Here is a 56,602-nt window from a genome sequence, read left to right as displayed (position 1 = left end):
ATGTCGGCTCCCGATCCGGCGGCTGGCTCAAGACAAAGTGCATCAAGCGGCAGGAGTTTGTGGTCGTCGGTTGGACCCCGTCAGACAAGTCTCGTGCGTTCCGGTCATTGATCCTGGGTGTGCACGACGGCGGTGTGCTGCGCTACGCGGGTAAGGTCGGCACCGGGTTCGGCATGGACGAGATCATGCGCTTGATGGAGCGGATGAAGCCGCTGGCGCAGGAAGCCCCTACTGTGCAGGCGCCTCGCGCGGAAGTGAGAGGCGCACACTGGTTGAAGCCGGTGCTGGTCGCGGAGATCGCCTACGCCGAGATGACCAACGAGGGCACGCTGCGCCACCCGAGCTACCTTGGTCTGCGCGAGGACAAAAAGGCTGAGGCCGTGGTGTTGGAGAAGGAGTCTCCCGTCGCCGAGATTGCCGCGCCTGCGGTGAGCAAGGTCAAGGTCAGCAATCCCGAGCGAGTGATCTTCCCTGAATCGAGCATTACGAAAGGCCAACTCGCCGACTATTACGCCGCCGTTGCCCCTGCCATGCTGCCTTGGGTTGGAAGCCGCCCGATCAGCCTCGTGCGCTGCCCCCAGGGTCGCGCGAAGAAGTGCTTCTTCCAGAAGCACGACGCGGGCAGCTTCGGCGACACCGTCAAGCATGTCGGCATCCTGGAGAAGGATGGCCATGAGGAGCCCTATCTGTTTGTCGATACCGCCGACGGGCTGCTCACCTGCGTCCAGATGGGCACGATCGAATTTCACGGCTGGGGCGCGCGGATCGAGGACGTCGAAAAGGCCGACCGGCTCGTGTTCGACCTCGATCCCGACGAGGGGCTCGACTTCGAGGCCGTACGCAAGGCAGCGTTCCACTTCCGCGACATTCTGAAGCAGATCGGGCTTGAAACCTTCCCGATGGTGACCGGCGGCAAGGGCGTGCACGTCATCGCCCCGCTGGTTCCCCGAGCCGAATGGCCGGAGGTGAAGGATTTCGCGCACCGCCTGGCGCGTGCGGTCGCGCAGAGCGATCCGAACAACTTCACCGCCGCGCTACCCAAGGCACAGCGCAAGGGCCGCATCTTCGTCGACTATCTGCGCAATCAGCGCGGCGCGACGGCGGTGATGCCGTATGCGGTGCGGGCCCGACCGGAGGCGCCGGTTGCCGCGCCGATCACGTGGAAGGAGATGGAGATCATCGATGCGCCGAACCACTATCATATTGGTGATGCGGCAGAGCTGGTGAAGCGTGCCGGATCTAAGGCGCTGGCCGGATGGGGACGTGCCAATCAGATGCTGCCGGACCTATGAGGCAGCCTGCATGAAAATCGCTACCTACAACGTGAACGGCGTAAACGGCCGGCTGCCCGTGCTGCTGCGGTGGCTTACGGAGAGCCAGCCAGACGTTGTCGTCTTGCAGGAGCTGAAGGCGCCGCAGGACAAGTTCCCCGAAGCGGCGATACGCGACCTCGGATATAAGGCGATCTGGCACGGACAGAAGAGCTGGAACGGCGTGGCGATGCTAAGCCGCGTCGGCGAGATCCACGAGACGCGGCGTGGTCTGCCCGACGATCCCGACCCGGCGCAAAGCCGCTACATCGAGGCTGCGGTGAACGGTATCTTAATCGGCGGGCTCTACCTGCCCAACGGCAACCCGCGCCCCGGCCCCAAGTTCGACTACAAGCTGCGTTGGTTCGACAAGCTGATCGAGCACGCCGCGGGATTGCTGGAGTCCGGCCTGCCTGTGATGCTCGCCGGCGACTTCAACGTCATGCCGACTGAGCGGGACGTCTACAAACCCGAGCGCTGGGTCGATGACGCGCTGTTCGCGCCGGAGGTGAGAGACGCCTTTTTCAGGCTGACGGCACAGGGCTGGACGGACGCATTGCGAACGATCCACCCGGACGAGACCATCTACACCTTCTTCGACTATTTCCGGAACGCCTACGGCCGCAACGCCGGGCTGCGCATTGACCATCTGCTGCTCAGTCCAGCGCTGGCCGATCGCTTGGTTGACGCGCAGGTCGATCGCGACGTCCGCGGCTGGGAGAAGACCAGCGACCATGCGCCGGTGTGGATTGAGCTCGCCGATGGCCAGGCGAAGCGCGCTAAGCGCACATAATGGCGGCGCGAAGTGCCGGCATTCTCTTGTACCGCCGCCCGGCAGGCGCTTTCGAGGTGCTGCTTGTTCACCCCGGCGGGCCGTTCTGGCGAAACAAGAACGTCGGCGCTTGGCAGATCCCGAAGGGGCTGGTCGATCCAGGCGAGGAAGACGAGGCGGCCGCACGCCGCGAGGTGGCCGAGGAGTTGGGGATCGAGGTAGTCGAGCCAGTCGAGTCCCTCGGCGAGATCCGGCAGGCTGGAGGGAAGACGGTCGTTGCCTATGCCGTCGAACGCGACCTCGACACCACCACGATCGTGAGCAACACGGTCGAAATCGACTGGCCTCCGCGCAGCGGCCGAAAGATGACTGTGCCCGAGATAGACGAAGCGCGATGGTTCAGCGTCGATGAAGCGCGGCGCCACATGCTGGCCAGCCAGGTACCACTGCTCGACCGTTTTGCCACGATCCGGAGCCACCCGTCCCCGACGGGCGTTCAGATGCATCCAGCCAAGGAGCCGATCATGACCAAGCTCACCGCCGACGATCGCAACGAACTCGACAAGGGTTCCTTCGCCTTTGCCAAGCAGAGGAAGGAGCCGCTCGAGAATGCGAGCCACGTGCGGAACGCTATCGCGCGCTTCAATCAGGTAAAGGATGTCACCGACGGTGAACGCGACGCCGCATGGAAGCGGATTGAGGCGGCAGCGAAGAAGTTTGGCGTCGACGTGACGGAGAAGAGCTGGCGCGAGATCGGAAAGTGACCGGTTGAGGAGTGCCTGAGGCAGACTGGCACTGCGCGTCCAGCTTCAATTTGGCATTAAATTTAGGCAGCCGTTGTTGTCGCTTTTGGGTGGATCACGGCCTGGCGGCTTTGGGGAAGCGGATGCGGTAAGCCGCCCTTCATTCATGACCGAGCATCGTATCCCCACCAGCACGTCATCGAATTCGGCTGCGGACCTGATTTAGGAAGCTGTCCCAAAAATAGGCGGCGGCACCGTTCTCATCGAGCGGCCCGTCTGGCCTCACGTGCGACATCGCGTTCCGTGCGCCAAATGCGAGACCCTGAGGCGTTTCCTCGACGGGCAGCCAGTCGTTCATGGAATTGCGCGTGCTGGTCGCGGCGTCGTAGCTAAGGCATAGCGCGTTTCGCCACATATCGCCGCCATGCCAGATGCTGATCTGGCCGACCCGCTTGCCATCGAGATAGACGCTCGCCGCGAACGAACGACTGTCGATCCGTTCGAAATCGGTGTCGATGCGCGGATCCGAGCCGTTCAGTTCGGCAAGGTTCTGCTCGAACAGCGTCGCAGTCGCCACGAATCCGCTACGCAGAAACCGGTCGCGGTCGAGGTCAGTGGGCTTCGCCGCGATACCGAGCAGGTTGGTTGACCTCACGGATTTACGTGTTGAGGTTGGTTCGGCAGCGACCGGCATACCGCCAGATTCCGACGGCGCGCGCGAGCCGAGCCGCGCCTTTAACATTTCGCGGATCGCGCCGACCGCATTGTCGAGAGCCATGTCGGTGTCGGGCCAGTTGGTCACCGGCCTGCCGTCCTTGGGCAGGGCAACGAATTCCGCCAGCGTCTCCCCGTTTCCGATCGGCACGCCCTTCCACTGGCACGGGCGCAAGATGATCGGGATGACGCGAGCGGTGCCTTGCCGTTGACGTACGAACGCCCGCAGCATCTCCTGTTCGTAGCAATACTCGGATGCGATAAAGGCGGCCGACACAAGCAGGATCACGAAATCAGATTCGGCTAGAGCCGCCTGAACCGTGGGGTCGAGATGCTCGCCCGGTCGCAACAACCCGTCGTGCCACAGGTCGATCAGCCCCTCGCGCCGCAACGGCGCTAGGTGCTGAACGAGCTGGTCCTTCAACGCCGTATCTGCGTGGGTATAGGAAATGAAACCGGTCGTCATGACGGTCGCCTTGTTGCGCCGGTCATGGGAAGCGACACGACGTTGTCGGGAAGAGGCTGCAAGGGTTGGCCGGTAAGGCGTGTAAACAGGCTTGGAGCCATCCCAAGTTCGGAAAGCAGGCGATGAAGGGCAACGCCATTCCGCTTGGCGAGCCATGCAACGGCGGAATTCAACAATTCAGGTTCTTCCACGACAATTCGGTCATCGTATCGCTCCGTCTTCGCCTGACCGGTCTTAACCAACTGAATATTGGCCGTACGATACTGTGCGGCATCGATGAGCCCCAAATCAAACGCGCGACGAGCGATGGCGCGCACCGAAACCTTCCAGCGTAGCTTCATGGCGAACAAGGCGTTCCAGTCGAGCACGCGCCTCGTCCGAGGAAATTCTCGTGCGAACGCGCCACGCGGGATAAGGAAGGCGCCGGCGAAGCGATGCGCTTCTCCTTCGGTAACGCTGTCCCCCGTCACGATCCCCTGATGCATGACAAGGTGGGCGGCTTCATGCGCAAGATCGAAGCGAAGGCGAGCGCCTGCCGCCTTGGCCATTGACCGGACCACAATGGGACGGCGACGTGCCATCGACAACGCGTCTATGCGCTCGGTGAGATCATCGAACTGGACGACCACCGCACCGGCATTCTCCAGGACGCGCGTCATGCTGGTGACAGGGCCATCAAGGCCAAGTCTCCAATGCTGCCGGGCTTCCTCGGCAGCGCGCTCAATCGCGTCGGGAGATGTAGGACGCGCCGATTCCGGGAAATCCACGACCGGTAAGCGCACCTGAGTCTCGATCCCGTCCACCAGCGCCTCGATCGCAGTGCCGCGCGCAACGGCTTGAGCCACCAACCCGCGCGGGGCGCTTGCCAATCGGCGAAAATGGCAATCCTCCTCGCGGACGGGATTGATCGCCGGATTCGAGAAGAATGCCGGTGTAACCGCGAGGACTGACGCCAGTGCCTCCTGCAACTCATCGGTCGGCTCTTTGGCGCCCGTCTCCAGTTGATGAACGAACTGCCGGCTGGTCGCGACGAAGCCGCCCAGTTCGTCTAGCGACAATCCGGCGAGCAGCCGCGCCAGCCGCAGCTTGTCACCGTGGAACGTACGTGCGCGATCGCCCGGACCACGGCCCGGCGTAGTTCCCCTGGACACCACGCTTAAATCCCGTCGGGGCCGGCGTCGGCCTCGGTACCGTAATCGTCTTCATCGTCACCGATGTCACCAACGGAAGGCGGCAGCAGATCCCGCCCTTCAGGCCGCTCGTCGCCAAGCAGAACGATCAGCGGCTCAGCCTCGGCGAGCGGCAGCGGCCAGACAGTCTCTGGCTGATCGTTCCGAAGCGCAACGAAGCTTGCGCCCAGAAGCGCACCATCGATGTCGGTGATCACGCCAATGCGAAACAGCACTCCGGCGGTTGGGACGCCAGGTTCCAGGTCGAGCAGAAGCTGCTCGCGGGGAGTGGCAATTACAATCTTGGCGGTCGGCTCAGTCGGATCGCCCCGCCAGAAACGCATCGGCACACCGCCGATGCTGAACTGGAAATGCTTGCCAGCGTCGATAACGCCCAACCATTCAAACCCTGGCGTGCCAGCAGCTCTCGCGATCTGGAAACAGCCGTAATTGTAAGCGCAGACCCCCAGCGTCCAGTTGTCGTCACCAATCGCAGGGTCGAACCGATCAACTGCGCTGCCACGACCCAAGGCGAGCAATTGCGCGACCTTCACAAGCCGGTCTTCGGTCAGTTCCCGGTGATAATCCCACGGCCGCATAGCACTCCCCTTCGACCGTCTTCATCGGGCAACGGGACGAATTTGTCAACCGCCCCTCATATTGTCAACTGTGATGCGTGACCGAGCAAACGGTAGTGTACTATGCGCGATCCGAAATCGCTTCGGGTAACACGGCCGACGCTATAGCTTCGCCGCATGACGCTGAAGCTGGACCTGCTGACCAAGGGACACCTGCCAGAGAACCTGCCTCCTACGTTCAGGACGTATGAGCTCGGCACCTATCTCGCCGGTCGCAACGAGCTCTTCAGCCGCGGTAAGCCGACACGGGCTGCTACCTACAATGCATCGAAGCGGGGGCTGACGCGGAGGGTCTTCTCCTTTATCCATCCCGGCACCTCGCATGATTTGGCAGAGTTCATTTCCGCCCGTGCAGTGTCGCTAAACCAATTCATTTCGAACAGCACCTTCAGTCTGTCAGCACCCCGGCATACTCCCGATGGAGACCGAGCCGTTGAAATCGCTTCGCATGGCGAACTTGAGGAGCAGCGGCTGCTCCGGCTCGCGAGATACCGTTTCGTGGCACGAACCGACATTTCCAGGTTCTACCATTCGATCTACACGCACTCCGTTCCTTGGGCCATTCACGGCAAGCCCGCGGCCAAGGCGGATCAGCGAGCGAACTCGGGTGCCGTCTATGCCAACCGCCTCGATCAGATCCTGCGCCACGGGCAGGATGGGCAGACCGTCGGCATTCCTGTCGGCCCGGATGCATCCCGCTACGTTGCCGAATTCATCGGCGCGGCAATCGACGCGGAATTTGTCTCGCGGGGTGGTGCCGCAGACTCTACCGTGATCCGCCACGTCGATGACGTGTGGATCGGAGCGGACACCCACGCGGAGGCCGAAGCGGCCTTGTGGCGGTACCGGGAATCGATCCGCGCTTTCGAATTGGACATCAACGAATCCAAGACACGCATCCACTCCGACGACTTCCAGTTTTCCGACAGCTGGCCAACCGACATAGCCGCTAAGATCGAGTTCGCCTTGGCATCACCCGTCCGACGGGTCCCCGAGCGGCTACGTTCCGCTCTTGAGCACGCCTTTTCTATGACCGCGTTGACGTCAGACGACGGGGTGCTGAAGTATACTTTACGGTATCTGGACCGCTCCGTCGTGCCGTCGGATCATTGGACCACGATCGAGCCCTTCTTGATGCGCTCGGTGACCCATTACAGTCATACTGTCGACTACGTCGCCCGCATGCTGGTGTGGCGGCATCTCGCTCGCGGCGATCTGGATGTTGTGCGGTGGGCCCCAGTTCTCCTGGCACTGATTGCACGCCATGGCAGGCTGGGCAACGACGGCGAAGTCTGCTGGGCCACCTACGCCGCGTTGCGCCTGGAGATCAACGTGCCGTTGGACACGGCCAAGGCCGCGATCCTCAACTGCGGAGCGCTGACCGCAGTCGCCATCCTCTCGGCCGCTGAGGCCGGACTTGTCGATCCACAGATCTTCGATTCCGCTTGGACGCTGGTGAATGGAGAAAGCGGCAACGGATCGTTCTGGCCTCTGCTGCTCGAATGGAAGGTCAGGCAGTGGACGCGTCACGCCGAACTCGAGGTGGGAAATGACCTCATCACCGAGCTGATCGCGCAGGGAATTTCCATCTTTGATGCCAGCCGACTTCCACCAGTCTTCGATGACGTGGATTTGGACGAATATTCTGAGGTCGAGCGAGCGATCGAAAAACGCAGCAGCCAATATGACGACGACGATGACGAGGAGGAAGACGATGATGACATTGGCGGTTTCGACGCTTATCCACTCTGATCGGCTTCGGTTAACGGTGCATGGTACTGCTGGTTGGGTCTAAGATGTCGCTGACCGACCGCCTCCCATCCCGTCGGTGGTCATGCTCAGAGTAGGACCAGCTAGGTAGAAGTTGCAGACTTTAGTCCGCAACCGCACTTATCTCCGTTGCCATGCACCACGGTCTGGTTAGCATCCGCCTAGCCGTTGAACACGACTGTTTGCCGTTCTTAACGGCAAGCGTGCATCGTCATTGAGAGCGGCTTGACGATACCGAGCCGCGTGCGTTTCATGGTTGGGGGAGTCGGGGGGAAGCGCAGTGAGGCTGAGTCGGATTGTAATAAAGAACCTACGAGCGATACAGACGCTAGACATCCCAGTCACCGAGGCGGCGACTGTCGTCATCGGTGAGAACAACGCGGGCAAGTCGACACTCCTGCATGGGATACGACTATGCCTCGACGTCACGCTGTCTTCCGCGTTCCGGGCGCTGAGCAAGGAGGACGTACACTGTGGAGTCGACCAGACCCAGCCCTTCCAGGTGCTGGTCGCTGTCGAGTTCACCGGCTTCGCCGGCAATGAGAATGAGGAGGCGCTGCTGCACGGCACTCAGATCGGTCCGGACCGGGCGCGCCTCTTCTACCGCTTCCGTCCGAAGCGCTTGATCCGAGAGGCCATCGCCGCCGAGGAACTCGACCGGCCGCTCACGCTCGACGACTTTGGATGGGAACTGTTCGGTGGCGGGAACCCGGCGGTCGACATAGCGGCGATCGAGTGGTCGCACGAGAACGGTGACTTCGGCGCTACGTCCGTTGGGCTACAGATCCTCCAATCCTACTTGGTCGTGTTCCTGCCGGCGCTGCGCGACGTGGAGGCCGACCTGCAGCAGTTCCGGCGCTCGCCTCTGATGAAGCTGATCGAGGCTAGCGAGGTGGACCCGGTCGAGCAGGCCGCGATCGTAGCCGCGGTCAAGGCCGTCAACGCGCAGATCGAGGGCTCGCCGTCGATCAAGGACCTGGCGGGCTCCATCGATGGCGCGCTGAAGGACATCACCGGCCCGGCGTTCTCTCTCGACGTCGGCCTTGGGCTCTCCGCGCCGACCTTCCACTCGATTATGCGTAACTTGATCATTCTCCTGTCGGGAACGCTCGCCCAAAATGTCGAGCCGCGCCGCAATGGCCTAGGCCTGAACAACATCCTGTTTATCGCGATGCTGATCGAGCAGTTCAGGAAGCGCGCCGCCAACGGCGACGCGGCGGGCGAGCTGATCCTGATCGAGGAGCCCGAGGCGCACCTTCATCCCCAGTTGCAGGGGACACTCATGGACGCGATGCGGCAGCTGCCTTTCCAGGTGATCGCTACCACGCACAGTACTCAGGTGACTGCAGGCGCGCCGCTCTCGTCGTTCGCGGTGCTCTCGCAGCAGCCCAGCGGGGTAGCGATCGCAGCCGTCCCGAGCCGGGCGGCGGGGCTGACGTCCAACGACCGGCAAGACCTGGAGCGATACCTCGACGCGACCAAGTCGAATCTATTGTTTGCCCGGCGCGTGATGCTTGTGGAGGGGCCTGCCGAACTCCTGCTCATCCCGCCACTCGTGAAGCGGGTCATTGGTGTCGATCTCGAGCGCGAAGGCATCTCGGTCGTGGCGATCCATGGCACCCACTTCGGCCCGTTCGCGCGGATGTTCGCGCCCGACTGCATGCCCAAGCGGTGTGCCATCGTCGCCGATGCCGACCGGGTGCCGGGTACCACCGAACCTGATGATGACGTGGTGCCGCCCGAGGACCTGGCCGCGCTGCAGAACGAGTTCGTCCGCGTGTTCGTCGGCGCGACCACGTTCGAGCGCGAGATCACGCTCGACGGGAACGCCGGCATGCTGGCAGCCGCTGCCGGCGATCTCGGCGCTCCGCGGATCAAGGCCAACCTCGAGACAGCCGTCACGTTCGGCGTCACAGAGGAATTGAAGAAAAAGGTTCTGAGGACTGCCATCCGGTTCGGCAAGGCCCGGTTCGCCCAGGCGGCGGCTCGACACGTCGAGCAGGCGGGTCGCCTGCCGCCTTACATCGAGCAAGCGGTAAACTGGCTCAGGCTATGGTGAGCCTGCTCACCAGGGAGCAGCGCGGAGCCGTCGACTGGGCCGGCAACCTCCTGCTCACCGCCTGTCCGGGAAGCGGCAAGACGCGCACCCTGATTGCCAAGCTGGTCAAGGAGATCGAAGGCGTACGCGGCACGCCCAAGTCCATCTGCTGTATCACTTATACGAATACGGCTGTGCAGGAGATCGAGCAGCGCGCCAGCGAACAGCTGCAGGCCGGTGACGAACGCCACATCCACGTCTCGACAATTCACTCGTTCTGCCTGCACTCGGTACTGCGGCCCTTCGCATGGCTTAGGCCTGAACTCGGGGGGGCGCGAAAGGTCCTGACCCGCGACAACCCAGATTTCGAGCCGATCTGCGAATATGCGGCCGCTCGGGTGAACCTGGTAAATTTGCAGCAGTCAGATCTCGAGGCGTTCGAAAGCCTGAGCGTCGACGCTGCCGGCAGAATCATCGGGCTGGCTTCGAGGAACGAGGCAGTCTGCCGCGCGGCATCTCACTTCTGGAGCCGCTGCGCGCAGCTCGGCTATATCGACTTCGGCCAAATAGTCCACGGCGCCTACCTGCTGCTGCGCGATTATTCGCAGATCGCCCGGTCCCTGTGCGCCCGACACCCATGGTTCTTGGTCGACGAATTCCAAGATACCACCGAGCTGCAGGTCGAGATACTCAAGTTGCTGCACGCGACTGGGCGTTCTAGGTTCTTCGCGGTTGGCGACCTGCTCCAGTCCATCTACGGCTTCACCGGCGCACGGCCTGAACTGGTGGCGCCCTTCGGCGCTCACATCGGCGCGCGTGCCGACCTGAGCCTGTCGCTCAACTTTCGTTCGAGCCAGCGCATCGTGAACCATGGGGAGCGGCTCCTACCACGCGTACCACCGATGACGGCTGCCGGCTCGACGCGCGATTGCCCGCTGGAGCCCGTGCTCGTCACAGGCGGCACGGCATTCGAGGCTGTGACGGAACACTTCCTGCCGACGCTCGAGATCAACCGTATCCCGCTCGGCGAATCCGCCATTCTGGCGAAGGACTGGTATTCCCTCATAGCGCTCGCGCGGCTGCTGCGGGACTTTGGCACGCCGATCGTCGGACCAGGCGCGAGGCCTTATAAGCGGTCGCGCCTATTTGCCCAGCTCGCCGAGCAGCTCTGCGGCGCTATCATAGAGCCGTCGCCCGATACGACACGGCAGCTCGAGCGAGCTCTCTTCCACACGGTCCAGGACGCGAGCGGCGAGACCCACCTCGATCTGTTTGGGTTCGGCGGTCGGCGGATTCTGGTCAGGTTGCAGCGCGAGGCTGTCCGGCTCGCCGAGGCAGGCCACGGCGCGCTCGGCTGGCTTGACGCCATGTCGCAGGCCACAGGCGACATCCTCCGGCAGGCCGGGCACGTTGACCAGCTGCAGTCTGGACTGTTCTACGCGTCCGTGCAGGAAATGAAGGCCGATATGGCCCGGCATAAGGTGGACGTCACCAACCTCTCCATCGAGCACCTGGGCCTGTTCGCCAGCCCGACGCGCGCGCTTCGCCTATCAACGATCCACGCCGCAAAGGGCCGGGAATACTCTGCGGTCTGCATCATCGGCATGCGCACGGGCTCTTTCCCCTACTACAATACGACGGACGTCGCGGCGGAGAAGCGACAGTTCTACGTCGCCATCACCAGGGCCGAGCGGTTCTTGATGTATGTTGCCGAACGGGACAGGTGGGGCAATCCTCCAAGTCCGTTTCTCGGCCACGATGGCATCAACATTCTGAACTGAAGTTATTGCCGCCCTTTATAAGCAGCGCTGGCTGGATGAGTGTCCGCTGTTGTGATCGACCCCAAAGCAGAGTCCACGTAGCAATGAGCAGGACAGCCACCCACGATCGTCATGGCTCCAACGCTGGGCGCGGCTTCCGCTATCAGGATGCCGTTGCTGTTTTGCTGGCAGTTCGCGCGTGGGCGGGTGTCGATCAACTGGCGATTATCATCCCGGAAGGGAATGATGATGTCGAACGCAGAAGCGCGGTCGGCAGCACCTTGGTGCAGGTGAAGAGTCGGCGCGAGCATCTTGGAGATCTGCCGTTATCGAATGCGAAGCAGTATCTGAAAGATCTCTGGGATCGTCACGACAAGGTTGCGACAGCCCCCGTCGGGCTCGAACTCGTCATTGAACGCGCTATCATTGGCCATTCCGCCAGACAGGATGGCCGCATCGAGATCGGGGCAACGCTTGAGCGCCAGTTACCTGGGGGAGATCGAGGTCGCCGCCTGCTGGCCAAAACCAGCATCGAAGAGGTCGCCGAGCCGAAGGAGGCTGCGATTGCGCTCATCGTCAATCGAACCGGATGCCTGCCGATCGCCGCGGATATCTGCTTCGCGCAGCTGCTTGGTGAGGTCGGCGCGCTAGCTGATCAGAACGGCCGGTTGCGCCCAGCGGACTATCGCGGTCTCTCGGTTAGCGACACGGAGCGCTCGGTCACGCAGACTCTGGCGGCCGTCGATTCCGCGCAGATCGAGCGCGCGCTGCGAGATGGCGCATGTGAACCAGCCGATTTCCTGACGCCGATCAACGATCCAGAATTCTACCTCGGGGTCGATGTCCAACCCGGCCATGTCGCGGCGGGGTTGGTTATTCCCCGGCTTGGACCGCGCGAGGCTCTGGCACGCGGGCTCGAGGCACGTGGTGCCGCGCTGGTCGCTGGGCCGTCGGGCTCGGGAAAGTCTGCGATCATGTGGGACACGGCCTACGCTCTGCGCCATACGGTGCGCTGGTATCGCTTGCTCAGAGTCGATTCTCGCGACTTGGCTGCCCTGCGCCAGCTGTTTCGTACATTGCGTGTCGGACCGGGCAGTCCGGTAGGATTGGTGGTCGATGACATTGGCCGTCGCGGCGCGGAGGGTTGGGACGTCCTGACGCGCGAGCTTGCCGCCATCCCCGGCGCGCTCCTGCTGGGATCAATCCGGGAAGAGGATTTGTTTCTTCTGGACGGCCGCGCCCGCGCCGCGGAAGTGAGGGCGGAGCCGGATCCTGATTTTGCCAAGCGGCTCTATGACGAGCTCAAACGCATTGGGCGTACCGACTGGTCTGGCTGGCGCGAGCCCTGGACGCGCAGCCAAGGCCTGATCCTGGAATATGTCCATATCCTCAGCGCCGGCCAGCGTTTCGCGGAAACTCTTGCCGATCAAGTAGCAACCCGCGAGCGCGATCCAGGCCGCGCGACGGAGCTGGCAGTCCTCCGGGTTGTCGCGTTTGCCGGCTCAGCAGGGGCGACAGTCGAGGCCGACCGGTTGGCATCGACGCTCGGGGTGGCGGAGGACGATGTCTCGCGCGGGTTGAAGCGCCTGATCGACGAGCATCTCGTTCGTGAGGCTACGCCCGGCCTGCTGTCGGGTCTGCACCAGCTCCGCTCGGCTGAGTTGCTGCGATTGACCCACGATGTGCCCCCACCGACGATCGAAGCGACTTTTGCCCGTACGGTCAACGTGGTCGCGGGTGCTGATCTGGAGCCGCTGGTTGCCGATGCCATCCTCTCGCGAGGCGTTTCGCTTGCCGCAGCCGTCGCGGCCCTTGCCGCGCGCGTGGAGAGCGAGAGAGACATTGATGCGCTAGCAGCAATATTGCGTGGGCTTGGCACAGTTCAGATTGCAGCTGCGGTCGACCGATGGATGGCGATGCCCTCGGTCGCGGTGCTCGCGCGCACGCAAGTCGGTGCCGCCTCGTTCATCGGGATCGGCGGCACGTTGATGCCGGAGATCGGGCAGTTGGGGTTGGCGAACGCAGCGGCAGCCGACCTCATCGCGATCCGAAATGATGCATTGAACGATCCGCGCCAGGCCTTACTGGAGGCGGTGCCGGATGAAGCCTTGTGCGAAATGCTGGCAGGCGCGTCTGAGCCGGGTACCGTGGATCGCTTCCTCGGCGCGCAAGTCGGAATGACCCTCAATCCCAAGATCGAAGCGGTCTTGGATGAGGTGCCGAGCGATATCCTTGGTGGCCCCCTCGAAGCCGTCGCTGGCCTGCTCGGGACCCTGGCCGAGATCGACCGGAACCGAGCGATAGCACTCGTGGACCAGGTCGGCGAAGATGTGCTGGTTGCGCGCGTTCCGCAGGAGGTCGCCTGGGCTACGCCGGTGACCTTCGAGGATGCCGAGGACGGAAGAGTTGCCCGCTGCGACTTCCATTACATATTCGACCCCGACCAGGCTGACACGCACGGGCCCGTGGTCCGGATTTGTGAAGTCGTACTCGCGCTCTCGCCAAGGTCTGACATCGCCGCTTCCGCGGCCCGCGCACCGAATGGCGAGGTCGCTGGCTCCACTATCGTAACGCTTGCCGAAAAGCGTATTTCGCGCGCCAACCTGCCAAGCGCCGCGGTGCCGGCATGGAACCGCCGCTGGCGCGATGCCATCGCGATGCGCGTCGCGAGTCCCACCTATAGTGGCTATCTGGCGCAGACCGTCGCGATGCTCGATCGCCTGGCACCCGCCTTAGAACAAATACTCGATCCGGTTCTCCGTGGCCGGAACTTCCCGGAGAGATCGCTCGGTCACCTGGGTACTGTCCATGATGCCGCTCGCGACCTGACCCCCCCCGCAATCGCAGTCGCCGACGCAACTGGCGCTGGTCCGACCGAATTCAACAATGCCGTGACCAAGCTGCAGAACGTCCTGTTGGGCGCAAGCGCCGACGCCCTCAGGCGGTTTATCCACCTCCCCGACGGCGTGGGGGCTTACATCGGCTGGATGGGCGGTCTGCTCGAGGATTTGAACAAGGCGGAGCGCGAAGAGCCCTGGGGGCTGGTCGGAGGCGTGCCACCCTCGCTGTCGGGTGTGCGGGCTGCGCTGGCTGCGATGCGTGCGATTGCTGGAGAGCTCGCCGAGGACAAGGTTGCGCCGATGGCGCGGTGGCCTTCCGTCGTAAAGCAGGCGCGGCCCGGCAACGCCTTGCGCATGGCCGGTATGACCGTCGCGAACCGCGCGGGCGCCGCGCGCACGAAGCTGGGCGTGGAGCTGCGGGACGACCTTTCCGGAGCCGGCATTGATGCTGAGGTGCGCGTGTTCGAGGACGAGGACGCAATCCTTCCCTGGCCGCCGAGCAAGGTGCTGGTGATGGTGCCGATCCCGAACTTTGCCGAAGCCGGAATTTTCCTGATAGCCACAGCCACCGCGCGTGCGCTCCTGCCCGAGACGATCCGGTTGACCGTGATGCCGACAGTAGAGGGACTTGCCGTACCTTCGCTCGCTCAGTCGGGCTTCTCCACCTTGCTCCCCCTGCCGGACGAGGCAAACGCGTTCATCGCACAGCTCGGCATCCCGGCCTTTAGCAGCGAGCTGTGGCCAATGTTCGATCGTGCGGCCGCGATGGCTTCGGCATTGCAGTCGATGGATCGCCTGTCGCTCGGTACTGCAAACCGCCCTGAGGTAGAGATCCGGGCTAGAGCCCGGTTCGAGGTCGAATTTACGCAGTCGAGATCAGCGCTGGCGGATGCACTTGCGCCTGTTGCCCCGAACCTCGGCCCCGTTGCCGCTGATTTGCTGGACCGCGTCCGCAGCGGTGCGGCAGACTATGCCGACGCGGTCCATGAAGCCCAACATGGCGGCAACCCGGCAATTCTCGAGGAGATTGCCGCGCTACGTTTTGGCCTTGAGCAAGCGGAGTTCGATCACGGTTCCTAGGGGCATGAGTGCAGCAGGTCCTCCGGCAGCAGATGAAGCGCGGGCTTGAGTGCGCGCTGTGGAATCTTTTTGAGCAGGACATGCGCAGGACCCGCCGGCCCGCTGATCTCGAAGGCATAGTCGACGCTGGCAGCAAGCTCATCGACCCTGGCATGGCTCTTCCATCTGGCCCGCTTTGCTGCACTCTCTTTGACCCAGCGCTGCCCGGGGGCATAGACGACGCAGCCCAGGCGATGGTCAGCCTCCGTGCGATCGCGATCAAATGCACAGCTGATCGCATTGTTCATGTGCGTAACCAATCCGGATCGAGCATTGGGGCCGTACCAGCCGAGCTTAAATTCGATAAGCCAGTTGACCGCCCAGTTCTTACTGGCCAACCACAAATCGCAGCGGCCGGCTCGGACACGGCCCTCGGGCAATCGCCGATTGTCCTCGGTAAACTCAGGAAGCGCAAAGTGACCCGCGCGTCCCGCAGCAGCAACGAGGAAGCCGACCGTCGCGGTCTCGTTGTAACGAAAGGGATCGAAGCCATTCCCATCCTCGAAAAGGTGGTCACGCATGTCACTCGCTGCTTGCAGCCAGCTTCGGCAAAACCTCCCCTCATGGGTGCTGAGCTTGCCGGAGATATGCCTCAAACCCATCACAACCCTTGACGTTTTAGATAACAATCTTGGCAGTACACCAATCACTTTACCAACCAAATGGAATATGAATTAAAGGTGTAGACCACCGCAGCGGCCAACAAAAGCTCTTTCGGACTGCCTTCCTGGAAGCAGTTTTTCGCAAACGCCCGAGCTTAGTTACTCCCCGATTGCTCCCTGAGGCACTTTGGATGACCGGTTTGTTCGAAGGCAGACGTTTGTGCCTGAGCTCACGAACGGCCGGTTTGTCCCAATTTCGCCATTCTAGCGCCGCTTTAGGGCGTTCGCGAACCGATGAATGAGTGTCCGTAGTTGAGAAGCGCAAGGAGGGCGCTGAGCGTTCAAAATTGGGTCGTGCCTGCGCGATCGAAGCGGACGGTCGATAAAGGATGCGGGCCGGCAGCTAAGCGCCCACACTCGGTCGTGCGACGTGCGCACTCCTGAAAGCGGTCACTCCCCGTGGCGCAGACCCCGCGTTTTCATTCGGCAGCTCGCTCCACGTAGGCCGCGAACATATCTGCCATCGCATCCGCCTAGCGGGCAATATCTTCGTCGCTTCGTGGCGTCTCTGAAAAGGCGCTGCCGACCTGCGTCAGGGTCGCTTCGATCAGATCGGCGACAAGTTCTACAGTTGGCGACTCTGCGCGAGGCAAGGTCTCGCGAATGAAGTCGTGAATGATCTGCGAACTACCGGCGCGAATCTCTTCGACCTCAGGGGCGTCGCGGTAGAGGGGCGCCGCATCGCCAAGCGCTATACGGACCTCCGCCTCCTCGCATTCCGAGCGCAAAAAGGCGTGCGTCAGACGTCGCAGTCGCTCCAGCGGCGGGCGGGCACGATCCGTCAGGATGGTGTTCAGCAGTTCGCCCGTCTGTCGCCATTCATCGCTCTGTAGGCGGAACAGGATCGCCGCTTTGTTCGGGAAATACTGGTAAAGCGACCCGACACCGACTCCGGCGCGTTCTGCCACGCGCGCTGTCGTGAATCGGGCGGCACCCTCAGTCCGCAAAACCTGAACAGCGGCGTCCAGAACTGCCGCGATCAGGTCGTTGGCGCGCGCCTGCTTCGGCTGCTTTCGCGAGGAAATCTGTGGGCTTGGGCGTTGGGCCACGAGCTGCTCCGGGAATGCGATTAGCGAACCTGACGAACTAGTCGTATTTTTTCGTCAAGGGCAAGCAAGCTGCTTTGCTCGTCGGAGACTTAGGATGAACACGCTTTCCAGCCCCAATGTGGCGCTGCTGCTCGACCGCTTGTTTGTCGAGGCTGATGCAGTGTCGCCGCTTGCCAGCCCCGCCTTCGCAGCACTGTCCTCGGAAGAGCGCACCCGCCTGATGCGAAGCAAGGAGGATTATCGCGATCTCTACACCAGCCTCAAGGATTTCGCCCTTCCGGTTTCGCGCGCAACGGGCCAGTTGCTCTACATCCTGGCGCGGGCAACCCAGGCGCGATCGATCGTCGAGTTCGGAACCTCGTTCGGCCTCTCGACGCTGCACCTGGCGGCAGCGCTCCGCGACAATGGCGGCGGCCGCCTGATCACCAGCGAGTTCGAGCCTTCGAAGGTGGCGATCGCCAAGGCCAATATCGCTGCGGCCAGCCTGTCCGATCTTGTCGAAGTGCGCGAAGGCGACGCGCTCGAGACGTTCAAGGTCGACCTACCGGAGACGATCGACCTGCTGCTCCTCGATGGAGCCAAGTCACTCTACAGCGACGTCCTGGCGCTCGTCGAAGACCGCCTGCGTCCGGGCGCGGTGATTGTGGCCGACAATGCGGACTATTGTCCCGACTATCTGGAGCAGGTCGGCTCGGTGGCCAATGGCTATTTCACCATGGGGTTTACCGACGACGTCGAACTATCGGTCCGGCTGTAGAGCCGATCGACAATAGGAATATCATCATGATCGTCATCACCGCACCTACCAGCCAGATCGGCAGCCAGCTCGTAGATGATTTGCTCGCTGCCAATGCCACCCTGCGTCTCGTCGCGCGCGACATCGGCAAGGTGCCCGAACAGGTCCGCGCCCGCGTCGAGTTGGTCGAAGGATCGCATGGCGACCCGTCGGTCATCGACCGTGCCCTCGCCGGTGCCGATGCTCTTTTCTGGCTTGCGCCGCCGGCCTGGCAGCAAACGCTCGAGCAAGCCTATCTTGAGTTCACGCGCCCGGCGGCAGCGGCGATCCGCCGCCACGCGGTGCCGCGGGTCGTTTCCATCACCGCGCTGGGTCGTGGCACCGAGTGGCAGGACAGTGCTGGTCCGGTGACGGCCTCGATAGCGATGGACGATATGCTGATGGCGAGCGGCAGCGCCTTTCGCGGCCTGGCCATGCCGTCCTTCATGGAGAATACCGCCCGGCAAATCAGCGTGATGAAGGACAAAGGCGTGTTCTTCGGGCCGATCGATCCCGACCATTCGCTGCGGTTTACCGCCACGCGGGACATGGCGACCGCGGCGGCGCAGCTGCTCTGCGACAACGGGTGGCAAGGTCAGGAAGACGTGCCTGTGCTCGGCCCGGGCGATCTGTCCTTTAACGATCAGGCCGCTATCATATCGGAAGTAGCGGCCCGCCCAATGCGCTACCAGCAGATCGGCTATGACCAGTTCAAGCAGCAGTTCCTCGATCGCGGCGCCAGCGAGTCAGTCGCCCAAGGCTATGTCGACATGTATCGCGCCAAGGACGCGGGGATCGACAACGTCGCGGCGCGCCAACTGGAGAATACCGGTACGACCAGCTTCCGGCATTTTTGCGAGCGGGTAATCAAGCCAGCCCTGCTCTAAGGTTTGCCGCGGGCCTGTTCTCTCGGGAATTTCGGTTCGCCAGCTTACAGCGGCTTGTCGATCTCGATCACCTCGAGCGGCTTGTCCAATGTACCCGTGCTGATGAACAGACGCTCCACACCCACATCAGTCGCCCACGCTATGCCGACCGCTTCGGCCTGTTCGATGGTTTCGAAATCGGGGCCGTCAACAATCGACACGGAGTCACCGTCATCAGACTCAACACACAATGCTGACGCAGTCAGCTTGAAGGTTGATCCGGGAAGCTCCTCAACACGGATGCAGTCAGCATCAACTGACGCCTGTTTGCCAACGGGTAGTCTGACGATCTCCATTGCACACTCCTGATCCACGGTGGCCAATGCCGCCCAAACGCCGTTCGGTCTGTCTAACATGCTGGGGGTGCGGCACCATCATCCTGTTCGATATGAATGTCGGCTCACTACGGCAGGACCGCTCGGCGACAGATATGAACCAGCGCGGTCACCGGCTTCGGTGGTCTGCATCTTCCTGTGCCGTCAGTCCGCTGTTTGCGATCTTGCCTGCCCGGTCTAGAAGGCGAAATGCCCAAATCAGCGCACTCGCATCATGTCCTCCCGATCCTGCTCGCCCTTGTGGGCGTCTTCAGTTTCGGCACACCGTGCTTTGCCCAATCAACCGCATCACCAACGCCCATGGTCGCCCGTCCTGCGCCGGGCGCAACGGAAGACACGATTCGTCTGACCGACGCGGAGCGGAATACGATCTTGGGCAACAACACTGTGGAGAGTGCCGCCACAGCTCGTGGAGAGCAGGGCATGTCGTTGAGCGGCGGGCGGGCCATTCACGGCGAGATGGGCGTCATGCTCGGCGCTAACGGTGCGCGCGGCGTCTACGGGATCGCTGAGGTTCCACTGGGCGACAACGCGGGGGCTGTGGTGTCTTTTGAAAGCAGCCGCTTCGGTCGGGTGCGTCGTTAGTCCTGGTTGGAGAGTGCGCCGACTTCGTGCAGGCCGCTGTCCACTTCGCTGACGTACAGCAAACGACCGCTCAACTGATTTTAGCGACCAACTTCAAAATGCCGCAGCTGCTCGGTCCAGCTGGTGGGCAGGTCAGCGGTAAACGCCAACCGTTTGGCATCCAGGGTAGCGGGCTGGCGACCAGCTAACACATCGTCGATGATTGAGGGTGCCAGAAACGCCAGCCGGACGACGCGGGTAACGTAGGATTTCACGACCCCCTCGGCTTGTGCCAGTTCTTGGACGGTGATCTCACCGCGTTGAAGCTGCGCCCACCAGCGCTGCGCCTTGACCAGAAGCTTGATCATCGAGGCGTCAGGTGGTGCGGCTGCGATAGCGCGACCATCGTTCTGCACAATCCGAAGCCTGTGGCCTGTCCGCGTCAGCCGTGTCGGGCAGGTGAGCAGCAAGGTAGCCTCCGCCTCAGCGCTCGTTGCCACCGACAGGTGTTTCGCCATCGCCGCGGTCACGAGTTCGATCTGCAGCATGGTGGGATGCACGATGACCTTCGCGACGAGCGCGCGCAGCAGTTCAGGATCGCGGCGACATATTGCCACCGCAGTGGCACCTGCCGCGCTGAAGATGCGCTCGACGTCGGCTGACGCGAGCGGGATCGACGCGCGTGCCATAAGCGCGATCGGATCGTCGAACGCGGCCGCGAGAGCTTCGACGGTTGCGGTTTCGATCTCACGTGCCGGGATACGTAGCGCCTTGCTGTCGCTAACGCCGTGGTGCGTCGAGTGGCTGACGTAATAACGGTAGCGTACCTTGCCCTTGCAGGCGTGCGCCGCGATCAGCTTCTCGCCGGTATCGTCGACGATCAAGCCTGCAAGCAGGCTGCCGCTCGCCGTGTTCGCAGCTCGACGCAGACCCGGCACATGACCAGCGAGCAGGGTTTGTGTCGCGTCCCACACCTCCTGACCGATGATGGCCTTGTGCAATCCCTTGTGACGTTGATCACGGTGCGGGATGTCACCGACATAGATCGGGTTCTTGAGGATGGCGTAGATCTGCCCGCGGCTGAACGCGCATCCACCAAAGTCGCGGCCGTTGGCCATGCGCCGCACAGGCGTGTGGATCCGCTCGGCCGTGAGCTGGTCGACCACGAGCCGGACGTTGCCGAGATCCAGGTAGCGTCGGTAGATATCGCGGACGATGTCGGCATGGGGATCCACGATCTCCAGTGTGCGTCCGTCAGGCCGGTAGCCAAGTGGCGGGACGCCGCCCATCCACATGCCCTTTGCCTTGGAGGCAGCGATCTTGTCGCGGATGCGCTCGGCGGTCACCTCGCGCTCGAACTGCGCAAAGCTCAGCAGCATGTTGAGCGTTAGCCGCCCCATACTGGTGGTGGTGTTGAACGACTGGGTGATCGAGACGAACGATACGCCGGCCTTGTCGAACACCTCGACCAGCTTGGCAAAGTCGAGCAGCGAGCGGGTCAGCCGATCGACCTTGTAGACAACGATGATGTCGACACGACCAGCGGCAATGTCGGCGAGCAGCCGCTGCAGAGCAGGGCGCTCCAGCGACCCGCCCGACAGGCCACCATCGTCATAGATGTCGGGCAGGGCACTCCAGCCTTCGCTGGCCTGGCTCAGCACGTAGGCGGCACAGGCCTCACGCTGTGCGTCGAGCGAGTTGAACGCCTGCTCCAGTCCTTCCTCGCTCGACTTGCGGGTATAGATCGCACAGCGCACCCGGTTCATGCCGCCAGCCTCTTCTTCAGGCCGAAGAATGCCGGACCCGACCAGCGCGTGCCGGTGATCTCGCGCGCGACCTCCGACAGCGAGCGCCACTCGCGATCGTTCCAGCGGATCACGCCGTCCTCGCCGATCGTCACGATATGCGCAGTCCCGTTCCATTCACGGATCAGCCGGGTGCCGGGCCTGGCTGCCTGGGTCACGGTCTTGGCGCTCCCGAGCTGGGTGAGCCGCTGCTGACTGACACGCGAGAGGCCGCCCAGCGCCTGCGCCTGCAGCTCGTACCCGAGCGCCAGCCGCAACATGCTCGGGCTGACCAGCGGCACAGGCGATGCTTTCAACGCACGCCACTCATCACGCAGTTGCGCCGACGACATCGTCGTCAGCGCAACCATCTTGTCCTCCAGACCGGCCATTATGCAGCCACCGCTACGATGCGGTAGCAAGTCTGGTCACCGCGCTTGGACTTCTCGAGGGTATGCCCTTTCTTGCGCAGGCCCGTCAGCGCTGCACGGGTGGTGTGCGGTAGCCATCCCGTGGCTGCGATCATGTCGGCAAGCGTTGCGCCTTCTTCGCGCTGGAGCATCGCCAGCACGGAACTGGCCTTGGTGATACGCGGCGTGTCTGGCTGGGTGGACGGAGCGACCTTGCCTTCACCTTCGTGGTCATTTCCATCGCCGCTAGCGATGCCGATCGCGGCATTGCCGGCGTCAGTGATGAACACGCCGTATGCCACATCAGCTTCGGTGCGGCGTGCCGCCGTCTTGTCGCGGGTCTCACGTTCTTCCGCCAGGCCGTGCTTGATCAGCCCGGTGATCGCCTTGGTCAGGCGTGCACCAGCACCACTCACGCTTTCTGGGACCGGCAGCAGGCTGCCACTGTCACGCTTGGCTGCGCCAGACAAAAGGATGGCGTCGAGATCGGTCAGTTTGGTCATGGGGGTGGTCCTTGTTCAAGGCGAGCAGCACCCTTGCTGCTCCCACCATCATCAGCCCCGCGGACCTTCATCGGCGGGGCGGGGCGGCTTCGTCCGGGTCGCGATCCAGTACGGCGACGTTTGCTCTGCTTGCAGCACAAGTCGAATGGTTTGTGGGGCAATCGAGGAACGAAGCACGTTCATTAGCGTAGCGGTGCCGCCGCTGATCCACGGCAATGGGGAACAGATTCCGGGAAAGGGGATGCCGGGACGACGACCGCAGACATCGCTACTACCACTATCCCGCTATGGGCTCAATTTCGAGAACTCGCCGCCGCGACTATGTTCCTTTTGGGAAGCGCCGACCCACCCTGGAAGGTTTCGGATCAGCGCATTCCGGCGATGTTGTAGCCGCCGTCTGTCAGGATGCTTTGCCCGGTCACGAAGCGGGCCTCGTCCGTGCAGAGCCACACCGCAACGTCGCCGACGTCCTCGGGGTTGGCCACCCGCTTCAGCGCCGCGTGCGCGCCGACTGCCGCAAACGCCTCCTCGGGCATGCCCTCCGTCATCTGCGTCCTCGTCAAGCCAGGGCTTACATTGTTGATCCTGATGCCGTCCCCGCCGACCTCTAGAGCGATCGTGCGGATCATGGCGTCGAGCGCGCCCTTGCTCGCTCCATAGATCGATAGGCCGGCATTGCCGCCGGTCGCCGAGATCGACGACGTGTTGACGATTGCCCCACCTCCGCCCTGCGCGCGCATGGCGATGATTTCCTGCTGGATAAGCAGCCAAACGCCGCGGACGTTGATCGCCATGACCCGATCGAAGTCGGCCGCGGTCTGGGTCTCGATACCGCCGAAGGTCGACGCACCCGCGTTGTTGAACGCCGCGTCCAGCCGACCGAACCGCTCGACGGTTCCCTTGACCAAATTCACCACCTCAGTCTCGTGCGACACATCGGCGACTGTCACGGCCGCTTGGCCGCCCATGTCCCGAATGGTGCCCGCGACGGCATCGACTTCCGCTTGGCGTCGCCCGGCCAGCATGACGGCCGCGCCTTTCCGGGCGAAGCCCAGAGCGGCCGCACGCCCGATGCCCGTGCCGCCGCCGGTCACCAAGGCCACCTTGCCCGCCAATGGCATGCTGTTGTTCGATCGGGTGTCTGTCATCGCGTTCTCTTTCATCGTGGTGACGCCGATCTATGAACCGATTATACCGCCAACAATGCGCTATTGTTTTCATTGGCAGTTGAACGGGACGCAGCAATGATGCGGGGTGCGGAGTTTGCCGAGCTAAGAGCTTTCGTCGCGGTCGCGCAGGAGCGCAGCTTCCGGCAGGCCGCGGCCCGCCTCCGCGTGACACCGTCTTCGCTCAGCCACGTCATCCGCACACTGGAAGAGCGGCTGGGCGCCAAGCTGCTTCACCGGACGACGCGCAGTGTCGCGCCGACCGAGGTCGGGGCTGCGCTCCTCATCCGATTGCTGCCCGCAATGACGGAAATGGAGGAAGCCGTCGAAGAAGCCGGCTCGTTCGGTGATCGTCCGCGCGGCCGGCTGCGGCTCAACCTGCCCCGGCTTGCCGCCGAGATGGTTATCGTACCGCGGCTGGCGCAGTTCACTCGGCTCTTTCCCGAGATTGCTCTCGATCTGGTGGTTGAAGATCGCATGACGGACATGGTGGCCGGCGGTTTCGACGCCGGCATCCGGCCCGGTGGGCGTGTTCAAGGCGACATGATTGCAGTGCGGCTGACTGCGGACCTGCGCCCGGCCGTGTTCGCCTCTCCGGAATACCTGGCGTCCAGAACCATACCTGTGACACCGAGCGATCTGAGCGCGCATCGGTGCATCAATTATCGCTGGCCAAGCAGCGGGGCGCCCTATCGCTGGCAGTTCGGACGCGCGGGCGAAACCCTGGAGGTAGCGGTCGAGGCTCTGCATACGATTAACGACACCGGCATGATTATCGCTGCGGCGTTGGGCGGGGCCGGAATCGGCTATCTTCTAGAGGACGTCATAGTCGATTACCTAGCAGCTGGCCGGCTGGTGCGCCTCTTGGACGACTGGTGCCAGCCGACGCCAGGATTTCACCTCTACTATTCCGGTCGCCGCCATGTGTCCGCACCGTTGAAGGCGATGCTCGGGTTCTTCCGTTACGAGCCGCTCCCAATCCTTGCGCCGGCTTAGCGGTGCGGATGCTTAGAACCTCCGCGCTTTTATAGGTGGCCGGATCGCCGGCAGCGCTTCTTGCCATTCAAGTTCACCGGTGCTTCCCGAAACACCCTCTTTTGCGAGAAAAGCGGCAGCTGCCAATTTCGGCGATCGCCGCCTTCCTTACCGAAGGCGGACCGTCCGCCTTCCACCACTGGCGGCCATTAAGGCACGCCCCGATCAAGCCCGGGGAATTCCGGAAAATTGTGCTTAGCTGCCGTTCCCGCTCCGTCGCCCAAGCCACGACCTTAACCCTTTCGCGATGTAAAGCCGGCAAGCGCCCCGAGGTTTCGCCAAAGCGGCCCGAAGAGGAAGTCGAGGGCGCTAGTGGATCGAATGTTCTCTGAGTGAGCCGCGTGCCAACACCTGGAATACACGGTCATCGTTATCGGACGACCAGCAAGACAATGCAGCCGATCCGCTGACGGGGAATCACGGTGCCGAGGGCGAGGCCTGCAATTGCCCGTAGAGAAGCAGCATCTGGATCGCCAAACCGGCAGCGTAGCAGCGGTCTCTACGGCGGCGAGTGGGCGTTAACTGCCATGGCCGATTGTGGTGATAAGCGGAAGCGCGGCTTTCAGGAAGGATGAGCGGTAAGCGGGCGTCAGCGGCTAGGCTAGCTGCTCCTCAAGGCTCCGCGTGCGGGACGTCACCTCTTCTCCTGTGTGCTTGGTTGCGGCAGGCTCGATAAGCAGCACCCAGCATTCCTCCTGCGCGACGGGATTATGGCGCACGCCACTAGGCACCGTGATGAAATCGCCCTTTTCAAGATAGACCGCTCCATCCTCGAACTCGATGCGTAACGACCCTTTGACGATGTAAAACAGTTCGTCTTGGCCCTCGTGCGCATGCCAAACGAGTTCGCCCTTCAGCTTCGCAGCCTTGAGTAGCTGATCGTTGACCTTGCCTATCACCTTGGGCGACCAGTGGTCGCTTACACGATCGAATGCGGAAGCGAGCGCGGTTGGCGATAGCATTCATATCTCCGAGGTAGAAAGAGAGGGGCGGGCGCGTAACGTAATCCGCGCAGGGTAAGTTCTGATCTGCAAGGCACGGGAGGACACTGTCATCTCGCCAGATATGTGACCTTGATCATTAGGTCATATGCTTCCTTCGCCGTATCAACGGACTGGTCCTCGGTCGTGATCTCAAGCCTTACGTCCGGGTGCTTGAGTGCGAAGTCAACAATTAGCCTCCCTATCACTGTATGATAGAACAGCGTCACATCAGCTTGTCGAGCGTCATCGGAAGATCGCGCACGCGTTTGCCAGTCGCGTTGTAGATGGCGTTAGCGATCGCGGCGGCGACCCCGGTGATGCCAATCTCGCCGACGCCACGCGCACCCATCGGCGAATGCGGGTCGGGAATGTCGGTCCAGATCACGTCAATTTCGGGCACATCGAGGTGCACCGGTACATGATACTCGGCCAGGCTGGGGTTCATGATCCGGCCGCTGCGCTCGTCGAACATTGTCTCCTCGGTCAGAGCAAGGCCGATACCCATAATGATTCCGCCGCGGAACTGACTGGACGCCGTCTTGGGATTGAGGATGCGGCCACAATCGAACGAGCCGAGGAAGCGGGTTACGCGTGGCTCTCCGGTGACGACGTTCACCTTCACCTCACAGAACATCGCGGCGTGGCTGTGCATCGACCAATGCTGCGTCTCGAGCGGCTGCGGCGCTTCGGCCTCGACCGACAGCTCTTCGCGCTGTGCGCGCGACAGGATAGAGGCGTAGGTTTCGTGCCGCGTGTCGTCCGCAAAGCTGGCAAGCCCGCCGTTCAGCCCCCCGACCTCGTCGACGCTCAGCCCGGCCAGCGGTGAGTCATTGCCTGCCAGCGTAAGCAGCTCGGCGACGAGCTTGCGGTGGGCGGCGATCACGGCAGCGCCGATCGAGGCAGTCTGTTGTGAGCCACCCGCGGGCACCAAGCCAGGCAACGCGGAGTCGCCGTAGTTGAAGGTCACGGCGTCCATCGGCACCCCAAGCCGGTCTGCAGTGACCTGGGTTTGCGCGGTGGCGGTGCCCATGCCCAGATCATGCGCGGCGATATCGACGATGGCTGTTCCGTCTTGGCGTATAGTAAGTCGCGCTGCGCCGCCGGGCATGCGGTAGTATGGATAGGTTCCGGTGGAGACGCCGATGCCGAACAGCCACTCGCCCTCGCGCCGCGTGCCTGGCGCTTGCCGCTTTGACCAGCCGAACCGTTCGGCGCCGTCGCGAAACGCCTTCTCCACTTCCCGCGAGGAGAAGGGCGCTCCAGTGAGAGGATCTTTCTCGGGCTCGTTCTTCAACCGAAGTTCTATCGGATCGATGCCCATCGTCTCGGCTAGCTCGTCAATCGCGCTCTCCAGTGCAAACGTGCCGACCGCCTCGCCCGGTCCGCGCATGAACGTGTTTGCCAGCATATCGAGTGACGCGACCTCCACCTTGAGCTGAAGCGCGCCCGCGGCGTAGACGCTCATCGCCGGAAAAATAAAAGGCTCCGGCATTTGATTATGCATGCTCATCACCGCGGTGCCGGAATGGTGGAGTACGGTAAATCGACCATCGTCGTCAGCGCCGATCGCGACGCGCTGCTCGGTCGCGGCACGGCCACCGACGACGCGGTACACACCTTCGCGGGACAGCATTAGCCGGACGGGGCGACCTGCCAGCTTGGATGCCGCCGCGGCGAGCACCTGATGGTGCCACAGGCCCTTGCCACCGAAACCGCCACCGACGAATGGCGAGGTAACATGGACTTGCGCCTCGTCGATCCCAAACACCTGAGCGAGCGACCAGGCGGTGTGTGTTACAAGTTGCGAGGCATCGTGCAACCGCAGGTTTCCGTCTTCCCAGGTGACCGTGCAGGCGTGGAGCTCAATGGCATTGTGGTTGTGGCGCGGGGTGACATACAACTGGTCTACCTTGTGCGGCGCCACCGTCAGCGCTCCATCGGGATCACCAATGGTGATGTCGAGCGGGCTGCCCATGAACACGCCGGGCTCGGTACCTTCCACCTTTGCCTGCGCAAAACTGGTGATTGAAGAGTTCGCTTCGTAAGCGATGCGGATCAGCGACGTGGCGTGATCGGCGCGCTCCTGCGTATCGGCGAGCACCACTGCGACCGGCTGACCGTTCCAATGAATCTGGTCGTCCTGCATGACCGGCAGATCGACGCCGCCCGCCGCCTTTGGCTGGGACATGAACAGCGGCACCTTGGCCATGCGCGGCGCGTTAAGATGCGTCATAACCAGAACTACGCCGGGCGCTGCTTCCGCCGCAACGGTATCCATTTCAACGATGCGCCCACGCGGGATCGTGCTAAACGCGACCGCCGCGTAGACCATGTCCGCGAACACGAACTCTCCTGCGTAGCGCGCCTTGCCGCCGACCTTGAGCGGCCCATCAAGCCGCGACATCGGCTGGCCAACGTTGCCATGCTGCTCGCGGATCAGCGGATCGGGCACGCCGCCCGGGATCCAACCATCGGGAGCGATCTGGATCGCCTTGGCCATAGCCGCATTAGCGGCACCCTGGACCTTCTGCTTGGCTTCGGTGAGAATGGTCATGCAGTAACTCCCGCGAGATCGGACAGCACGGCGACGATCGTCCGTTTGGCGAGCGGCACTTTGAAGGCATTGTCGCGCAGCGGCTGTGCATCGGCGAGTTCAGCCTCGGCCGCCGTGAGGAAGCTTGCCTCGGTGGCAGGCTGGCCGCGCAGCGCCGCTTCCGCCTTGAAAGCGCGCCACGGCTTGTGCGCGACACCCCCGAGCGCGAGCCGTACATCGGCGACTCGCCCGCCCTCGATCGTGAGGTCTGCCGCGACCGACACCAAGGCAAAGGCGTAGCTCGCCCGATCACGCACCTTGCGATAGGTGCCGCGCGGCGACGCCGATGCGGCGGGGAGCTCGATCGCGGTGATCAGTTCGGCGGGACGCAGCACCGCCTCGATCTGTGGCTGGTCGTCGGGCAGGCAGTGGAAATCGATCAGCGGGATCATGCGCTGGCCCTCCGGCCCATCGATATGGACGATTGCATCGAGCGCGGCGAGCGCAACGCACATGTCGGACGGGTGGGTCGCAACGCAGCTGGACGATGTACCAAGGATCGCATGGATGCGGTTGAATCCGTCGATCGCATCGCAGCCCGCTCCCGATACACGCTTGTTACAGCGTGCGGCATCGTCGTAGAAATAATAGCAGCGGGTGCGTTGGAGCAGATTGCCCCCGGTAGTCGCCATGTTTCGAATCTGTGCGCTGGCGCCGGACAGGATCGCGCGGGCCAGCATTGGAAATTGTGCGCGAATTGCGGCGTTTTCGGCGACTGCGGTGTTCTTTGCCGCCGCGCCGATTAGCACTGCGCCGTTTTGCTGGACAACGATCTCGTCGGAGATGCCGGTCACGTCGATCAGGCTGCGCGGAGCCTCGATCGTCTCGCGCATCAGATCTACCAGATTGGTGCCGCCGCCAAGGTAGCGGGCGTCCAGGTCGCGAACCGCAAGCGCGATCGCCTCAGCGGGCGTGTCGACGCGGGTATAGTCGAACGCGAGCATCAGGCCGCCTCCTCAAACTTCACGGGTGTAGTGGTCTCGTCGACAAAAACCTCGCGGATTGCGTCAATAATACCATTGTAGGCGCCACAGCGGCAGAGATTGCCGCTCATCCGCTCTCGCAATTCGTCATGGTCAATCGTCGACAATCCGCTCAGATCGGCCGAAACGAAGCTCGGCAAGCCCCGCTTTGCCTCAGCCGCCATGCCGATCGCAGAGCAAATTTGACCAGGCGTACAATAACCGCACTGGAAGCCGTCATGCTTGACGAAGGCGGCTTGAATCGCCGCGAGTTGACCGGGCGTGCCGACACCCTCGATCGTGATGATCTCGCGGCCTTGATACTGCACGGCAAGCGCTAGGCAGGCATTGATCCGCTCGCCATCAACTAGCACGGTACAGGCGCCGCACGCGCCCTGATTGCAGCCCTTCTTCGATCCGGTCAGGTGGAGATGCTCGCGCAACAGATCGAGCAGCGAAGTACGGACATCGACTTCCACCTCGTGGATGTCGCCGTTGATTGAGAAGCGCATCGCCCGTGACACTCCAGTGATGACAGCTGTTCTCATGAACCTGAATCCGCCAATGGTTGACGCCAACAAGGCTAGCTTAAAAATGCGCTTAATAGCTCTAATATTAAGGTATGCCCAAACCACGGTAAGACTGACATAGGCAGACCCCTGGACCAATTTACTTATTAGTAGCCCACCGCTGACGGTCAAAATCAGGTCGCAATCAACCATCACAATCGTCGGCGCCCGACCGACCAAGAACATATTGTGATTTGAGTCTCCGTATCGTTTGTTCACGAAACGCGACCCGACCCTCTCCGCAGCGCCCCAGCAACCCGTTGAAGGCACCACGGCGAGCGATGTAGCGAAAGCGGTCTGGCAGGCCGTGACCGATGCATCCTCACCGCTTCGCATCCCTGCTGGCGCGGATGCTGTGACGCTTGCTGCACAGGCCGCTTAACGGACTTCATCAGCCGGATCGTTCGGTGCGCCCCGGCAGTCCAAAAGGGGGACACGAACTGATGAAGGAACGCATGATTGCCGAGTTGGCAACGGTACGGAAAGACCGCGGGATCGGCATTGACCGGACGTCGGCACTGACACCCGATAAGTTGGATACAGCGCGCAAGCTGGTCGTCACGGGCGACAAGCCCGCCAAGGTCGCCAAACTGAAGATCGGCGTCGAAACCGGGACGCCGCTTTAAGCAAAGTGACCTGCTGCCGGCCTCGTAGACACGAGGTTAGGCTACGTTGGCCTGCTTCTCGATGTCCATGGGGCTAAGATAGGCCAGGGTCGAGTGCCTGCGTGCGGGATTGTAGAAGCATTCGATATAATCGAACACGTCCTGCCGTGCCTGATTACGCGTTCGGTAGGTTTTGCGAGCGATCCGTTCGGTCTTCAGCGAGGAGAAGAAGCTCTTCATCGCAGCATTGTCCCAGACGTTGCCGGAACGGCTCATGGAGCATTTTACTCCGTTGTCGGCCATGAGTCGCTGGAACTGCTCGCTGGTATATTGGCTGCCCTAGTCCGAGTGGTGCAGCAGCGCATCGGGCTTGCCGCGCCGCCAGATCGCCATGACCAGCGCGTCGGTGACGAGCTGCGCCGTCATCGTGTCGCTCATCGATCAGCCGACCACCCGCCGCGAGAACAGGTCGATCACCGCGGCCGCGTACAGCCATACTTCGGCGGTCCAGATGTAGGTGAAGTCGGCCACCCACTTCTGGTTCGGCGCGTCGGCGCTGAACTGCCGATCGAGCACGTTGCCGGCGATCACCGAGCGTTCGCCATGATCCTTGGGCTGACCGCGGCGCCGCGGCCGCGCTAGCAGACCGTGCACACGCATTAGCCGTTCGACCCGATGCAGGGCCACATGAAAGGCCTTCGGCCAGGAGATCGTGCCAGACGCGACGCGCACCATAGGTTCGGTAGCTGGAGATGAAGCTGGCGCGGGTCTTCCTTGCATACACTTCGTCGCAACGCGACCGGGCTTGGCGCCCGCGCGAGCCTGGCATGGAAACCACTGCGCGAGAGATCGAGTGCCCCGCAAAGCCATGATACCGGCCAAATCTCTCGATGCTTTGCGATGAACCCGAACTTCATATCGAGTCCCTGGCAAAGTAGGCCGCGGCTTTTTTTAACCAGCATCTGGTTAGTTTGGGTTTGGAGAACGACCGGCCGCAACCTCGCTTCCGAGCCGGTACCACAGTGAGAACAGAGCCGGACATTTAGCTCAACAAAATCAACAATGACGGCGATCAACTTGCCGCTTTAATTAAATAGGAATCAGCGGTGCATTTGGTCTTACAGTGCCCGTCGGTCCTTTCTAATTTGGGTGTCAGTGCTGCAGACTCCTTCGGCTTGTTCCCGGATATACTGACGATTGCGTGCCGAAGGGCAAACAATCGGAGGCAAAACTCGCCTGAGTTTCGGCTGGTGCGGTTGCTCTGAAAACACCCTATTCATAGGAAGCTGAGCCGGTCAGCCTAGCGCCGCGCCGGACCCGGCCACCGTCAAAGGCTGAAGGAAAACGCGCTCGTTTCCCAAGCTGTCATCCTGCACCCGCGTCTATGGTCGTCCAGCAATGGTGCCGTCGATCCATTGGTAGAGGAGCGGCTCCGCTCCAGGATTCCCCATGTGCCCTCGCTCGCCGCGGACGATCAGATCCTTAGGCCCGCCCGCATTGACGACGAGGTAGGAGTCTTCGATTGGAAAGATCGAGTCCTCCATGCCGTTGATGGCCAGCAACTTGCAGCTCGGCTTGTCGATGATGCCTGCGTCCCGCAGGCTGAACTTGGCCGCCTCGGCTGAATAGGCTTTGAGAGCCGCTTCCATATCGACATCGCGATAGCCGAACTTGTACGCCAGCGCCTCGGCGAGCGCATACGGATATTCCATCTGATCCTGCGCCATGATCCAGGCAGGATCGAACATGTGATGAGCGCCTCCGCCCTGGGCGACCACGGCGAAGAGGCGATCGGCATGCGTATGCGCCACGCGGAAAGCATAGTATCCGCCGGTGCTGACGGCGCGCACGACGACCTTCGTCACATCTAGCCCGTACCGTGCTGCGTTGGCAGCCACCCAGTCGAGGATGCTGCTCATCAGCCGATCCGGCGAAGTCGGATCATTCGGTGCGGCCGGACAATCGCCGGTGCCCGGTATCTCGAAGCTCATCGTAGCGAAGCCACGGTCGACGTGCTGCTGGGTCCGCTCCGTATGGTCGGTGCGGTAGGCGTCTAGGCCGCAGACGAAGAGCAGTATGGGCCACCCCTGTGCTGGCTTGCTTCCGTTCGGCAGGCGAAGGTATGTCGGAATAGCGACATCACGGTCGCCCGCAGCAATCTCGGCATGGACGAACGGCACATCGACCGAGACGCTTGGCGGATCAAGCAGTTCGCCACCCTTTTCGTAAGCGGCTTTGCCCTTTTCCCAGGCTTCCTGGGTCAACGGTGATCGGTTGATTGGAAAGCGGGCGATTCGATAGACGGCTGCGGCACGAAGGAAGAGGGCTCTCGCCTCCTCACGATGCCCCTTCGACAGGACGTCTTCGGCTAAAGCGTACAGCCGCTCGCCGACTGGCAGGAAGGAGGCAGCGTAATCATCCGGGCGGTTGAGGATGGCCGGATCATCTCCCGATCTCTTGATCAGCTCGGCGAATATTGGATCGAAGTCGGCGACCTCCCCATCGCCGAACGGATAGATGCCGTGGGCGCAAAGTGCCCGCCACTTCTTGTCCCACAACGCAGACACGGAATCGTGATGAGCAAAATAGGGGAACCCGCCCCGCGACTGCATCGGCGAGGCCTGGATGTGGTACGAAGCGGCTGAGGAGCAACGATCGCTTTCCATCGTTAATTGCCTTTCAGTTTGAGACTGCTTAATTTGGTAGTTGCCCCCAGCGGAGCTGCGGATGGTTCAGGGAGCGACGGCAACAAGCACCAGCAAGCTAGCGGACAAGCCCAGAGGCGCCAAGTGGACCAGTCGCGATGCCGCACGACGGCACTGTCAGACCAAATGCGCCCCTGATTTCCTATTTGGTAAGAGCGGCAACTTGATCAGTCTCATTGTCTGTTTGTTCTGCGCATGGCCCGCCAATGTTTTCACCGTATCACGGCTTCGGGATTGAGATCACGACCAGTCTCCTGCAAACGAACCAGATTCTGGTTAGTCTAACAGAGCCATCCAGGCAGTTGTGGGCGATATGGCTTGAGACGGCGCGCATGGCCGTTCGGGACTACTCCGAACGAAATCGTCTGGGCTCCAAGCAGCACGTTAATCGCCTGGACGGGAGCGCCACGCCCGCACCCCGACCAGTGGAGATTTATGCCGCCTGGCTGCCGCCCGCGAAGAGCGCGACCGCATCGGCCCCTGCAGCGATACGGAGCGGTGCGGACGGGTCCGTCACGGCGCGCCAGATGGCTTCGGAGACATCGCTCGCGTTCGTAACCAGGGGCGCTTGCTGCGGCGCTGCGGAGAACACTTGCTTGGCCCAAGCGGCATATGCCTCCGGGATGCCGCTTTGCAATCGCGCACGGGCAGTCGCGCTGAACGATGTGTCCGGGGCACGGCCGGGAATAACCAGCCGCACGCGTACGCCGAACGGCTCCACCTCCATGGCGAGATCTTCACTGAACGCGTCCACCGCTGCCTTACTCGCGGTGTAGATCGAGAGCAGCGGCAAGGGTTTGAGCGTGACCGCCGATGAAATGTTGACGATTATGCCGGACCCCTGAGCGCGGAAGCCGGGCAGAACGGCTTGCGTCATCGCCATCGTCCCGAACGTGTTGAGCTCGAAGATCCTGCGGGCCTCATCGATCGGTGTGCCCTCCAACGCGCCCATGAGCCCAGCACCCGCATTGTTGACCAGGACGTCGACCGGCCCGGCCGCCTCCATGGCGCGGGTGATGCTGCCCGGATCGGTTACGTCGAGCGGGAGTATGCGCAAGCGTTCGGATACAGGCAGCACGTCCGCACGGGGCGCGCGCATAGTGGCGATCACCGTCCAGTCGCGATTGAGGAAGTAGTGGGCCGTCTCCAGCCCGAACCCGGACGAGCAGCCGGTGATAAGGATAGTGTTCATGCAAACTCCTGTGGTGGTCGAGGATGAGGCCCCCAAGCGATAAAGACCGTGTGTGGGTAGGGTGCGGGTGTGCAGAGAGGGTGGACGGGCCTACTTTGCTTCGATGCTGCCTTCTGGCGCCATCTCAGCGGCGAGTGTGGCAACCGCCTCGCGCCAAGGGGAGTCGCCGGCATAAAGAGCGCTGCGCAGGAAGGCAGTCGAGAGGCGCTGGATCGCAGCCACGCTCTCGGAGCGTTCGTCGGTCGTCGTGTGCTTCGTAACCGGGAATGCCACCGAGGGGGCATGCTTACCGAACGCTGTGAACAGCGCCTTGGGCGAGGGACTCAGATCATAAGCGTCGCGCGGCGCGACCGACAACACCGCCCTTCCCAAGGACACGCCAGCGCCGTTATTTGCGGTGTCATAACTGGACATGGGACGTAGCACCTTCCATATTAAGCGGAGCATTGCTCCGCTAACTTTTCAGATACGGATTGCTGTTCGAAGCCTACCTGTCGGAGCTCCGGGTCGGGTGGAGCAGGTCACCGAGTCCTGCATGCTCCAGATAGCCGGCGCGGACCCGGTCCCCTAGCTTGTTGAGTTCGTCTGCGCCGCCATCGGCAGGGTCTATTGTGATGCGAAGCGGCCGGCTGCCGTAAGGCATGGCCACGACCTCGACGATCGCCCGCGCGACGTCAGCTGGATCGGCGGTTTCGGGCACACTTTTGAGGTCGGCCTGCTTCGCCTGTTCTGTAAGCTCGCGGGTTGGGCCTTTCTCATATTCGTCATAGCGATCCAGGTCGCCGGGTTGGGCGGCATGAGCAAAGTGGTTGGTGCCACTGGTATAGACGCCTGGCGAAGCAATGACGGTTTCCACTCCCCAGCGCGCGAGCTCACCGGCATAGCTGATCGCAAGCGAGTCCATCGCCGCCTTGGCCGCGAAGTACGGCGCAAGATAAGGCGGTGTACCCCCGCGCGTGCTGGTCGAGCCAACCCAGACGATCAGTGGCTCGCCGCCCGCTGTCCGCATGTGTGGTAAAGCCGAGCGATTGAGCCGCTGGGGGCCGATGACGTTGATGTCGTAAAGCAGCGCGAACTGGTCAGGCGTGAACGCCTCGGCTGGACCAAACGCCATGTGGCCTGCGTTCTGGACGAGCACGTCGATACGGCCTTGTTCAGCGAGGACGTGGGCAACCGCAGCGTCGACTGATGCCTGATCCTGTACATCGAGAGCGACCGTGCGAACGTCGACGTCATGCTTGACCGAGTACGCTCGGGCCTGCTCGACCTTGTCATCAGCAGGCGTCCGCATCGAGGCGTAGACAATGTGACCCGCATCGGCCAGCCGATAGGCAGTCATCTCGCCGAACCCGCTCGACGCTCCGGTGATGAGAATTACTTTTGCCATGTCAGATCACTCCTCCGTTCGCGCGCAACACCTGGCCGTTGATCCAGCCGCCGTCCGGGCCGGCCAGGAACGAGACGACGCGCGCTATGTCCTCCGGTTCGCCGAGCCGGCCGAGCGGGTTCATCTTCTTGATCGCATCGATCTGCGCCTGCTCCTTGCCTTTGGTGAACAGCGCCGTATCGACCGGTCCTGGTGCAACCGCGTTGACGGTTATGCGGCGGCCCCCGAGTTCCTTTGCGACGATGTGCGTCATTGCCTCGATGCCGGCCTTGGTGGCGGCATAGAGCGCGTAAGTCGGCTGGTAGAGCCCGACCACGCTTGACGAAAAGCTGACGATGCGGCCACCGTCCCGCAATCGCCGGGCACCCTCGCGCAGGCCGTTGAACGCGCCCTTCAGATTGACCGCGATCGTCGTGTCGAACGCGTCATCATCCGCCTCGGCTATCGGCGTCAGCCGCATGACGCCGGCGTTGTTAACGAGCACGTCGACCCCGCCGAAGGCCTCCTCGGCGGCATCGAAGACCGCCCTGACCGCCGCTGGATCGGATACGTCCGCCTTGACGGCAATCGCCTTGCCGCCGACAGCCTCGATCTGCGCGACGAGCGCGTCCGCCTGGTCGCTGCCAGACGAATAGTTGACCACCACTGCGAACCCGTCTTGCGCGAGCCGTTCAGCAACCGCGGCGCCGATGCCATGTGAAGCGCCGGTGACGATTGCGGCGCGCTGCTGTTCACCCTTCATGATGCGTATCCTTTCACAATGATTTTGCCCTGGGCGCGGCCCGAAGCCTGGCGTGCGAACGCCTCGTCGAAGCGGTCCATCGGGAGGGTCCGATCGATCAGCACCGCGAGATCACCCGCAGCCACCTGATCAAGTAGCATCGTCAGGCGTGGGGCGTCCGATTGATGAAAAATGAAGCTGGCACCCACTCCATGTGCCTTGGCCAGCGCCTCGTCGGGCGGGGATGCGGTCGAAGCGAGGTAACCTCCGCGGCGAAGAACCCCGAACGAACGTTGCTGGGTCTCGCCACCGATCGTGTCCAGAACGACATCGACATCCGACACCAATTCATCGAACGCATGCGCCTTGTAGTCGATGACCTGATCCGCCCCCAGGCGACGAGCAGTTGCGATGCCGTCGCCTGAGGCGGTTGCAATCACACGCGCTCCTGCATTGCGAGCGAGCTGAATGGCGAAGCTGCCAACGCCGCCGGCGCCTGCATGGATCAGTACGGTCTGACCGGACCGAAGGCCTGCGATCTCGAAAAGTGCCTGCCATGCCGTGCCGGCAACTGTGGGAACACCGGCTGCCTGCTCGAACGACACGTTCGCAGGCAGTTTGGCCAGATGGGTGGCCGGAACCGCCGCGAGCTCGGCGAGAGCGCCGCCTGCAGGCGGGTCGGTGCGGGCGACGATCTTGTCGCCAATGCTCCAGCCTGTCACATTGGGCCCGATCTGCTCGATGGTGCCCGAAAGGTCGGTTCCGAGCGTATACGGGAACACGACAGGGAAGAAGTCGTGCATGAAGCCCTGCTGGATCTTCACATCGAGGGGGTTGAGCCCAGCCGCCTCGACACGGACCAGGATGTCCCCTGCGCCGACCACCGGAGCGAGAACGTCCTGGACGGCGGGCAGAGCCCGGTAGGCGGAAATGCGTACGGCGTTCATGATGCGTCCTTCTTGTTGAGCGGCCAGGCGCCGACCTGGTTCAGCCAGCCGAACCAGTCCTCCAGATGCCAGGTGTGGGTAATCCGTCCGCTTTCGATCCGGTGGAACTCGTGCAGGGTGACGGAGAAGGCACGGCCCGTGGGTGCTAGGCTGAACCATTCGCCTGTATGCGTGCCGGTCATGGCACCGCGCACGCCGACGCGATCGCCATCGACGATAACGTCGTGAATGATGATCGAGAGGTCCGGGATCGCCTGCTTGAAGGCGCGGATCATTGGCTTGATGCCCTCGGGGCCGGTGCCTTGGCCGGGCAGAAGCGGAATGTCTTGCCAGTCGGCCGTCACCACCTGATCGAGCAGGTCCGGTTCTCCTGCAAAGGCCCGGTAAAAGGTGTTCAGCGTCGCGCCGACTCCGTCGGACATGTCGATGCGGTTTGTTCGATCGTCGTTCACATGCGTTCTCCTCATCGTGTGGGCAGAAGATGGGCGCAGCGGCGACATTGTTGAAATCGATAGTTGGTATGTGTAATCATCCACCGCATGGATATGCATGGGATCGACTTGAACCTGCTAGTAGCGTTCGACGCGTTGATCACGGAGCGAAACGTGACGCGGGCCGGAGCGCGCATTGGTCGCACTCAGCCGGCGATGAGCGCCGCGCTGTCCCGGTTGCGGGCATTGTTCGGCGACGAGTTGTTCGTGCGCGCGCCGTCCGGGTTGCAACCCACGCCCCGCGCTCTCGATTTGGCCGAACCGCTCGGGCGTGCCCTGGCGGAGATCGAGCGGACGCTGGCGTTCACGCAAACCTTCGAGCCAAATACGTCAACGGCGGTCTTCACGCTCGGTTTGTCCGAGCATCCGGCTCACGTCCTGCTCCCGCGATTGGTCGAGCGGCTGACGGAAGTGGCGCCGGCGATCGTTCTGCGCATCCGCAGCTTCACGGCGCGCGATGACGCGGTCGTGATGCTCGATGCCGGCGAGGTTGACATGGCGGTTGGCGTTCCGCCTACGAACCCGACGGCACGCATCCTCATCCGCCCGCTCTTCGAGGAGCGATTTGTGTGCGTCCTTCGTCGCGGTCATCCCGCAACGGGCGTCCCGCTCGACCTCTCGGCATTTCTCGCGCTGTCCCACCTGCTGGTCTCTCCAGAAAATGAACGGTTTGGCATTGTCGATGCCGCCCTAGCGAATCGTGGACTGAAGCGCCGCGTCTCGCTCACCCTCCCGCAAATGTATGCCGCGCCGTCGCTGATCGCCCGGTCGGACATGATTGCGACGTTGATGGCCGGGGTCGTCAGCGCCTCGGGGCACGAAGACGACCTATGCGTCCTTGCGCCTCCGCTTGATCTTGGCCCCGTTCCCTTCATGCTGGCGTGGCACCGCCGCAACGATACGCATCCCGCGCAACGCTGGCTGCGGGCAATCGTCGGGGGTCTCTACAGTGACGCCTTTGCTGATACCTGAGACGCCATCACCCTTGCAGCCGTCATCCTTCTACTGCCAATGGACGATGCGCACGCCGTCGAGCCCGTCCCGCGCGTATGTGCGACGAATTGTCGCAAGTCTGCGGTGTAGTCGTTCTCAGCATATTATGCTTCGAACCAGCGAGCATCGTCCGCCGCCCACTTTCGGACGAAATCGACGAAGACGCGGGCGGCTGGGCTGCGCTCCCGGCCCGCCGGCATGACCAGGCTGACGTCCACGGCCGGCACGCTCCAGTCCGGCAGAATGTGCACCAGATTGCCGCGCTCGATCTCCGGCAGGGCGAGATATTTCGCCGTCGCGGCGATGCCGGCGCCGTTGAGCACCATCGCGTGGATCGCGTGCGGATCGTTCGCCGTCAGCCGTGCGGTCGCGTCGAACTGGTGCTCGACGCCGTCTCTGTCGCTAAGGCGCCAACGTCGGGGAAGGCCGTCCTGACGGGGACTGGCGAGCAGATCGTGCGTGCGCAACTCCTCGAGCGACTTCGGCCTGCCACGCTGCTCGAGATAGGCCGGTGCCGCGCACAGCATGCATCCGATCGCACCGAGCCGGGTCGCCACCAAGGTCGAGTCCATCATCGGTCCCATCCTGAAGGCGACGTCGACCTGCTCAACGACGAGGTCGACAGACCGGCTCGTCAGATCAAGGAATATTTCAATATCCGGAAAGGCACGCGAGAATTTCGGTAGAAGTTCGGTCAGAACCTCGATGCCGAATCCAATCCCGGCGGTCAGCCTCAACCTTCCACTTGGATGAGACCCCAGACTGGCGGCGAGGTCCACCACCTCATCGACACGGTTAACGATGTCGCCTACCCGGCTGAGCAGCGCGCGACCCGCGTCGGTCAACGCGACCTCACGCGTCGTGCGTTCGAACAGACGGACGCCAAGGAGCGCTTCCATCCGCTGGATCGAGCGACTGATAGCCGATTTCCGTACGGATAGAACGCGTCCCGCCTCCGAAAAACTCAGCAGAGTTGCGACCTTCTGGAACGCCCTCAAGTCATCGACGTCTATCATAAATGGGCCTTCATTGTCCCCGTTTGGAGACACTGTATCTCGGTCGGGGCCTCGATACATCCCGGAGTATGACCGTTAAGCAGTCGATCAGGGGCGCGTCGCTCCTCGGAAGGAGACAACCGGATGACCGTCACTCGCCACGACGAGCACCTTGCGGACCGGGCGGCGATGGTCGCGATGCGCGGCTTCATGGCACTGTCCGCCGCTCCTTCGATCGCTCCGGAAGGTCGACCGGGTTACGACGAGCTGATGGCGAAAACGCCGGCTCCGGAAGGCGTGGAATGGGCTGCCGGTCAGATCGATGGAGTGCCGGGCTGGTGGTGTGTCCCGTCGGGGTCAGTGCCAGGGAAGGCTATCCTCTACCTGCACGGTGGCTGCTACGTCATCGGTTCGGCAACTGCCTATCGGGGCCTCGCGAGCCAGATCGCGTTCCGCGCCAACGCAGCGACCTTCGTCGCCGACTATCGGCTGGCGCCCGAACATCCGTTTCCCGCCGCCTTCGACGATGCGTGCCGGGCGTTGGACGGGATGCAGGCCGAGGGCTTCGATACCGTAGCCGTGGCCGGTGACTCGGCAGGCGGAGGGCTGGGGCTGGCGGTGCTGGCCTCAGGAGCGACGACGCGAGCGGTCGGTGCCGCTGTCCTCTCGCCATGGATCGATCTGTCGCTTTCCGGCGCGACGATGGAGAGCCGTGCCGCGGTCGATCCGATCCTGTCGCGAGCAGCGCTGCAACAGGCGGTCGACCAGTATTTCTCCGGTGGCGACCCGAGTGACCGGCGCACCAACGCCATGGCGGGCGAACTGGCGAACCTGCCTCCGATCCGCATCGACGTGGGTGACGACGAGGTGCTGCTCGACGACACGCTTCGCTTCCAGGCGCTCGCGGATGCCGCGCATCAGCCCCCGTGCGATGTACATGTCTGGAAAGGCATGATCCACGTCTTCCCCGCCAACATCGGCATGTTGAAGGCCGCACCGGAGGCGTTGGACGGCGTGGGGGCCTTTCTGCGCGGCGTGCTTGGCACCGGGAAGGGGTCCTGACATGAAACTGTTCTGGGGCGCGGGCAGCTGCGCGATCGGTATTCACATCCTGCTGGAGGAGGCCGGTCTGGCCTACGAAACCCAGCGGCTAGACGTCGCGGGCGGTGAGACCCGGCAGCCCGCCTTTCAGGCGATCAATCCCAAGGGTAAGGTCCCGACCCTAGTGCGCGATGACGGCTCGGTCTTGACAGAGTTCAGCGCGATCGCGACCTGGATCGCTCGACAGGCCCCGAATGTGGGCCTGATCCCCGAAGATGCCACGCAGGAGGCGAGGGCGGTCGAGGTGATGGCCTATGTCGAAGGCACGATCCACGGACAGGGCTTTGCCAGGATCTTCGCGCCCCAGGTTTTCGAGCCTCAGGACGCTGTGCACGGGAAGCTCGGCGTAGGCGCGGACAGTGTGAGGCGGCAAGGTCGGGACATGGTCGAAAGAGGTTTCGCGATCCTCGATCCGGTGCTCGCTTCGCACGACTTCGCCGCGGGCGACCGGTTCACGATAGCCGACGCAGCACTTTTCTATGTCGAGCGGTGGACGCCAAAGCAGAAGATCGTGCTGCCAGACAACGTCCAGCGGCATTACGAGAGGCTGCTCACGCGGCCTGCAATACAAAGGGTCCGCCAGGCTTGGGGTGAGGCTTGAGCTTCACGGGAAAGGCTCCGGCTCGAATACACGGCGAGGAGCCGTTATCTCGCGAGATAGGCAGCAAGTTCGTCCGGCGTTCCCTTGGGGAAAGCCTCCCTCAGATATCCCAGGAAAGCCGACACGCGCGCGCTCAGCAGCCGGCGTGTCGGATAGAGCGTCCACAAGGCGATTTCTGGCCCCTCCACGTCACCCCAGTGAACGAGCGTGCCATCGGCGAGATCATGGCTCACCAGCGAGATGGGGAGCCGCCCCGCCCCGACGCCCGTCCGGACAGCGTCGCGAACCATGACGAGCGATGACAGGCTCAGCACTGGCGTGACCGAGATCTTGGATTTAGCGGTGGGCCCGGTCACGTCCCAGACCTCGGCCTGCTCAGCTGACCCGCGCACCACCGCCGGAACCGCCGATCCGTCAGTCGGCTGTGGAAGCTGCGGGCTTGCCACGACGACTAGCCGATCGTGGAGGAACACCCGCCCGACAAGGCTCTCGTCTGGCTGCGGGTTGACCCGGATCACCAGATCGTACGCTTCCTCCACCATGTCGACAGCGCGGTCCTCGGTCGTGACCTCGAGCCGGACGTCAGGGTGTTTGAGGGAAAAACCGGCGGCGAGCTTCCCCATCGCGGTTTGCGAGAACAGCAGCGGCGAGCTAATCCGCAGTCTGCCGCGCGGGTTTTGCCCGCCCGAAGCTATCGCGGCGGCGGTCTCGTCGAGTTCAGTGAGCAGCTGGCCCGTCCGCTCGAACAGAGCGCGTCCTTCCTCAGTCAGCTTCAGCGCGCGCGCGCCGCGCTCGAACAGGCGCAGGTCGAGGCTGGCCTCCAATTCGGCGACCCGACGGGACAGAGTCGCCTTGGGCCGCCCCGCAGCACGCGAGGCTTTTCCGAAGCCGCCGTGCCGGGCGACGAGATTGAAATCAGCAAGCGCGAGAAGATCCATGTGTTTCACCAGCAAGACGGTCTGTTCAGACATAGCGTCTACCGGGTTGGTTGTGGATCGCTCATTTCAAGGACAGCCAAACGGCTCAACCCAGGAGTGAAGCCCATGACCATTCTCGTAACCGGTGCCACCGGCAATGTCGGCCGCAACGTCGTTGAACAGCTCGTCAAGCGCGGCGCCGATGTGCGCGCCCTCGTCCGCGATCCTGCGAAGGCCAGCTTCCCGGTCGGCGTAGATGTCGTCCAGGGCGACCTGCTCGATGTCGATGCGCTTCGCAGCGCCTTTACGGGCGTGTCCACGCTGTTCCTGCTGAACGGTGTCGTCGCCGACGAATACACGCAGGCGCTCGTTGCGCTGGCTGTCGCCCGCGAGGCCGGAATCGAGCGGATCGTCTACCTCTCGGTAATCCACAGCGACATCTACGTGAACGTGCCGCACTTTGCCGGCAAGTTCGGCGTCGAGCGCATGATCGAGCAGATGGGGCTGAACGCCACCATCCTGCGTCCGGCCTACTTCATGGACAACGAGATCACGATCAAGGACGTGATCACCGGCTACGGCATCTACCCGATGCCGATCGGCTCCAAGGGCCTGGCCATGGTGGATGCGCGCGATGTCGGCGAGGTCGCCGCGATCGAGCTGATCCGCCGCGAACAGTCCGCAACGCCGCTTCCGCTCGAGCGCATCAACATCGTCGGCCCGGACACGCTGACCGGTGCCGATGCCGCGGCGATCTGGTCGGAGGTCCTTGGCCGCGAGATCGCCTATCCGGGCGACGACACCGCCGGGTTCGAGCAGAACCTGCGCCAGTTCATGCCAAGCTGGATGGCGCTCGACATGCGGTTGATGGCCGAGCGCTTCGTGACCGACGGCATGATCCCGGATGCTGGCGACGTCGATCGGCTCACCACGCTGCTCGGTCGCCCGCTGCGCTCGTACCGCGACTATGCGGCGCAGATCGCCGGCTGATCGCCCGAACTATCACCCCACTTCAGGAGACACACCATGATCTACTCGACCGCTACCGTTCCGGTGAACCCGGATGGCGAAACCAGGCTCACCCGCGAACAGGTTTGGAAGGGCCTTGAGCTCAAGGCACGCGACGCGCGCCTGTTCCTCCCGCCAGGCCTCTGCACCAAGTGCGATGTCGTGGAGGAAAGCGCGAGCCACTTCGTGCGCGAAGCCACCATCGCTGGCGCCGAGCTGCGCGAGATCATCACGCTCGAACCGCAGAGCAAGGTTACCTTCTTCCAGGCGACCGGGCCGCGCGAAGGCGCGATCGTCAACGAGCTGTTCGAAGATGATGCCGGCGAGTTGCAGCTCAAGTTCTACTGCTACATTGGTCTGCGCGGCAAGGCGCCGAACGGCCCCGAGGAGCAAACCGAGCAGGCGCAGTTCGACAGCGCCGACAAGGGTTATCGCAGCGCGCTGCTGTCCACACTGAAGCGCACCCGCGAGATGCTCGCCGACGGCACGCTCTAATAACCCGCGCACATGGGACCGTGCCCGACGCTGTCCCGCCGACGCTTACCCCCGACCCCTCAATCTCGAAGGATACTCCTCATGAAGACGACCGGAAATACCATTCTCATCACAGGCGGCGGCACGGGAATCGGCGAAGCCCTCGCGCACCGCTTCCACGACCTCGGCAACACCGTCATCATAGCGGGGCGACGAATGGAGGCGCTGGAGAAGGCGATCGGCGATCGGCCGAACATGCATGCTCTGATGCTCGACCAGGATGATCCCGCCAGCGTCGCTAGTTTTGCAGAGAAGCTTGTCACCGATTTCCCAGACGTCAACGTGCTGTTTAACAGCGCTGGGATCATGCGCATGGAGACGCCGCTCGATACGTTTCGCGACTTGAGCGATGCGGAGGCGTCCGTCACCAGCAACCTGCTGGGACCCATCCGGGTGACCAATGCCCTGGTTGAACATCTCGCCCAGCAGCCCGATGCGGTCATCGTCAACGTCAGCTCGGGGCTGGCGTTCGTGCCGCTTGTCATTGCGCCAACCTATTCGGCGATCAAGGCTGCCATCCACAGCTACACGGAATCGCTTCGCGCGGTCCTGAAGAACAAGATCGAGGTCATCGAAGTGGTGCCGCCCGCTGTCCAGACGAACCTGACCCCCGGCCAGAAGACCAACGAGCGCATGATGCCGCTCGACACGTTCGCCGATCAGGTTTTTGCGCTTTTTCAGGTCACACCCACCCCGCGAGAGATCCTGGTGGAAGGGGTCGACTTCATGCGCAACGCGGAGATCGAGGGCCGTTTCGACGACACATTGGCTTCCATCAACCCCTTTCTGAAGTAAGCCGCAAGGGCCGGATCGCTGCGTCGCGACCCGGCCGCCAGGCTCCACGCTCATTTCTCCGGCGACGACTTGATGAAGTCTAGGAACGCTCGCAGCGGCGGGGGGACCAGGCGGCGGCCGGAGTAATATAGCGAGGGTCCTGGGAACGACGACCACCAGTCCGGCAGCACGGGCACCAAGCTGCCCGCCTCCAACCTGGGTCGAAGCCACTCCTCGAACAATGCGATGATCCCCAGCCCCTCGACCGCCATGTCCACGGCGAGATCCATCGCGCCGCTGATGCTGACGATAAGGGGCCCTTGCGGCTCGATGCGGACGATCTCGTCGCCGCGCTCGAGTTCCCATGGACTCATAAGGGTGCCGTTCCCGAACCGGCCGCGCAGGCAACGGTGCTGCAGGAGATCCTGCGGATGCTCCGGATTACCCCGCTCCAAGAGATACCGTGGGGAGGCCGCAAGCGCGAAGTGTTGGACACGCGGACCGATTGGAATTGCGATCATGTCCTGCTCAAGCCTTTCCTCGTAGCGGATGCCGGCATCCGCTCCCGCCGCGAGCACGTCCACGACGCTGTCCTCGGCGATGATTTCGACCTGAATGTCGGGAAATTGGGTCAGGAAACGTGGCAGCAGTGATGGCAGTATCAGCCGCGCAGCGCTTACCGGTACGTTCAGCCTCAGCGTCCCGGCCGGCGTATCACGGAGATCGTTGACGCTATTGAGCGCGGCTTCGACTTCGCCGAGGGCCGGAGCGAGGCGCTCGACCAGACGCCTGCCAGCCTCGGTCGGCGTGACACTGCGCGTCGTGCGGTGGAGAAGCCGCACTCCGAGTTTCGCCTCCAGACGCTGGACGGTTTGGCTAAGCGTCGTTGGACTAACGCCCAGCGCACGTCCGGCTTCGCGGAAGCCCCGCGATTTCGCGACTGCCATGAACGCGTTCAGGTCGTCGACGTGAGTGGTCAATGTCCAGATTCTCACACAGCGTGTCCAGATAGTGATGGATTATCGTAATGATCGTCAAGGTCTATATAGTCTCTACCAGTCACTCAGACGGCGGGACTGACCCTCGAAAAGGACGCTTCGAAATGACACAGGCAACTGACGCAGCAGCAACTCTCACCCGTGCCGACATGATCGCCGGGCTGGTTTCCGCGATGGCCAATCCGCCGCGCTCGCCTATCCTTCGTTCGCCGGCCGATGACGGCCTGGCCTTTTCCGACGTGTTTTTCCCGGCGATGGACGGCGTGACGATCGAGGGCTGGTTCATCCCGGCCGACAGTGACCGCCTGATCATCGCTAACCACCCGATCTGGGCAAACCGCTACGGTTTCCCTGGGCATCTGAAGCCCTACGGCGACGCTTGGGCGGCAAGCGGCAACGACATCGAAGTGAACTTCATGCCGGACTACAAGCATCTCCACGACGCTGGCTACAACGTCCTTGCCTACGACCTTCGTAATTTCGGCCAGAGCGGGGTGGGAAGCGGCGGCGCCATCGGCAATGGGATCCGCGAGTACCGCGACGTGATCGGATCGCTGCGCTACGTTCGCTCGCGTCCTGACTTGCAGGCAATGAAGCTCGGTCTGCTCAGCCGTTGTTGCGGTATGAACGCCACGATGGTGGCCATGGCCAAGCATTCGGAGGAGTTCGAGGCCGTCCAGGCGATCGTCGCGCCCCAGCCCATCTCGCTGAGCTCTTTCTACCGTACGATCCTGGATCACATGGGAATGCCAGATGCGCTCCCCGAAGTGGCGGATGCACTGCGACGCGTAACGAGCATGGAGCTGAAGGACATGGATATGCCGCAATACGCCTCGGCGGTGGATGTGCCGACGCTGCTGCTGCAGGTTCGCGATGACACGCTCACCACGCCGGACGACGTCCAGGCCATCTTCGACGCGATGGCGACCGAGCACAAGGACGTCATCTGGATCGATGGCACGAACCGGCGCTTCGACGGCTACAACTATCTGCCGGCTAACCCGCAGCCCATGCTCGACTGGTTCCAGCGCTACGTCGGCTAGCAAGTGCCGGGGGCTGCAGCGACACATGTGTCGGACATCGCTGTTACCGAGGGCTCCGCGATGCGGAGCCCTCTTTCGGGCAACATCTCAGCCACATCTTCGCTAGCCATCACGCCTTGGCTAGGCGCTTGCCTACCGCTTCCATACTTCACTGTGCGTTGAAGATCTCAATGCCTGCGCAACGCAAAGACGGGTAGGACGGTGCCTCTACCGTGTCGTTCTCACCTCGGGCCGATCGCTTCAGCCATTGGCGGCTGGCATCCGCTCGCGGAACACGTCCTGCAGCAACGCTAGGAACGCACGGACTGCGTGGTTTGCGCGTCGGCTCTCCGGCCATAGGGCGGTAATGTTGTGCCGTTCGACCGCGAACGTGCCGAGCACGGGGACCAGTTCGCCGCGGGCCACATAGGGCGCCGCGATGAAGGTTGCGCTCATGCCAATGCCACCACCCGCGACTAGCGTCGCGACCACGGCTTCGCTGACGTCTGCGAGTACTGCAGCGTCGGGAACCATCTCGATTTCCCGACCACCGACGCGGAAGGCCCAGCGGAAAACCTGGCCGGTGCTTTGGTACCGGAGGTTGACGAGGTCGTGCCCCGCCAGCTCGTCAGGGTGAGCGGGCGTGCCGCGCGTGGCCAGATAGGCCGGCGCCGCGAAACAGCAGAGCCGATGCGAGGCGAGCTTGCGAGACAGCAGCCGTGAATCTGCGAGATCACCGATGCGAATTGCTACGTCGATCCCCTCATCGACGATGTCTACCATCCGATCGGTGAGTCTGAGGTCGACCGTCACCTTCGGGTGGAGCTTGCGGAACGCCGGCAACGCGGGCGCAATCATGTGCAGCCCGATCGGCAGCGACGCCGCTACGCGCAGCGTGCCCGACGGCTCCGATCGTGCGGTCATAGCCAACTGCTCGATCTCTTGGGCCTCACGCAGCAGGCGAAGCGCGCGCTCGTGCAATTCGCGCCCTTCGGACGTGAGCGTCAGGGACCGCGTCGTGCGGGCGAAAAGCGGCAGCCCCAGCTGCTTCTCGAGCCGCTGAATGCTTTTGCTGACGGCTGAAGGCGAGATCGACAGCGATCTGGCGGCGGCGGTGTAGCTCCCCAGCGAGCCGGCCCGCGCGAACGCGATAAGACCGGTCAACCGCTCAAGAGACACTTGTTCCTTCATGGCATATTTAAAGCGCCTCGCAGCGGTATTATCAACCCATAATTACGACGCCATCTTCAGCTCGACGAGACCACGCATGATGGAGATTCGGCATGAACGATACAATGAAGGCGATCCGACAGCACGCATTTGGCGGACCCGAGGTACTGGTTTACGAGGACGCTGCGCGACCGCAGGTCGCCCCCGGTGAGGTGCTGGTCCGCGTCCACGCGGTTGGCGTCAATCCACCGGACTGGTATCTGCGCGACGGATACAAGATGCTTCCGCCCGAGTGGCAGCCGCAAGTGTCGTTCCCGCTCATCCCCGGGACCGACATCTCCGGCGTCGTCGAGGCGGTCGGGGATAACGTTCAGACCTTCTCCGTTGGCGACGAGGTCTACTCGATGGTCCGCTTTCCTGAAGGCATGCAGGGCGACAGCAAAGCCTATGCCGAGTATGTCAGCGTACCTTCCTCACAGGTCGCCCTGAAGCCGGCCGGGATCGATCATGGGCATGCCGCCGGAGCCCCGATGTCGCTTCTGACCGCTTGGCAGTTCCTGGTCGACCTGGGGCACAACGCGCCGAATGCTCTGCAAGCGAACCAGCACGTCCCAGTGCCACTCGAGGGCAGGACTGTCCTGGTCAACGGTGCCGCTGGCGGCGTTGGCCACTTCGCGGTGCAGATTGCGAAGCTGAAAGGCGCCCACGTCATTGCCGTGGCTTCGGGCAAGCACGAGCAGATGCTGCGCGAGCTCGGCGCTGACGAATTCATCGATTATACCAAGACCACACCGGAAGACGTGGTGCACGATGTCGATCTTGTCATCGATGCACTGGGCGGCCCAAGCGCAAGCCGGTTCCTGCGGACGCTGAAGCCGGGTGGCGCCTTGTTCCTGGTGTTCCCGCTTGGCTTCGCCGGTGGCGAGGATGCCGAGAAGCTACGCATCACCGTGTCGAGCACCCAGGTCCGGTCGAGCGGGGCACAATTGGCGGAGGTCGGCCGCCTGTTGGAGGATGGTGCCATCCGGGTCGTGCTCGACAGCAAATATCCGCTTGCCGACGCCAGCTTGGCGCATGAGCGGGCGGCGCAAGGGCATATCCAAGGCAAGATCGTGCTTGAGGTGAAATGATGAGCGCCCCGAAGCTGCGACTTGGAACCACAGCCTGGTTTGAGATGGTGGGCGCATTGATGGTCGATGCGGCGACCCGCTCCGGCCTGTCCCCCAAACTGAACCTGTCTTTTGTGGAACTCTACACGGATGGTGTCGAGCTGGAGAACGGCCTCGTGCAGGGCATCTGCTTTGACATTATAGCCGGGCAACCATCGTTCCGGGTCGGAGTACGTCCCGGTGAGCGGGGCGATGTCACCGTCGAGATCACGACGGCGGCAGCGCAGAGGCTGAACAGTCTTCGCAGTATCGATCCACTATACGCGGACGCGATCAATCAGGTCCTCAGGACTGGCGAGATGCGGGTGAACGGCGACCCTTCCCGATTGGGCGGCTGGCTTCAGGAGCTTCACGACTCAATCGTGGAGCACACGCTCTGACGAGGCGCCATGAAGGTGATCCCGCTCACATGCCTAGAGATGAGGCAGGAACAGCCCTGCTTGCAATCGCGCGCGGCACATTGAGGAACCCCCACGCCAGCACCAAGATGGCGCGTCTTCATGGACGCGCGATGCGGGCAGCGGCTACGGATGAGCGTCCCTCAAGGCTATTGGAAAACGACGACGTTCACCGGCAAATTGCGGCTGACCGGCATGACCGCCTCGATGGTGCTCGATGGTCCGAGGACGCGGGAGTGGTTCCTCGCTTATGTCGAGCAGGTGCCGATGCCTTCACACCCAACGAATGCGCCAACTACTTCAGGCATGCTGGCCATCATGCATACCGATTGGAAAATGCTCTAGTGCGGCATAGGTGCCTCCTGCTGCGTCGGATATCAGCTTGATACAGGGAGAATGCGTTTAAGTTTGAAATCGACTGCTGGACGATGCAACCCCACCAGGTGGGGCCCATCTCGACCCGAGCCATGCTCGGAACCGGCAGTCCGCGAGGTCGCGCAGGCGCGCCGGCGAGACTTCGCTGTTTAGTCTTCGAACGGGAGAGGGGCCGCCCTATGACAGCGACGAAATCCAATCATCCGTCGTTTGCACCTTCGCCTTTGACGGGAACACCTTCTCCATGAGGGTATGCTGCAGATCCGCATCGAGCTCGGCTGACGCATCGGAGAGCACCGTCAGTACATAGTCCTTGTCCGACGCCTCCAGAAGGGTTGAGAGGACCACGCCGCCGGTCGATATTCCGGTGAGCACGAGCGTGTCGATGTCGAGCGACCGAAGGACAAGCTCCAGGCTGCTGCCGGCAAACGCGCTGATCCGGTAATTGACAATGACGGGTTCGCCCTCAAGCGGCCGGACGCCCTCATGGATCTGCATTTTCGGATCATCGACCAGCGTCACGCCAACCTTCTCCTTGATCGCGACGATCAGCTTGTTGTGCGGATTGACCTCGGGGTAGCCATCGGTAAAGGCGACGCGTACATATATCACGCGAACGCCGTTTCGCCGTGCAGCGACGAGTGCTTGCTGAAGCGGCTGAATGATTTCGGCGCCGCCGTAATCAGCTACCATCATGTTCTGAACATGCATGATGAGAAGAGCGGTCTTATTGTTCATTGTCTGTCTCCTGACGGCACAATCTTGTTCGACCAGATCGGTCATTTTGTTCTGTCGACAATCGATTGGTGCACGTGACCGAACCAGTCGCCGAGTTTCGACGGATCGCCCTCCTGTCGCATTTCACCTGTCCTGAGGTAAGTCTCGCGCGCAATCGCCGACGCTGCGGCCGGCATGTGATTCAGTTCACGCGCGGCCCTCGAACTGACCTCGATCGTGATGTCGCCTCGCTCTTCAGGCCTCACGCCCACGCGGTAGCTTGGCCTGCCACCGATGATGTCGAAGCGGAAACCTTGCACGAAGCCGCCGCCTAACTTCTCACCATCGGTGTAACGCTCCACCAGCGAAACGCGCTGATTAGGCTGTAACATTGCCTTCTCGGCCGCCTCGCTCATGATCTCGCCTACCATTTCGAACCACGCCGGTGAGCCCTGCGTCACTTGGCTATCTGCCGTCATTCTCCGTCTCCTTCGGTATTGATCTTCGGTGACGCCATTTGGACAGGCGAGGTGTGGTTCAGAGGGCCGTGAGGACGATCTTGCCGTGGCCGCCGCCGTTCAGCGCGCGCTCGTGGGCCTGCGAAGCTTGTGCCAGCGGGTAGGTACTGCCCATCGTCACGTGGATCGTTCTGTCGTCAAGGAGACGACCCGCCTCGGCGAGCTGCAGTCCGTTCGAGCGGACCTGCGTGGAGGAAACCGTGATTCCCAGCTCCCGCGCCGTGTCGTTGCCCTGGAAACCGAGTGGATAAGACCCGAGGTGGTGCGCGTGGTTGATGCTTCGCGAGGTCAACATGAACAAGCGTCCCCTATTCGGTAAGTGCTCAATGCGCGGAGCCTTGTACGGTTCGATTGCAATATTGCCGCTGTCGCCGAGCAGGCATCGGCAATGATCCGAGAAACGGCGCTATTGCAGCAGCGACGGCTTCGGGGGTCTCGAGGTGCGGGTAGTGGCCAACGCCTCCGACGATCAGGCTGCCGGCGCTGAGCATCGTGGCCAGTCGCACGGCTTCCTCGGTCGGATCGTCGAAATCCGGATCGCGGCTGCCCATCACCACCAGTGCAGGGACATCACTTTCGGCAACAATCGCGGCGGTGTCGGCTTTGGACAGAGTGAGCATCGCCATTAGCGCGTCCATCCGCCCCGGCTCCGCGATGTTCTTCAGTAGCCGCGCCCTGTAGTCGGCATGGTCGACCGGCCTATGGGTAATAAACAGCGCGTCCCAATAAGCGGTCCAGAACTCGTGACGCCACGGGCCCCCGAAGCCGACCTGAAAGGCCAGCATCACCGTCGGCGCGATCGCCAGGTCGCGCACGATCGGCCCCAGTAGGACGACGCCCCGGACCCGCGTCGGTGCGTCGCGTGCGGCCCACAGCGCCGAGCCAGCGGCGAAGGAGTTGCCGAGGATCACAGCGTCGGCCGCGCCGAGCGCATTAATCAACGCGAGCGCGTCGTGACCGACCGCGCGCGCCGAATAATCGTCCCATCCGGCCGTGGTCTCACCGAATCCGCGTACGTCCATCGTCACGAGGCGGTACCCCGCTGCGACAAGCGCTGGTCGCAGGTGGCGATATGCTCCCCGCAGGTCGCCCATGCCGGGAATGGCGAGGATCAGTTCGCCGTCGCCGCCGGTGTCGTCATAGGCAAGACGGCCACCGGTCATATCGAGGAAGCGGGTCGTGCCGGGTACGGGCGTATCGATCGTCATGTTGCGGTCCCATTAGTCGAGTGAAGGCGAGGCGCATTGCCAGATTGGCTCGTGCTTCAGGTCCACTCCGGCGCCGGATTCTCGAAAGCGTTCAAGGAAGCGGATGTAAGGAGACCCATTAGAAGGTATTGCCTCGAGTCCACTATAGTTAGTACTGATCCTGTTCACGAACGCATCGTAAAGGTCTCGTTGCGAGGGCTCGATATCGACACTGGGAATAGGTGATGCACGCATCGCTCGTCCTTTCCTTTCGAGGTCTTCGAACTGTCTTTGTTTATCGAACAAGGACTTTATGTCGGTCGTACTCGGCTGTCGACGCGACTCGAAGACACTCGATCTTGGAAGTTGGTGACCTAACGATCAGGCATTTTCGCCTGATTGTCCTTATCACGCGGACAGCTTCAATATGTCGTCGATCCAGTTGAAGACGACCTCATCCTTGTACGCCAGCGCACCGGACTGACAGTGGTTTTCGGCGCCGTCCTCTGCGGTGAACCGTGCGAAGACCTTCGGAACGTTCAATTCATCGAACACCTTCTGTGGCTGACCCTTGAAGAAGATGTCGCCGTCTGCTTCCATCACCATGGTGGGGCACTGGATCTGCCCGATGACGTCCTTGAGGGTGTACTTCTTCGTCTCTTCGATAAATGCGCTGATGCTCGGCGATCCGAACGACCACACACCTTGGGTGATGGCCCATCGCAGCGACGTATTTTTCTCCATGCCTGCCAGGATGATCGCTTCACCCTTTGCGGTGTCGCCGGCATCGATCGCGGCGATTGCCTCCGGGGGCAGCATGGCCACGAGGCTGTCATGCCAACTGTACAAGCCGTCGAACAGGATGGCGGCGCGGAACCTGTGTTCGAAGGCGGCAGCGCGCGCGGCGAGATAGCCGCCCAGGCTCATCCCGATTAGAACGAGGTTGTCGCCATCGACGTCGGGTCGGGTCAGGGCATAGTCCACGGCCGGCGTGACGACGTTTTCCCAGTCATGCCGGAACGGCAGCTTCTGTTCGCGGATGGGCATGCCTTGCCCGGGACCATCCCAGGTCAGGCAATTGTACCCACGGCGGATGGCGGCGGCGGCGCCGAAGTAGAAGAGTTCTTCGACGCTGGAGTCATATCCACCATGAAAGACGATCGTGGGGCGCGGCGTGCCAGTATCGTCCACCTTGTAGAAATATCCGGGAAGCGTGGTGCCCTCGTACGGGATTTCGACACGCTCCCATGTTGGTCCCATCAAATCCGCTGCCTGGTCGTAGGCGCTTCGCGACGCTCTGGACTCCGACAGGATGCGTGGGTCCGAATGATCGCCGTGGAGATAGAACTCGGCCGTCCGGAAGTAGGTGGATGCACGCAGATAGCCTTCGCGGGCGCTTACGAGATGGCCATCTGCCTTGCTGGCGTCCGCTCGTGACAGGATCCGCCGGCCAAGCTTGTCCCATTCGGTAAACCAGCTCTCGAAGTCGCCCTCGGTGATACGTTCGGAGGTAGCCATCATTTCGCCGATGTCTGCTCCTCCGTAATACGTGAAGCCGAGGTTGCGCACGAATTCGAATGCGAACGAGTCATCCTTGAATGCGACCTTCATGTCTATCTCCTGTGTAAACGCGGTGGGTTGGTCTTCACGAGATGAGACAAAGGTCTGCTTATGTCAGTCATACGAACGTTTTGAACAAACCTTGGTGTTAGGTCTGGACCGCCTTGTTGTGCACGTTGCGCTCTGAATCATGCCTTGTCCGGAGACCGTGGATGAGCAGCTGTATTGGCTGACGGCCGAGCAGATGGCGCGTTTAGGTTGGTGTTCTTTCCCAAGGCCCGGGCAAGCCGCGGATTGATGACAGACAGGCCGGTCAGCAACTACGCCAGCGGATCGGCTCTGCTGGACAACCTGGCGAGGGCAGTGGCTGCTTGGCGATCGCCGCTACGACGTGGCTGGTCTGGGATAATTGCCGGCAAGGCACGTCCTTGCGCTGCGTCCAGATCGACATAGCAACTCTCGCCCGGCAGACACGACAGGCGCCGCTACAGACGCCGCAGCAATATGCAGATCATGTCTGGCGGGTGGAAGGATTTGCGCGGCGTCACCAACCGCTATGACCAATGGGTCTGACCCCAAATGTTCTTGAGCATCGCCTGTTCAACAGCATCGAGCAGCGCATCAGGATCGATCGGTTTGGTAAGGAAGGCGCAGGCGCCTTTCGTCAGGATGTTTTCGCGGACCGCTGCGGTTGGAAATGCCGTCATCATAATAAGCGGAAGCGGCCAGCGTTCTTCGTTGAGCACCCGCTGGAGATCCGCTCCGCTCATGCCCGGCATATGGAGGTCGGTGACGATACAACGGAGCGAGTTCCAGTCCGCATATGCCAGCAGATCCTCTGCCGCGGCGAACGGGACGCCTGTCCGTCCGGTCGAGCGTAAGAGACTGACGATGCTTCCGCGCACGCCGGGATCGTCATCGACGACTGCGATAGAACCTGAACCTAGCAAAGCGACACTCCGGGCCTGTGGATGCCGACCCTCGCATTGGTCTAAATAGACATTGGCAAGCCCGGCTGCATTCATACAGATGGATGATGCCGATGGATCGCCACGTCGCGAATGCCGAGTTGCTCCGCCATCCGGACCAGATCGGCTAACGATTGCGCTGCCATCTTGCGCATGAGGTTGCCGCGGTGGATCTTGACAGTGATCTCGCTGAGCGCAAGCTTGGCGGCGATCTGCTTGTTCATCAGCCCGGTGACGACCAGCGCCATGACCTCCTTTTCACGCGGAGTAAGCCGGTCGAAACCAGCGTGGAGGTCGGCCGTCGCAGCCACTTCCGTTCGTCGTGCAGCGTCAAAATATAGCGCGCGGGCGATGGCGGCGAGCAACTGGTCATCGTCAAACGGTTTGGTCAGGACATCGATAGCACCAGCGCGCATGCCGCGAACCGTCATCGGAATATCGCCATGCCCGGTAATCAGGACCACCGGCATTGCAATAGCATGGTCTGCCATCTTGTCCTGGAAGTCGAGACCGCTTTCGCCGGAAAGACGGATGTCGAGTACCAGGCAAGAAACTTTCGCCGGTGCTCCCGCCGCAAGAAACGCGGTTGAGCTATCGTAGAGTTGGATCTCAAAACCGTGCGAGCGCAGCAGGCTCCCGATGGCGCCGCGCACCTCGGCGTCGTCGTCAATGACGCACACGCATCCTGCAATGTCAGTATAGGTCATGCGTTCTGCCCTTCGTATGAGAGAGCGACGGGCAAGCGGATGTGCATAGTCACACCTCCGCGCGCGTTTGCAGCCGCGCTCAACGTGCCGCGATGCTGTTCTAGGATCGATCGGCAGATCGACAGCCCCATTCCCATACCCGTCGTTTTGGTGGTGAAAAAGGGACGGAAGAGCGTCTCGGGATCCTTGCCTGCAAGGCCCACGCCGCAGTCGCTCACATCGATCAGAACATGGCCGTCCTGGTGGCGGCCTTCGATGTGCAATTCGCGGGCGCCAACCGACGTTTCCGCCATCGCCTGCTGCGCGTTGAGGATCAGGTTCATCAGCACCTGCTGCATCTGGACGCGGTCGCCACATACCGACGGCAGATCGTCGGCGATCCGGATTGCCCACACCACATCGTGGGAGACAAGCTCGCGTTCCAACAGCGCGACGGTTTCGGCGATCAACGTCGCGATCCACAACCTGACATGGACGGGCTCGACTTTGCGCGCCAAGTCGCGAATGCGTGCGATCACGTCGGCCGCACGCGTTCCGTTGGACGCGATATGCTCGAGGCAGTCGGCGACCTCGATAGCATTGGGTGCCTCGCGCGCCAGCCAGCGGTTGCCCGACCGCGCGTAGGTGATGATCGCAGAAAGCGGCTGATTGACCTCATGTGCGATCGAGGCGGCCATCTCGCCCAGGATCGTGATCCGCGCCATGTGCGCAAGCTCTGCCTGCGACTCTACCAGTTTTGCGCGTGCGCGATTCCGCTGGGTCACGTCAAGTGCCGTGACCACGACGCGCTGCCAGCCGAGATCGTGCGGCGGCAGTGTTACGCGCACGATCACGTCGATCGTATTGCCCGCCAGCGTGGTGAACTGCACCTCCTCCTCGATAGGCGAGCTTCTCTGCAACAACTGGGCGAAGATGCGTACCAGTGCCATCTGCGCGCCGGGGGTGTGATGCGCTACAAGGTTGCGGCCGATCAGTTCGCTGCGGTCCGCATAGCCAAACAGCTTGGCGGCTTCCTGTGTGGCGTCTCGAATTTTGCAGTTTGCCATAACCTGTCTCGAGAGGTCGCGCGGGTCGGCACCTGCACTGAGCAACGCATGCGCGTGCGACCAATCCGCCTCCCACATTGGAAAGCCCGAGGCATCGAAAATTATCCGGTAGTGCTCGTCCGCCCGCCGGCGTTCCGCATA

54 protein-coding genes and 2 pseudogenes (2 of these 56 running past the window's edge) are annotated in these 56,602 nt (G+C 62.5%); 22 read left to right on the top strand and 34 right to left on the bottom strand.

Annotated features, from left to right (window positions below; translation table 11 throughout):
- The 3 genes in view from ligD to NV382_RS09790 are tightly spaced (at most 10 nt apart) and all read left to right on the top strand, a layout consistent with a single transcriptional unit that may run on beyond the window.
- Window positions 1-1,292, top strand: partial view of a DNA ligase D gene (gene ligD / locus NV382_RS09800; protein ID WP_260596572.1) — the 3' portion only. 646 nt of this gene lie to the left of the window's left edge; the window shows 1,292 of its 1,938 coding nt (coding positions 647-1,938); the start codon falls outside the window, past its left edge; the stop codon is at window positions 1,290-1,292.
- Between the two features lie 10 nt (window positions 1,293-1,302).
- Window positions 1,303-2,103, top strand: a complete 801-nt coding sequence (gene xth, locus NV382_RS09795) for an exodeoxyribonuclease III (protein WP_260596571.1) — start codon at window positions 1,303-1,305, stop codon at window positions 2,101-2,103.
- A complete protein-coding gene (locus NV382_RS09790) occupies window positions 2,103-2,846 on the top strand; it encodes a DUF6582 domain-containing protein (protein ID WP_260596570.1) in 744 nt (247 codons plus the stop codon). Before xth ends, NV382_RS09790 begins: the two co-directional genes overlap by 1 nt.
- 175 nt (window positions 2,847-3,021) lie before the next feature.
- Here NV382_RS09790 and NV382_RS09785 read toward each other — a convergent pair whose 3' ends face one another.
- Genes NV382_RS09785 through NV382_RS09775 form a run of 3 tightly spaced genes read right to left on the bottom strand, consistent with a single transcriptional unit; the run spans window position 3,022 to window position 5,773 of the window.
- Complete coding sequence (locus tag NV382_RS09785; protein WP_260596569.1) at window positions 3,022-4,005, bottom strand: toll/interleukin-1 receptor domain-containing protein; 984 nt, start codon at window positions 4,003-4,005, stop codon at window positions 3,022-3,024.
- On the bottom strand, window positions 4,002-5,159 hold the full coding sequence (locus NV382_RS09780) for an ImmA/IrrE family metallo-endopeptidase (RefSeq protein WP_260596568.1): 1,158 nt from the start codon (window positions 5,157-5,159) through the stop codon (window positions 4,002-4,004). The genes NV382_RS09785 and NV382_RS09780 overlap by 4 nt, the downstream gene beginning before the upstream one ends.
- Before the next feature lie 2 nt (window positions 5,160-5,161).
- A complete protein-coding gene (locus tag NV382_RS09775) occupies window positions 5,162-5,773 on the bottom strand; it encodes a hypothetical protein (RefSeq protein WP_260596567.1) in 612 nt (203 codons plus the stop codon).
- Window positions 5,774-5,929: 156 nt separating this feature from the next.
- Between NV382_RS09775 and NV382_RS09770 the strand changes: the two genes are divergently transcribed.
- The 4 genes from NV382_RS09770 to NV382_RS09755 all read left to right on the top strand — a co-directional run bounded on the left by NV382_RS09770 (window position 5,930) and on the right by NV382_RS09755 (window position 15,300).
- Complete coding sequence (locus NV382_RS09770) at window positions 5,930-7,564, top strand: RNA-directed DNA polymerase (RefSeq protein ID WP_260596566.1); 1,635 nt, start codon at window positions 5,930-5,932, stop codon at window positions 7,562-7,564.
- A gap of 298 nt (window positions 7,565-7,862) precedes the next feature.
- Window positions 7,863-9,641, top strand: coding sequence for an ATP-dependent nuclease (locus NV382_RS09765; protein WP_260596565.1), 1,779 nt, complete (start codon window positions 7,863-7,865; stop codon window positions 9,639-9,641).
- Window positions 9,638-11,401: a UvrD-helicase domain-containing protein gene (locus NV382_RS09760; RefSeq protein WP_260596564.1), complete on the top strand. Its 1,764-nt coding sequence runs from the start codon at window positions 9,638-9,640 to the stop codon at window positions 11,399-11,401. The genes NV382_RS09765 and NV382_RS09760 overlap by 4 nt, the downstream gene beginning before the upstream one ends.
- 83 nt (window positions 11,402-11,484) lie before the next feature.
- Window positions 11,485-15,300 (top strand): DUF4297 domain-containing protein, encoded by a 3,816-nt coding sequence (locus tag NV382_RS09755; RefSeq protein WP_260596563.1) that lies wholly within the window; start codon window positions 11,485-11,487, stop codon window positions 15,298-15,300.
- On the opposite strand, the gene NV382_RS09750 is transcribed toward NV382_RS09755, so the two are convergent.
- Together NV382_RS09750 and NV382_RS09745 are read right to left on the bottom strand one after the other, a co-directional pair.
- Complete coding sequence (locus NV382_RS09750; RefSeq protein ID WP_260596562.1) at window positions 15,297-15,860, bottom strand: hypothetical protein; 564 nt, start codon at window positions 15,858-15,860, stop codon at window positions 15,297-15,299. The two genes, NV382_RS09755 and NV382_RS09750, sit on opposite strands and share 4 nt — an antisense overlap.
- Before the next feature lie 614 nt (window positions 15,861-16,474).
- Window positions 16,475-17,050: a TetR/AcrR family transcriptional regulator gene (locus NV382_RS09745; protein WP_260596561.1), complete on the bottom strand. Its 576-nt coding sequence runs from the start codon at window positions 17,048-17,050 to the stop codon at window positions 16,475-16,477.
- Between the two features lie 94 nt (window positions 17,051-17,144).
- On the opposite strand from NV382_RS09745, the gene NV382_RS09740 reads away from it, so the two are divergent.
- Together NV382_RS09740 and NV382_RS09735 are read left to right on the top strand one after the other, a co-directional pair.
- A complete protein-coding gene (locus tag NV382_RS09740; RefSeq protein WP_260596560.1) occupies window positions 17,145-17,807 on the top strand; it encodes an O-methyltransferase in 663 nt (220 codons plus the stop codon).
- A 26-nt stretch (window positions 17,808-17,833) separates the two neighbouring features.
- Window positions 17,834-18,712, top strand: a complete 879-nt coding sequence (locus NV382_RS09735) for an NAD(P)H-binding protein (protein ID WP_260596559.1) — start codon at window positions 17,834-17,836, stop codon at window positions 18,710-18,712.
- A 44-nt stretch (window positions 18,713-18,756) separates the two neighbouring features.
- Here NV382_RS09735 and NV382_RS09730 read toward each other — a convergent pair whose 3' ends face one another.
- Entirely contained in the window at window positions 18,757-19,047 is a 291-nt protein-coding gene (locus NV382_RS09730; RefSeq protein ID WP_260596558.1) for a hypothetical protein, read from the bottom strand.
- A 228-nt stretch (window positions 19,048-19,275) separates the two neighbouring features.
- On the opposite strand from NV382_RS09730, the gene NV382_RS09725 reads away from it, so the two are divergent.
- Window positions 19,276-19,671, top strand: coding sequence for a hypothetical protein (locus tag NV382_RS09725; protein WP_260596557.1), 396 nt, complete (start codon window positions 19,276-19,278; stop codon window positions 19,669-19,671).
- A gap of 80 nt (window positions 19,672-19,751) precedes the next feature.
- Here the strand turns inward: NV382_RS09725 and NV382_RS09720 are convergent, their stop codons facing one another.
- The 4 genes from NV382_RS09720 to NV382_RS09705 all read right to left on the bottom strand — a co-directional run bounded on the left by NV382_RS09720 (window position 19,752) and on the right by NV382_RS09705 (window position 23,510).
- On the bottom strand, window positions 19,752-21,416 hold the full coding sequence (locus NV382_RS09720) for a recombinase family protein (RefSeq protein ID WP_260596556.1): 1,665 nt from the start codon (window positions 21,414-21,416) through the stop codon (window positions 19,752-19,754).
- Entirely contained in the window at window positions 21,413-21,805 is a 393-nt protein-coding gene (locus NV382_RS09715; protein ID WP_260596555.1) for a DUF2924 domain-containing protein, read from the bottom strand. Before NV382_RS09715 ends, NV382_RS09720 begins: the two co-directional genes overlap by 4 nt.
- A 20-nt stretch (window positions 21,806-21,825) precedes the next feature.
- Window positions 21,826-22,347 carry a DUF3489 domain-containing protein gene (locus NV382_RS09710; RefSeq protein WP_260596554.1) on the bottom strand — a complete coding sequence of 174 codons (522 nt, stop codon included), beginning with the start codon at window positions 22,345-22,347 and terminating at the stop codon, window positions 21,826-21,828.
- Between the two features lie 365 nt (window positions 22,348-22,712).
- Window positions 22,713-23,510, bottom strand: a complete 798-nt coding sequence (locus NV382_RS09705) for an SDR family NAD(P)-dependent oxidoreductase (RefSeq protein ID WP_260596553.1) — start codon at window positions 23,508-23,510, stop codon at window positions 22,713-22,715.
- 81 nt (window positions 23,511-23,591) lie between these two features.
- Here NV382_RS09705 and NV382_RS09700 point away from each other — a divergent pair, with 81 nt between their 5' ends.
- Window positions 23,592-24,509: a LysR family transcriptional regulator gene (locus NV382_RS09700; RefSeq protein ID WP_260596552.1), complete on the top strand. Its 918-nt coding sequence runs from the start codon at window positions 23,592-23,594 to the stop codon at window positions 24,507-24,509.
- Window positions 24,510-25,144: 635 nt separating this feature from the next.
- On the opposite strand, the gene NV382_RS09695 is transcribed toward NV382_RS09700, so the two are convergent.
- The 4 genes from NV382_RS09695 to NV382_RS09680 all read right to left on the bottom strand — a co-directional run bounded on the left by NV382_RS09695 (window position 25,145) and on the right by NV382_RS09680 (window position 29,598).
- The gene (locus tag NV382_RS09695) at window positions 25,145-25,510 is read right to left on the bottom strand and encodes a cupin domain-containing protein (RefSeq protein ID WP_260596551.1); all 366 of its coding nucleotides are present in this window, start codon (window positions 25,508-25,510) and stop codon (window positions 25,145-25,147) included.
- 244 nt (window positions 25,511-25,754) lie between these two features.
- Window positions 25,755-28,085 carry a xanthine dehydrogenase family protein molybdopterin-binding subunit gene (locus NV382_RS09690; protein WP_260596550.1) on the bottom strand — a complete coding sequence of 777 codons (2,331 nt, stop codon included), beginning with the start codon at window positions 28,083-28,085 and terminating at the stop codon, window positions 25,755-25,757.
- A complete protein-coding gene (locus NV382_RS09685; RefSeq protein ID WP_260596549.1) occupies window positions 28,082-29,068 on the bottom strand; it encodes an FAD binding domain-containing protein in 987 nt (328 codons plus the stop codon). The genes NV382_RS09690 and NV382_RS09685 overlap by 4 nt, the downstream gene beginning before the upstream one ends.
- Complete coding sequence (locus tag NV382_RS09680) at window positions 29,068-29,598, bottom strand: 2Fe-2S iron-sulfur cluster-binding protein (RefSeq protein ID WP_260600376.1); 531 nt, start codon at window positions 29,596-29,598, stop codon at window positions 29,068-29,070. The genes NV382_RS09685 and NV382_RS09680 overlap by 1 nt, the downstream gene beginning before the upstream one ends.
- Window positions 29,599-30,098: 500 nt before the next feature.
- Between NV382_RS09680 and NV382_RS09675 the strand changes: the two genes are divergently transcribed.
- Window positions 30,099-30,281: a hypothetical protein gene (locus NV382_RS09675; protein WP_260596548.1), complete on the top strand. Its 183-nt coding sequence runs from the start codon at window positions 30,099-30,101 to the stop codon at window positions 30,279-30,281.
- Window positions 30,282-30,317: 36 nt separating this feature from the next.
- On the opposite strand, the pseudogene NV382_RS09670 reads toward NV382_RS09675, so the two are convergent.
- The 8 genes and pseudogenes from NV382_RS09670 to NV382_RS09635 form a co-directional block, all read right to left on the bottom strand.
- Window positions 30,318-31,261, bottom strand: a pseudogene (locus tag NV382_RS09670) (IS3 family transposase); the annotation flags it as partial.
- 381 nt (window positions 31,262-31,642) lie between these two features.
- Window positions 31,643-32,926 carry an alpha/beta hydrolase family protein gene (locus NV382_RS09665; protein ID WP_260596547.1) on the bottom strand — a complete coding sequence of 428 codons (1,284 nt, stop codon included), beginning with the start codon at window positions 32,924-32,926 and terminating at the stop codon, window positions 31,643-31,645.
- Between the two features lie 472 nt (window positions 32,927-33,398).
- On the bottom strand, window positions 33,399-34,157 hold the full coding sequence (locus NV382_RS09660) for an SDR family oxidoreductase (RefSeq protein ID WP_260596546.1): 759 nt from the start codon (window positions 34,155-34,157) through the stop codon (window positions 33,399-33,401).
- 90 nt (window positions 34,158-34,247) lie between these two features.
- On the bottom strand, window positions 34,248-34,571 hold the full coding sequence (locus tag NV382_RS09655) for a hypothetical protein (protein ID WP_260596545.1): 324 nt from the start codon (window positions 34,569-34,571) through the stop codon (window positions 34,248-34,250).
- Between the two features lie 73 nt (window positions 34,572-34,644).
- Entirely contained in the window at window positions 34,645-35,544 is a 900-nt protein-coding gene (locus tag NV382_RS09650; RefSeq protein WP_260596544.1) for an SDR family oxidoreductase, read from the bottom strand.
- Between the two features lies 1 nt (window position 35,545).
- Complete coding sequence (locus NV382_RS09645) at window positions 35,546-36,286, bottom strand: SDR family oxidoreductase (protein WP_260596543.1); 741 nt, start codon at window positions 36,284-36,286, stop codon at window positions 35,546-35,548.
- Window positions 36,283-37,212: an NADP-dependent oxidoreductase gene (locus NV382_RS09640; RefSeq protein ID WP_260596542.1), complete on the bottom strand. Its 930-nt coding sequence runs from the start codon at window positions 37,210-37,212 to the stop codon at window positions 36,283-36,285. Before NV382_RS09640 ends, NV382_RS09645 begins: the two co-directional genes overlap by 4 nt.
- Window positions 37,209-37,712, bottom strand: coding sequence for an ester cyclase (locus tag NV382_RS09635; protein WP_260596541.1), 504 nt, complete (start codon window positions 37,710-37,712; stop codon window positions 37,209-37,211). Before NV382_RS09635 ends, NV382_RS09640 begins: the two co-directional genes overlap by 4 nt.
- 60 nt (window positions 37,713-37,772) lie before the next feature.
- Between NV382_RS09635 and NV382_RS09625 the strand changes: the two genes are divergently transcribed.
- Window positions 37,773-38,675: a LysR family transcriptional regulator gene (locus tag NV382_RS09625; protein ID WP_312026732.1), complete on the top strand. Its 903-nt coding sequence runs from the start codon at window positions 37,773-37,775 to the stop codon at window positions 38,673-38,675.
- 125 nt (window positions 38,676-38,800) lie between these two features.
- Here NV382_RS09625 and NV382_RS09620 read toward each other — a convergent pair whose 3' ends face one another.
- Complete coding sequence (locus tag NV382_RS09620; RefSeq protein WP_260596540.1) at window positions 38,801-39,712, bottom strand: LysR family transcriptional regulator; 912 nt, start codon at window positions 39,710-39,712, stop codon at window positions 38,801-38,803.
- A 123-nt stretch (window positions 39,713-39,835) separates the two neighbouring features.
- On the opposite strand from NV382_RS09620, the gene NV382_RS09615 reads away from it, so the two are divergent.
- Together NV382_RS09615 and NV382_RS09610 are read left to right on the top strand one after the other, a co-directional pair.
- Entirely contained in the window at window positions 39,836-40,753 is a 918-nt protein-coding gene (locus tag NV382_RS09615) for an alpha/beta hydrolase (RefSeq protein WP_260600263.1), read from the top strand.
- A 1-nt stretch (window position 40,754) separates the two neighbouring features.
- A complete protein-coding gene (locus NV382_RS09610; protein WP_260600262.1) occupies window positions 40,755-41,393 on the top strand; it encodes a glutathione S-transferase family protein in 639 nt (212 codons plus the stop codon).
- A gap of 44 nt (window positions 41,394-41,437) precedes the next feature.
- Here the strand turns inward: NV382_RS09610 and NV382_RS09605 are convergent, their stop codons facing one another.
- Window positions 41,438-42,331 (bottom strand): LysR family transcriptional regulator, encoded by an 894-nt coding sequence (locus tag NV382_RS09605; RefSeq protein WP_260600261.1) that lies wholly within the window; start codon window positions 42,329-42,331, stop codon window positions 41,438-41,440.
- 105 nt (window positions 42,332-42,436) lie between these two features.
- Here NV382_RS09605 and NV382_RS09600 point away from each other — a divergent pair, with 105 nt between their 5' ends.
- From NV382_RS09600 to NV382_RS09590, 3 genes are all read left to right on the top strand, one after another.
- Window positions 42,437-43,300: an SDR family oxidoreductase gene (locus NV382_RS09600; RefSeq protein ID WP_260600260.1), complete on the top strand. Its 864-nt coding sequence runs from the start codon at window positions 42,437-42,439 to the stop codon at window positions 43,298-43,300.
- Between the two features lie 36 nt (window positions 43,301-43,336).
- A complete protein-coding gene (locus NV382_RS09595) occupies window positions 43,337-43,813 on the top strand; it encodes an AtaL-like protein (protein WP_260600259.1) in 477 nt (158 codons plus the stop codon).
- A gap of 81 nt (window positions 43,814-43,894) precedes the next feature.
- Entirely contained in the window at window positions 43,895-44,647 is a 753-nt protein-coding gene (locus NV382_RS09590) for an SDR family oxidoreductase (RefSeq protein WP_260600258.1), read from the top strand.
- 50 nt (window positions 44,648-44,697) lie between these two features.
- Here the strand turns inward: NV382_RS09590 and NV382_RS09585 are convergent, their stop codons facing one another.
- On the bottom strand, window positions 44,698-45,606 hold the full coding sequence (locus NV382_RS09585; RefSeq protein ID WP_260600257.1) for a LysR family transcriptional regulator: 909 nt from the start codon (window positions 45,604-45,606) through the stop codon (window positions 44,698-44,700).
- Between the two features lie 47 nt (window positions 45,607-45,653).
- Here NV382_RS09585 and NV382_RS09580 point away from each other — a divergent pair, with 47 nt between their 5' ends.
- On the top strand, window positions 45,654-46,667 hold the full coding sequence (locus NV382_RS09580; protein WP_260600256.1) for an alpha/beta hydrolase family protein: 1,014 nt from the start codon (window positions 45,654-45,656) through the stop codon (window positions 46,665-46,667).
- Between the two features lie 240 nt (window positions 46,668-46,907).
- Here NV382_RS09580 and NV382_RS09575 read toward each other — a convergent pair whose 3' ends face one another.
- Window positions 46,908-47,837 carry a LysR family transcriptional regulator gene (locus NV382_RS09575; RefSeq protein WP_260600255.1) on the bottom strand — a complete coding sequence of 310 codons (930 nt, stop codon included), beginning with the start codon at window positions 47,835-47,837 and terminating at the stop codon, window positions 46,908-46,910.
- A 92-nt stretch (window positions 47,838-47,929) separates the two neighbouring features.
- Here NV382_RS09575 and NV382_RS09570 point away from each other — a divergent pair, with 92 nt between their 5' ends.
- The 3 genes and pseudogenes from NV382_RS09570 to NV382_RS09560 form a co-directional block, all read left to right on the top strand.
- Entirely contained in the window at window positions 47,930-48,946 is a 1,017-nt protein-coding gene (locus tag NV382_RS09570) for an NADP-dependent oxidoreductase (RefSeq protein ID WP_260600254.1), read from the top strand.
- Window positions 48,946-49,365 (top strand): hypothetical protein, encoded by a 420-nt coding sequence (locus NV382_RS09565; protein ID WP_260600253.1) that lies wholly within the window; start codon window positions 48,946-48,948, stop codon window positions 49,363-49,365. Before NV382_RS09570 ends, NV382_RS09565 begins: the two co-directional genes overlap by 1 nt.
- Before the next feature lie 98 nt (window positions 49,366-49,463).
- A pseudogene (locus tag NV382_RS09560) lies at window positions 49,464-49,659 on the top strand (IS630 family transposase); the annotation flags it as partial.
- A 276-nt stretch (window positions 49,660-49,935) separates the two neighbouring features.
- Here NV382_RS09560 and NV382_RS09555 read toward each other — a convergent pair.
- The 8 genes from NV382_RS09555 to NV382_RS09520 all read right to left on the bottom strand — a co-directional run.
- The gene (locus tag NV382_RS09555) at window positions 49,936-50,496 is read right to left on the bottom strand and encodes a cysteine hydrolase family protein (RefSeq protein ID WP_260600252.1); all 561 of its coding nucleotides are present in this window, start codon (window positions 50,494-50,496) and stop codon (window positions 49,936-49,938) included.
- 41 nt (window positions 50,497-50,537) lie between these two features.
- Complete coding sequence (locus NV382_RS09550) at window positions 50,538-50,954, bottom strand: hypothetical protein (protein WP_260600251.1); 417 nt, start codon at window positions 50,952-50,954, stop codon at window positions 50,538-50,540.
- A gap of 58 nt (window positions 50,955-51,012) precedes the next feature.
- Window positions 51,013-51,288, bottom strand: coding sequence for a zinc-binding dehydrogenase (locus NV382_RS09545; RefSeq protein ID WP_260600374.1), 276 nt, complete (start codon window positions 51,286-51,288; stop codon window positions 51,013-51,015).
- A gap of 28 nt (window positions 51,289-51,316) precedes the next feature.
- A complete protein-coding gene (locus NV382_RS09540; RefSeq protein ID WP_260600250.1) occupies window positions 51,317-52,201 on the bottom strand; it encodes an alpha/beta fold hydrolase in 885 nt (294 codons plus the stop codon).
- A gap of 387 nt (window positions 52,202-52,588) precedes the next feature.
- A complete protein-coding gene (locus tag NV382_RS09535) occupies window positions 52,589-53,791 on the bottom strand; it encodes an alpha/beta hydrolase family protein (RefSeq protein WP_260600249.1) in 1,203 nt (400 codons plus the stop codon).
- Window positions 53,792-54,294: 503 nt separating this feature from the next.
- Window positions 54,295-54,765: a response regulator transcription factor gene (locus tag NV382_RS09530; RefSeq protein WP_260600248.1), complete on the bottom strand. Its 471-nt coding sequence runs from the start codon at window positions 54,763-54,765 to the stop codon at window positions 54,295-54,297.
- Window positions 54,762-55,415: a response regulator transcription factor gene (locus NV382_RS09525; RefSeq protein ID WP_260600247.1), complete on the bottom strand. Its 654-nt coding sequence runs from the start codon at window positions 55,413-55,415 to the stop codon at window positions 54,762-54,764. The genes NV382_RS09530 and NV382_RS09525 overlap by 4 nt, the downstream gene beginning before the upstream one ends.
- Window positions 55,412-56,602, bottom strand: the 3' portion of a protein-coding gene (locus NV382_RS09520; protein ID WP_260600373.1) for a sensor histidine kinase. It continues 285 nt past the right edge of the window; 1,191 of the gene's 1,476 nt are visible here — the last part of the coding sequence; its start codon lies off the right edge, out of view; its stop codon occupies window positions 55,412-55,414. The genes NV382_RS09525 and NV382_RS09520 overlap by 4 nt, the downstream gene beginning before the upstream one ends.

Source organism: Sphingomonas endolithica (genome assembly GCF_025231525.1).
Lineage (GTDB): Bacteria > Pseudomonadota > Alphaproteobacteria > Sphingomonadales > Sphingomonadaceae > Sphingomonas > Sphingomonas endolithica.
This window is presented reverse-complemented; position numbering and strand designations above follow the sequence as displayed.

Coding starts and splice junctions, on each gene's coding strand:
- xth (WP_260596571.1), top strand. CDS start 1,303: ATGAAAATCGCTACCTACAACGTGAACGGCGTAAACGGCCGGCTGCCC.
- NV382_RS09790 (WP_260596570.1), top strand. CDS start 2,103: ATGGCGGCGCGAAGTGCCGGCATTCTCTTGTACCGCCGCCCGGCAGGC.
- NV382_RS09785 (WP_260596569.1), bottom strand. CDS start 4,005: ATGACGACCGGTTTCATTTCCTATACCCACGCAGATACGGCGTTGAAG.
- NV382_RS09775 (WP_260596567.1), bottom strand. CDS start 5,773: ATGCGGCCGTGGGATTATCACCGGGAACTGACCGAAGACCGGCTTGTG.
- NV382_RS09770 (WP_260596566.1), top strand. CDS start 5,930: ATGACGCTGAAGCTGGACCTGCTGACCAAGGGACACCTGCCAGAGAAC.
- NV382_RS09755 (WP_260596563.1), top strand. CDS start 11,485: ATGAGCAGGACAGCCACCCACGATCGTCATGGCTCCAACGCTGGGCGC.
- NV382_RS09750 (WP_260596562.1), bottom strand. CDS start 15,860: ATGCGTGACCACCTTTTCGAGGATGGGAATGGCTTCGATCCCTTTCGT.
- NV382_RS09740 (WP_260596560.1), top strand. CDS start 17,145: ATGAACACGCTTTCCAGCCCCAATGTGGCGCTGCTGCTCGACCGCTTG.
- NV382_RS09735 (WP_260596559.1), top strand. CDS start 17,834: ATGATCGTCATCACCGCACCTACCAGCCAGATCGGCAGCCAGCTCGTA.
- NV382_RS09730 (WP_260596558.1), bottom strand. CDS start 19,047: ATGGAGATCGTCAGACTACCCGTTGGCAAACAGGCGTCAGTTGATGCT.
- NV382_RS09725 (WP_260596557.1), top strand. CDS start 19,276: ATGCCCAAATCAGCGCACTCGCATCATGTCCTCCCGATCCTGCTCGCC.
- NV382_RS09720 (WP_260596556.1), bottom strand. CDS start 21,416: ATGAACCGGGTGCGCTGTGCGATCTATACCCGCAAGTCGAGCGAGGAA.
- NV382_RS09715 (WP_260596555.1), bottom strand. CDS start 21,805: ATGGTTGCGCTGACGACGATGTCGTCGGCGCAACTGCGTGATGAGTGG.
- NV382_RS09710 (WP_260596554.1), bottom strand. CDS start 22,347: ATGACCAAACTGACCGATCTCGACGCCATCCTTTTGTCTGGCGCAGCC.
- NV382_RS09705 (WP_260596553.1), bottom strand. CDS start 23,510: ATGAAAGAGAACGCGATGACAGACACCCGATCGAACAACAGCATGCCA.
- NV382_RS09700 (WP_260596552.1), top strand. CDS start 23,592: ATGATGCGGGGTGCGGAGTTTGCCGAGCTAAGAGCTTTCGTCGCGGTC.
- NV382_RS09695 (WP_260596551.1), bottom strand. CDS start 25,510: ATGCTATCGCCAACCGCGCTCGCTTCCGCATTCGATCGTGTAAGCGAC.
- NV382_RS09690 (WP_260596550.1), bottom strand. CDS start 28,085: ATGACCATTCTCACCGAAGCCAAGCAGAAGGTCCAGGGTGCCGCTAAT.
- NV382_RS09685 (WP_260596549.1), bottom strand. CDS start 29,068: ATGCTCGCGTTCGACTATACCCGCGTCGACACGCCCGCTGAGGCGATC.
- NV382_RS09680 (WP_260600376.1), bottom strand. CDS start 29,598: ATGCGCTTCTCAATCAACGGCGACATCCACGAGGTGGAAGTCGATGTC.
- NV382_RS09675 (WP_260596548.1), top strand. CDS start 30,099: ATGAAGGAACGCATGATTGCCGAGTTGGCAACGGTACGGAAAGACCGC.
- NV382_RS09665 (WP_260596547.1), bottom strand. CDS start 32,926: ATGGAAAGCGATCGTTGCTCCTCAGCCGCTTCGTACCACATCCAGGCC.
- NV382_RS09660 (WP_260596546.1), bottom strand. CDS start 34,157: ATGAACACTATCCTTATCACCGGCTGCTCGTCCGGGTTCGGGCTGGAG.
- NV382_RS09655 (WP_260596545.1), bottom strand. CDS start 34,571: ATGTCCAGTTATGACACCGCAAATAACGGCGCTGGCGTGTCCTTGGGA.
- NV382_RS09650 (WP_260596544.1), bottom strand. CDS start 35,544: ATGGCAAAAGTAATTCTCATCACCGGAGCGTCGAGCGGGTTCGGCGAG.
- NV382_RS09645 (WP_260596543.1), bottom strand. CDS start 36,286: ATGAAGGGTGAACAGCAGCGCGCCGCAATCGTCACCGGCGCTTCACAT.
- NV382_RS09640 (WP_260596542.1), bottom strand. CDS start 37,212: ATGAACGCCGTACGCATTTCCGCCTACCGGGCTCTGCCCGCCGTCCAG.
- NV382_RS09635 (WP_260596541.1), bottom strand. CDS start 37,712: ATGTCGCCGCTGCGCCCATCTTCTGCCCACACGATGAGGAGAACGCAT.
- NV382_RS09620 (WP_260596540.1), bottom strand. CDS start 39,712: ATGATAGACGTCGATGACTTGAGGGCGTTCCAGAAGGTCGCAACTCTG.
- NV382_RS09615 (WP_260600263.1), top strand. CDS start 39,836: ATGACCGTCACTCGCCACGACGAGCACCTTGCGGACCGGGCGGCGATG.
- NV382_RS09610 (WP_260600262.1), top strand. CDS start 40,755: ATGAAACTGTTCTGGGGCGCGGGCAGCTGCGCGATCGGTATTCACATC.
- NV382_RS09605 (WP_260600261.1), bottom strand. CDS start 42,331: ATGGATCTTCTCGCGCTTGCTGATTTCAATCTCGTCGCCCGGCACGGC.
- NV382_RS09600 (WP_260600260.1), top strand. CDS start 42,437: ATGACCATTCTCGTAACCGGTGCCACCGGCAATGTCGGCCGCAACGTC.
- NV382_RS09595 (WP_260600259.1), top strand. CDS start 43,337: ATGATCTACTCGACCGCTACCGTTCCGGTGAACCCGGATGGCGAAACC.
- NV382_RS09590 (WP_260600258.1), top strand. CDS start 43,895: ATGAAGACGACCGGAAATACCATTCTCATCACAGGCGGCGGCACGGGA.
- NV382_RS09580 (WP_260600256.1), top strand. CDS start 45,654: ATGATCGTCAAGGTCTATATAGTCTCTACCAGTCACTCAGACGGCGGG.
- NV382_RS09575 (WP_260600255.1), bottom strand. CDS start 47,837: ATGAAGGAACAAGTGTCTCTTGAGCGGTTGACCGGTCTTATCGCGTTC.
- NV382_RS09570 (WP_260600254.1), top strand. CDS start 47,930: ATGAACGATACAATGAAGGCGATCCGACAGCACGCATTTGGCGGACCC.
- NV382_RS09565 (WP_260600253.1), top strand. CDS start 48,946: ATGAGCGCCCCGAAGCTGCGACTTGGAACCACAGCCTGGTTTGAGATG.
- NV382_RS09555 (WP_260600252.1), bottom strand. CDS start 50,496: ATGAACAATAAGACCGCTCTTCTCATCATGCATGTTCAGAACATGATG.
- NV382_RS09550 (WP_260600251.1), bottom strand. CDS start 50,954: ATGACGGCAGATAGCCAAGTGACGCAGGGCTCACCGGCGTGGTTCGAA.
- NV382_RS09545 (WP_260600374.1), bottom strand. CDS start 51,288: ATGTTGACCTCGCGAAGCATCAACCACGCGCACCACCTCGGGTCTTAT.
- NV382_RS09540 (WP_260600250.1), bottom strand. CDS start 52,201: ATGACGATCGATACGCCCGTACCCGGCACGACCCGCTTCCTCGATATG.
- NV382_RS09535 (WP_260600249.1), bottom strand. CDS start 53,791: ATGAAGGTCGCATTCAAGGATGACTCGTTCGCATTCGAATTCGTGCGC.
- NV382_RS09530 (WP_260600248.1), bottom strand. CDS start 54,765: ATGAATGCAGCCGGGCTTGCCAATGTCTATTTAGACCAATGCGAGGGT.
- NV382_RS09525 (WP_260600247.1), bottom strand. CDS start 55,415: ATGACCTATACTGACATTGCAGGATGCGTGTGCGTCATTGACGACGAC.